Origin of the sequence: Caulobacter sp. UNC279MFTsu5.1, from assembly GCF_900114015.1 — a bacterium.
In the GTDB taxonomy this organism is placed as follows: domain Bacteria; phylum Pseudomonadota; class Alphaproteobacteria; order Caulobacterales; family Caulobacteraceae; genus Caulobacter.
In genome coordinates, this window is the sequence record NZ_FORN01000010.1 from 1 (window position 1) to 57,304 (window position 57,304).

Consider the following 57,304-nt stretch of genomic DNA (forward strand, 5'->3'; position numbering starts at 1 on the left):
AAGGCCGCGAAGGTCGCAGGCCTTAGCGCCCTCCCCATCGCCTCGAGGTGAGTTGATCATACGGCGGCGCGGGAGGGGGAGGATAAGTGATTTCGAAGCTTTGATTTCGTTGAGGAAACACGCCAGGAGCGAGGGGGAGAAGTTTTTTGGTGGCGTTCACTTGTTGGCGCGACGTTGATTTCGGCTTTCGACCCAAATACGCCCTCTCCCTTTGGGAGAGGGAGGGGCCCGTCGCGAAGCGATGGGAGGGTGAGGGGTTACGAGGTTTGACGGTGTGCCGGCGCTCCGTCGGACGCCGTAACCCCTCACCCCAACCCTCTCCCTATGGGAGAGGGGGCAGTTTGCCACTCCTAGCCGCCCGTCGAAGCGGCCCCCGCTCCTTCCCTCGCCACTCGCGCCCGCCACTTGGCCTTCAGGGTGCGCGAGGTGTCCCGCGAGCCGTCGTGGCTCCAGCCGGGCGGGCCGAAGAGGTAGCCCAGGGCGTGACGCGGATGGGCGACGACGTCCTTCCCGATGGCGATCCATTCGTGGAAGACGTTGGTGAAGAGGTTGAAGCCGGCCAGGTTCTTGACCGTTCCGTAGCGGCACGGCTCCTCCTCGGTCTCGGGGATGAAGGTGCCGAACATCCGGTCCCAGATGATCAGCACGCCGGCGTAGTTGGCGTCCAGGTAGCGGGGGTTGCGGGCGTGGTGCACCCGGTGGTGCGAGGGGGTGTTGAACACCGCCTCGCACCAGGCCGGCATGCGCTTGATCGCCTCGGTGTGGATCCAGAACTGGTAGACCAGGCTCATCCCCTTCTGGATGGCGACCATGGCCGGCGGAAAGCCCAGGAACGACAGCGGCAACCACAGCAGCCAGGTCCCGGCGATCCCGCCCGTCCAGGTCTGCCGCAGGGCCGTCGACAGGTTGTAGTGGGTGGAGGTGTGGTGGTTGACGTGGCTGGCCCACCAGAAGCGCCGCTCGTGGGCCAGGCGATGGAAGCCGTAATAGGTCAGGTCCTCGGCGAAGAAGAGGACGACCCAGGCCCAGATCGCGGTCATCGGGATCGTGAAGATCCGGTGCTGGTAGACCCAGACGCTGGCCGCGAAGATCACCCCGCCCATCAGCGCGCCGGCGATGCTGCTGCCCAGGCCCATCGCCAGCGAGGTGGCGGTGTCCCTGGCCTCGTAGCGGGCGTCGGCCTTGCCCAGCCGGGCCAGGACGATCTCCAGGACGACCGCCAGCACGAAGAACGGGACGGCCGCCTGCACCGGGTCGAAGGTCTTCACGCGGCGGCCTCCCCAGCGGCGAACGCCGGCGGCGGCCAGGCCTCGCCCGCCTTCAGCGCCAGGCGGGGCGCGCCGTCGGCGGTCTTCAGGACCAGGACGCCGTCGGCCGACTTGGCGGCCAGGGCGGCGGACCACGGCAGGTCGCGGGCCACGTAGCCGTCGCCCTTGCGCCAGGCGATCAGGGCCCGCTCGCGCGACCGCGCCACCAGGCCGGCGCCGTCGGCGGCGATCCACACGGCGTCGACCGGATCGTCCGGAAACTCCACGGCCAGCAGGGCCCGGGCGCCGTCGGCGTCGAGCGGCGGGGTCGGCCGCGGGATCCGCGCCCAGGCCGCGAGGGCGACCAGCAGGCCGACGGCGGCGGCCGAGCCAAGCAGTTGAATCAACAGCGCCTTGTCCAAGGCAACGCGTCCTCCCCGGAATGCCTGACGCCAGCGTCACGCTCCGCCGGTCCAGCGTCAAGGGCGAGGTTCGGCCCGGCGCAGAGACCCCGTCCCTGCATCCTGGGTGTCTACGCCCCGCCGTTCCCGGGCGTCCTGTCCCCCAAGCCTGGCCGTCGCCTGCACGTCGCCGACCGGTCGGCAAAAAGCGCGCCCCCATTTGGGGGCGCGCTTCCTTCGTTTCAGGACTTGGTTCCGGACGGCCCGCTAGAACTTCCGGGCGTAGCCCACCGCCACCACGTTGGCGTCGGCCGCGTCGTTGTCGCGGAACTGCTGGCGGGTGTAGTCGACGCGCACGCCGTTCTTGTCGTCGACCTTGTACTGGGCGCCGACCCCGTAGTTGACGCTGTCGGCGTCGAACTTGCTCTCGGCCCCGGCCAGGGTCTGCCTGAACTGGGTGTTGCCGTAGCCGACGCGGCCGATCAGGTCGATCTTCGGGGTCACGGGCAGGAAGCCGACGCCATAGACGGCGGCCTGGTGGGTCTGCTCGATGTTGGACCGCACGCCGTTGGTGTCGATGTCGTCGTCCTTGACGCCGCCGGACAGCTCGCCCTCGACGCCGAAGTGCGGGGTCAGCTTGGCGCCCAGACGGCCCTGCACGGCGCCGGTGTCGGCGCCCTCGGCGCGGGATCCGGCATAGCCGAGGGTCCCGTAGACTCCGGTGTCCTGGGCGTGGGACAGGGTTGGGGCGGCGGCGACCGCCATGGCGACCACGGGCGCGGCCAGGACGGCCGCCGACATGAGAGTTTTCATTGTTGTACTCCTTGGTACTGGCGCGAGGCAGGGGGAGCGCCTCGGCCTGCCCTGGATAGCCACGCCCTGGGGCGGCGATAGGACCCTCCCGGGACCGTTTGGGGCCATTGCGTGTCGTTCCCGACATGTCCGTGGCGATTGTGGCGGCGCGGAATCGTTCCGTGTCCGGCGTCGAAAGCGGCGGGGTGTGGCCTGGATGCCGCGCAGGGAAACGTGACGCCCGCGTCAGGCGTGCTATGGATCGGCCAACTGAGCCAGGACGCGCCCGCACCTCTTTAGAGGGGAGGCGCGCCAGCGTCACCGGGACCGCCGCCTTGCCTAAAGCCGTCATCGTCGCCACGGGGCTGTACACCCCGCCGTTCAGCGTTTCGAACACCGAGCTGGTCGAAGCCTTCAACACCTATGTCGAGCGCTTCAACGCCGCCAACGCCGAGGCGATCGCCGCCGGCGAGGTCGCGGCGCTGGCCCCCTCCTCGCCCGAGTTCATCGAGAAGGCCTCGGGCATCAAGGCCCGCTACGTGATGAACAAGGCCGGGATCGTCGACCCGGAGGTCATGCGCCCGATCCTGCCCGAACGGCCCAACGAGGAAATCTCGATCCTGGCCGAGATGGCCGTCGAGGCCGCCCGGCAGGCGATCGAGCGCTGGGGCAAGCCGGTCTCGGAGATCGGCGCGGTGATCTGCGCGGCCTCGAACATGCAGCGCGCCTATCCGGCCATGGCCATCGAGGTGCAGCAGGCCCTGGGGATCGACGGCTTCGCCTTCGACATGAACGTCGCCTGCTCCTCGGCCACCTTCGGCATCAAGACCGCCGCCGACTTCATCGCCACCGGCAGCGCCAAGGCCGTGCTGATGGTCAATCCCGAGATCTGCTCGGGCCACCTGAACTTCACCGACCGCGACAGCCACTTCATCTTCGGCGACGTGGCCACGGCCGTGATCCTGGAGGCGGAAAACCAGGCCAAGGACGGCTGGGAGATCCTGGGCACGCGGCTGAAGACCCAGTTCTCCAACAACATCCGCAACAACTTCGGCTTCCTCAACCGCACGGCCCCGGAAGGGATCGGCGCCAAGGACAAGCTGTTCGTGCAGGAAGGCCGCAAGGTGTTCCGCGAGGTGGTGCCGATGGTCAGCGAGATGATCGTCGAGCACGCCGGCGACATCGGCGTCGATCCGACGGGCCTCAAGCGCCTGTGGCTTCATCAAGCCAACATCAACATGAACGATCTCATCGCGCGAAAAGTGCTGGGCCGCGACCCCGAGCCCGGCGAGAACGTGATCATCCTGGACACCTACGCCAACACCAGCTCGGCCGGCTCGATCATCGCCTTCCACACCGCCAGCGACGACTTCGCGGCCGGTGAGACGGGCCTGATCTGCAGCTTCGGCGCGGGCTATTCGGCCGGGACGGTGTTCGTGCGCAAGCGGTAGCGACCGGGGACATGCACTTGTGCGTGTCCCCGGCCCTGCTCCGGTCCTATTTCGGATGCGCCGCCTTCCAGTCCATCGCCCGGCGGATGCGGTTCCCCACCGCCGGGTGGTCGTAGAACAGCACCTCTTCCAGCCGGCCCGGCGTCGCCGCGCGGTACTCGATGGTCTTGACCAGGGCCTTGGACAGGCCGTCGGGCTCGTTGAAATGGGCCAGGCTGTAGTGGTCGGCGTCGCTTTCGGCGATCCGGATCAGGCTGTTGGTCACCGGCTGGCCCAGCAGGCCCAGCACGCCCAGGATCACCGCCAGGACCGGCAGGCCGGCCGGGTCCGCCAGGCCCTTGATCGTGTCGCCGCCCATCAGGGCGCGGACCGGCGCGAACAGGCGGTCGACCAGGAAGAAGGCGACGATGGCCAGCAGGCTCATGCCGCCCGCGATCCACAGGGCGTGGTGGTGGGCGTAGTGGCCCATCTCGTGGCCGACCACGCCGCGCACCTCGGCCAGGTCCGCGCCCTGCTTGAACATGGTGTCGCTCATCGCCACCCGCGCCGAGCCGAACAGGCCCGAGACGTTGGCGGTGTAGGCGTTGGACTGCTTGGAGCCGTCGTAGACGAAGATCTTGTCGCTGGGGATGCCGTTGGCCTTGGCCATGGCCACGACCTGGTCGCGCACCGGACCGGCTGGGGCGGGCGTGTAGTGGTTGAAGATCGGTTCGATATAGATCGGGGCCAGCACCATCATGGTGGTGATGAACACCGCCGTCAGGCCGCCGCTCCACAGCCACCAGGTGCGCGGCGCCTTGCGGATCAGGGCGTACAACGCCGTCAGGAACAGGCCAAACAGCACCGCGCCGATCGCCGTGCCGATCGCGTGCTCGCCCAGCCAGCCACCGAAGGCCTGGCTGGTCAGGCCGTACTGCTTTTGCCGCCACCAGTCGGCATAGATCGACCAGGGCAGGCTCAGGACGCTGTCGATCAGCAGATAGGCGACGCCGACCACCAGGCTGACCAAGACGGGCCGGGCCTTGCGACGCTCCAGCCGCCGGCGCAGCTCCGCCAGAACGCCCCAGCGCACGATCAGGAACGACACCAGCGCCGAGACCAGAAAGCCCCACAGCAGCAGCCAGTGCCCGCCCTGCGTATAGGCCGTGGCCTTGGCGTGCGCCTCGGGCGGCAGTTGCGCCAGATAGGCCGCGGTGGCGGCGGCCGGATCGAACAGAGCCAATGAAAATCCCCCGGTCAACGATGCGGTCCCGCAGCAAGCCAGAGCCGAGGCGCGCCGTCAGGTTAAATCGCGGTCAGGTTGGATTCCGCGGGGCGGCGGCGAGGCTTGCCTCTGGCGGCGGCGCGCGGGGCGTATAGAAATGCGCGGATGATTTCGTCTTTCGAGGCTCGCATGCGATTCCCCGCCCGTCGTGAACTGATGATCGCCCTGGCGCTCGGCGCGGTCGCCCTGGCCGGCTGCGGCGGCAAGACCGGCGACGTGGCGGAGACCGGCCTCAAGCGCGTCGAGGCGACCAAGACCCTGCGCATCGGGCTGGAAGGCACCTATCCGCCGTTCAACTTCCAGGACAAGGACGGCCAGCTGACCGGGTTCGAGGTCGACTTCGCCAAGGCCCTGGCGGCCCAGATGAAGGTCAAGGCCGAGTTCCACCCCTCACCGTTCGCCGGCCTGCTGGGGGCGCTGGAGTCCAAGCGGATCGACGTGGTGATCAACCAGATCACCATCACGCCGGAACGGGCCGCCAAGTACGATTTCTCGCGACCCTACACGGTCTCGGGCATCCAGATCATCGTCCGCAAGGGCCAGGCGGGGATCGCCGCGCCGGCCGACCTGGCGGGCAAGAAGGTCGGGGTCGGCCTGGGCACCAATTACGAGAGCTGGCTGCGGGCCAACGTCCCCGCGGCCGTGGTCCGCACCTATGACGACGACCCGACCAAGTACCAGGACCTGAAGGCCAGCCGCATCGACGCGGTGCTGAACGACCGGCTGGTGGCGGCCGACTTCGTCAAGACCTCGCCCGATTTCGTCGCCTCCGGTCCGCCCTTCGCCAGCCAGGGCATGGGCGTGGCCATGCTGCGCGACCCGGCCCTGAAGGTCACCGTCGACGAGGCCATCGACGCCCTGCGCGCCAACGGCCAGCTGGCTGCGATCTCGGTGAAGTGGTTCGGGCAGGACGTGACGAAGTGATCGTCACCGTCCCGGTTGTCATCCCGGAAGCGCGTAGCGCTGTCCGGGACCCAGGTGACTGGGCTAAGGCAGTGCAGCCGCCCCTGGATCCCGGACAGCCTCTACGAGGCTTCCGGGACGACAACGACGGGAGGCGTACTTGAACGCCGCCCTCGACCTCATCCTCCAGTCCGCCCCGCTGCTCCTGAAAGGCGCGGTCTACACCGTGCTGCTCAGCCTGATCGGCATGGGCGCGGGCCTGGTCATCGGCTTCGGCCTGGCGCTGATGCGGCTGTCGCGGAGTCCGCTGCTGCGCTGGCCGGCGGCGGTCTATGTCTCGGCGATCCGGGGCACGCCGCTGCTGGTGCAGCTGTTCCTGATCTATTACGGCCTGCCGCAGCTGGGCGTGCAGCTGCCGCCGCTGCTGGCGGCCGGGATCGGCTTTTCGATCAATATCGGGGCCTATGCCGGCGAGATCCTGCGCAGCGCCATCGCCGCCGTCGACAAGGGCCAGTGGGAGGCCGCCAGCGTGCTGGGCATGAGCCGCGGCCAGGCCCTGCGCCGGGTGATCCTGCCCCAGGCCGCCCGCACCGCCGTCGCGCCGCTGTCCAACAGCTTCATCAGCCTGGTCAAGGACACCTCCCTGGCCGCCACCATCCAGGTGCCCGAGCTGTTCCGCCAGGCCCAGCTGATCACCGCCCGCACCTACGAGATCTTCGCCATGTACCTGGCGGCCGCCGCCCTCTACTGGATCCTGTCCAGCCTGCTGGCCCTGGGCCAGACCCGGCTGGAACGCCGGGCGGAGGGCCGCCGATGAGCCCGGTCTTGGGGAGCGCGATCGACGCCAAGGGCCTGATCAAGCGCTTCGGCGCCACCGCCGTCGTGAACGGCGTCGACCTGACCGTGTCGCCCGGCGAGACCGTCGCGGTCATCGGCCCCAGCGGCTCGGGCAAGAGCACCCTGCTGCGCTGCCTGGCGGGGCTGGAGGTCATCGACGGCGGGACCCTGACCGTGGCCGGCGTCACCGCGGGCGCCAAGCCGCCCCTGGCCCGCGCCCTGAAGGGCCGCGTCGGCTTCGTGTTCCAGAGCTTCAACCTCTTCCCGCACCGCACGGCCCTGCAGAACGTCGCCGAGGGTCCGATCGTGGTGCGCGGCGAAACGCCGGCCGCCGCCCACGCCAAGGCGCACGCCCTGCTGACCAAGGTGGGTCTGGCCCACCGCGTCGACGCCTATCCTCGCGAGCTGTCGGGCGGCCAGCAGCAGCGCTGCGCCATCGCCCGGGCCCTGGCCATGGATCCGCAGGTCATCCTGTTCGACGAACCGACCTCGGCCCTGGATCCGGAGCTGGTCGGCGAGGTGCTGACCGTGATCCGCGACCTGGCCGCCGAGAGACGGACCATGGTCATCGTCACCCATCAGATGGACTTCGCGCGCGATGTGGCCGATCGGACGCTGTTCATGGATGACGGCGTTATAATTGAACAAGGCCCTTCCGCCGAAGTGCTTGGTTCGCCTAAGGAAGAGCGTACGCGGCGATTCCTCAGCAAGGTGAGCGGCCTAAGGTCATAATTTGGCCTCCGGCGCCCCTCACCTCCTCTCCGCCGACGCCGTGTGCTGTGAGGCGAGGTCCAGTGAAACCCTATATCGATCTGCAAGGCGCATCAGGCGCCGTCTACCGTTACAAGCTGGCCGAGGATCGCGATCCTCGGACGACGATCGCTGGCAATTTCGTCTTCGTCGACGCGACCGGAACGGTCGTCTACGCGGGCGAGGCCAACAACCTGCACGGGGCCGGCAATCGCTTCCCCGAGGCGGCGATGAAGCACAAGGCCGAGTATCTCTACACCCGCCTGAACGTCTCGGGCGCCTCGCGCTCGGACGAGCTGCAGGACATCGTGGCCGCGCTGCAGCCGGCCATGAACAAGGGCGAGTAGCGCCCGCGTTCGGATTTCCGGGGACGGCGGAGGCGTCACTCCCCCCGGGATCCGGCCGACCTTTTACGGTCAAGTTTCCCCAAATGCCCGAACGGCACAAAAAGAGAACATAGCGGCGTCCACATCCGTCGCGGGCTTCGCTATGGTGGGAGCCGCATGCGCCCCGAGATTCTCTTTCCGCTGTTCACGCCGGTCTCCACGCTGAAGGGCGTGGGGCCGCGCGTCGCGCCGCTGGTCGAGCGCCTGGCGGGGCCGATCGTCCGCGACGTGCTGTTCACCCTGCCCCAGGGCCTGATCCGCCGGACGGCCACCACCAGCGACCGCGCCGTCGACGGCCAGGTCCAGACCTTCCTGGTCGTCATCGACGCCCACCTGCCGCCGCAGCGGCCCGGCCAGCCCTGGCGGATCCGCGCCTGGGACGAGCACGGCTTCGTCACCCTGACCTGGTTCAAGGGCCATGGCCCGCACTTGGAGCGCCAGCATCCGGTCGGCGCCCGGCGCGCCGTCAGCGGCAAGGTCGAGCGGTTCGGCAACGAGATCCAGGTGGCTCACCCCGACTACCTGCTCGAGGCCGAGCGGATCGCCGACATCCCGCCGATTGAGCCGGTCTACGCCGCCACCGCCGGCCTGCCCTCGCGCACCTTCCGCAAGTTCGCCCACGAGGCCCTGGAGCGCGCCGCCGCACTGCCCGAGTGGCAGGATCCGGCCTGGCTGGCCAAGAGCGGCTTTCCGGCCTGGCGCGAGGCCCTGGCCCTGGCCCACGGCCCACAGGCCGAGATCGACCTGTCGCCGATGTCGGTCGCCCGCCGCCGCCTGGCCTATGACGAACTGCTGGCCCATCAGCTGGCCCTGGCCCAGCGCAAGGCCGGCAAGCGCTCGCGTCCGGCCCCGCGCATCCAGGCCGGCCCGCTGTCGGACGCCGTCGAAAAGGCCCTGCCCTTCAGGCTGACCGGGGCCCAGATCCGCGCCCTGTCGGAGGTGCGCGGCGACATGGCCAGCGGCGAGCGCATGGGCCGGCTGCTGCAAGGCGACGTCGGTTCGGGCAAGACGGTGGTGGCCATGCTGGCCATGGCCGACGCGGCCTCCTGCGGCCTGCAGTCGGCCCTGATGGCCCCGACCGAGATCCTGGCCCGCCAGCACTACGAGACCCTGGCCCCGCCGCTGGAGGCGCAAGGGTTGGCGGTGATCCTGCTGACCGGCCGCGACAAGGGCGCGGCCCGGGCCTCGAAACTGGCCAAGCTGGCCGACGGCTCGGCCGCCGTGGCGGTGGGCACCCACGCCCTGTTCCAGGACGACGTGGCGTTCAAGGCCCTGGGCCTGACCATCATCGACGAGCAACACCGCTTCGGGGTCAATGAGAGGAAGCGCCTGCAGGACAAGGGGGCGGGCGCGCACCTGGTCGCCATGTCGGCCACCCCGATCCCGCGCACCCTGGAGCTGACGGTGTTCGGCGACCTGGACGTCTCGCGCATCGATGAAAAGCCGCCGGGCCGCACGCCGGTCGCCACCCGCGCCGCGCCGACCCCGCGCATCCCCGAGATCATCGAACGGCTGAAGGCCGCCGCCCAGGCCGGGGCCCAGGCCTTCTGGATCTGCCCGCTGGTCTCGGAGTCCGAGAAGATCGACCTGCGCGACGCCGAGATGCGCGCCGCCTCGCTGCGCCAGGCCATCGGCCCCCGTGTCGGCCTGGTCCACGGCCAGATGGCGGCGGCCGAGAAGGACGCGGTGATGCAGGCCTTCGTCGACGGCGAGGTCAGCGTGCTGGTGGCCACCACCGTGGTCGAGGTCGGGGTCAACGTGCCCAACGCCAGCATCATGGTCATCGAGCACGCCGACCGTTTCGGCCTGGCCCAGCTTCACCAGCTGCGCGGGCGCGTGGGGCGCGGGGCGCGCGAGAGTTCGTGCGTGCTGCTCTACGACCCGCCGCTGTCGGAGACCGCCCAGCAACGGCTGGACATCCTGCGCCGCAGCGACGACGGCTTTGAGATCGCCGAGAAGGACCTGGAACTGCGCGGCGGCGGCGATCCGCTGGGCCTCAAGCAGAGCGGCTTCCCGGCCTACAGGCTGGCAGACCCCGTCGCCCACCGCGACCTGATCGCCGTGGCCGCCGACGACGCCCGCCTGATCCTGGCCCGCGACCCCGAGCTGGCCTCGCCCCGCGGCCAGGCGGTGCGGGTGCTGCAGGAACTGTTCGACTGGAAGGCCGCCTCGCCGCTGAATGATGCGGGGTGAGCGGATCTGGGAAATGACTAGTTGGGAACGGCCGGAGCCGCAGCCCCCCGCTTTTTCAGCGCCGCCACCCGCGCCAGAGCGTCGGCCTCGATGTCCGCCCAGAACAGGTTGAAGCCGTCGACCTTGCGCCGGTCCGTCCACGAGCCGCTGTCGCGCAGCGAGGTCGATTTCGGGCGGCCGGTGTGCAGCAGGCCGTTCTCGCACTGGGCCCAGACCTGGCGCTTGAGCAGGGCCGGCCGGGATCCCCATTCCAGACCGGTGGCGTTGACCGCGCCGAGGTTCAGCCTGGCCGGGGCGCGGATCTCGTTGCGCGCGCCCAGCAGGGGGTTGACGCAGAGCGGCGGGCGGCCGTCCAGGGTGACCAGTTCGCCGCCGGCGTTCCAGACCAGCGACCGATTGGTCAGCTCCTGGACCTGCTGGAAATCGCCGTCCGTCAGCGAGGCCCAGGCGACCAGGCAGCCGGCCTGGTCCCGCGCCCCGCAGGCCGGCACGGGCGCGCCGGGGCCGAACTCGTCGGCCGGGACCACGGTCTCGATCAGATAGACGGCGGCCAGGCGGTCGCGCAGCCCCACGTTCGGCGCGATCTCCTCGTTCAGCAGCCGCTCGGCCAGGATGCCGCCCTGCTCCACCCCGACCAGCACGATCGGCCGCCCGCCGTTGTCGTGCCTGAGATAGTGGCGGAAGGCGTCGCGCACGTCGTCATAGGCGAAGCGCCGGGCGTCGCGAGCGTCGTCGCGCAGGGTCAGGAAGGTGTAGAGGCTGGCCTGGCGATAGTGCGGGGCGAAGATCCGCCCGACCCGCGCGAACGGCGCGGCGTAGTTGGGCAGCATCACCCGCGCCAGGTCGCGCGCCGCCTTGGGCTGATCGAACGGCGCGTTCCAGTCGCGGCCGCCGTCGTAGCTGGTGGGATGGACGAAGAACACGTCGGCCGATCCCCGGCTCGCCGCGCCGTGCTGGGGCAGCAGGGCCCAGGCCTCGGGCTTGGCGTAGTCGGGGGCCGGCGGCGGCTCGTAGGTCTGGAACGGCACCTTGGGATCCAGCGTGGTGCGCAGGATGTCGTAGCGCCAGTAGAACGCCGCCGACAGGACCAGCGCCAGCAGCAGCACCGCCCCCGCGAAGATCCAGCGCCTGAAACCCTTGAACCGCTCGCCCATGGGCCCTGGTTACACGAAGCCGCGGCCGGGCGCGAGACGGCGCGCTAGGCCTTGCGCCCGTTCCTGTCCGACGATCGCCGCCGAGAGGACCGACGGGGGATCTACATCCTCACCGATACGGATCGTCGGTGTTCAGGAACCCCGCCACATAGTCCTCGACGCCGTCCTCCAGCGAGGTCATCGGGGCGTTGTAGCCGGCGGCGCGCAGGCGGCTCATGTCGGCCTGGGTGAAGTACTGGTACTTGCCGCGCAGCACCTCGGGCATGTCGAAATAGTCGATGTCGGGCTCGCGGCCCACGGCGCGGAAGGTGGCCTCGGCCAGGGCCCTGAACGAGCGGGCCTTGCCCGAGCCCAGATTGTAGACGCCGTTGACGTGCGGGCTCTTGGCCAGCCAGGCGACCACGTCGGCCACGTCGCGCACATAGACGAAGTCGCGCAGCTGGCCGCCGTCCTCGTAGTCGGGGTGGTGCGACTTGAACAGCCGCACGCCCTCGCCGGCCGCCACCTTGGGCCAGATCTGGCAGACCACCGACTTCATACCGCCCTTGTGCTCCTCGTTGGGGCCATAGACGTTGAAGAACTTCAGCCCCACCCACTGAGTCGGGGCGTGCCCGCGGGCGGCCTCGCGGACGGCGTAGATGTCGAACAGCGCCTTGGACCAGCCATAGGCGTTCAGCGGCCGCAGGGCCTTGAGGCTTTCCAGATCGTCCTTGCCGTCGAAACCTTGCAGGCCGTCGCCGTAAGTGGCCGCGGAAGAAGCATAAATCAGCCGGCGTTGATGTTCCGCGCACCACCGCCACAGGTCGCGCGACAGCACGAAGTTTGACTGCACGATCAGGTCGGCGTCCGGCTCGGTGGTCGACGAGATCGCCCCCATGTGGATCACCAGCTCGACCTCGTCGCCGCGCCGGGCCAGCCAGCCGAACAGGTCCTCGGGCGCCACGAAGTCGGCGATCGCCGACTTGGCCAGGTTCTTCCACTTGTTCTGCGCCGCCTCGCCCAGCCAGTCGCAGACCACCACGTCGAGGCTCTCGTCCTCGCACAGCCTGGCCACGATGTTCGAGCCGATGAACCCGGCGCCGCCGGTGACGAGGATGACGCGTCTGGACATGAAGGCGTTATGGCACAGGGGGCGGCGGGGGCAAGATGATCCGCTCGAGGCCTGTCGCGGCCCCGAGCGAGACCGGCGTTTCTCGCGCCGCCGGATCGTCGTCCCCATTTACAGGTCGGTTCCGAGAGTTCTTACTTTCGTCAATCAAGTTAGGGATGGGACCGTCGATGACCGATATCCTGCCTGCGACCTGGCCGGCCACCGCCCGCGACCCCGAGCTGCGTCGCGCCCCGGCCGCCTTCCGCGCCGCCCTCCGCGTCGCCGTGGAGAACTGGGCGGCCGGCGACCTGACCTTCGTCCTGCCCTCGGGCAAGCCGCTGCGCATCGTCGGCAAGACGCCGGGGCCGGACGCGGTGATCCGCATCCACGACTACCGGTTCATCCGCCGGGCCCTGGCCGCCGGCGACATCGGCTTCGCCGAAGGCTACATGGCCGGCGAGTGGGACACGCCCGACCTGTCGGCGGTGCTGGAGGCCTTCTCACTGAACTTCGACCGGCTGACCGCCCTGGTCCGCGGCAACCCGCTGATGCAGGCGATCAACAGCCTCTACCACCTGTTCCATCGCAACGACCGCGCCGGCTCCCGGCGGAACATTCACGCCCATTACGATCTGGGCAACGCCTTCTATTCCCGCTGGCTCGACCCCAGCATGACCTATTCCTCGGCCCTGTACGAAACCCCGGGCCAGCCGCTGGACCAGGCCCAGCACGCCAAGTACGCGGCCCTGGCCCGGTCGATCGACCTCAAGCCCGGCCAGCACGTGCTGGAGATCGGCTGCGGCTGGGGCGGCTTCGCCGAGTTCGCGGCCAAGGAGGTCGGCGCCAGGGTGACCGGCGTCACCATCTCCCAGGCCCAGCACGACTTCGCCAAGCGCCGTCTGTTCGACCAGGGCCTGGCCGAGAAGGCGCAGATCCGGCTGATCGACTACCGCGACGTCCAGGGCCAATTCGACAGCGTCGCCTCGATCGAGATGTTCGAGGCGGTCGGCGAGGAATACTGGCCCACCTATTTCGGCAAGATCCGCGAGGTGCTGTCGCCCGGCGGCCGGGCCGGCCTGCAGATCATCACCATCCGCGACGAGCTGTTCGCCCGCTATCGCTGCCACACCGACTTCATCCAGCGCTACGTCTTCCCGGGCGGCATGCTGCCCAGCGAGGCCCGCCTGAAGCAGGAGACGGCCGCCGCCGGCCTGGCCTGGACCGGCGTCCAGCGCTTCGGCCAGAACTACGCCGACACCCTGGCCGAGTGGGCCGCGCGGTTCGAGGCCGCCTGGGGCGACATCAAGGGCCTGGGCTTCGACGAGCGGTTCCGCCGGCTGTGGCGGTTCTATCTCAGCTATTGCGAAGCCGGCTTCCGCACCGAACGCACCAACGTGATCCAGCTGGGCCTTTCCCGGGTTTAAGGACGGTCAAGGCCTAGCAAACCAGGCCCTGCATCCCGACCTTCGGTGTGCGTACATTCCGCGAGCGCGTCCGAGGTCGGCCGATGAACCTCTACACCCTGGTCCTGGACTTCCACGGCGGCACCTACATCACCCAGTTCGACGCCGCGAGCGCGACCGACGCGGTCGCCGCCTGGTGCAAGGAGCTGGAGGACGAACAGCTGCTGGGCGACGCCTCGTTCCCCGTGGCCGAGGGCATCATGGTCGACGCCATCGAGAACCACCTGGTCGAGGTGGAGGGCCTGCACGGCGCCTGGTGCGCGGCCGCCTCCGTGAACGGCGCCCTGGCGCTGCTGAACGTGATCATCACCCAGCGGATCGATTGAACCTGTGCTGAAACCGCCAAGGCCGCCTTCAGGAAAACTGGCCTTGCCTGAGGGCCGCGCATCACGATCTACCATGCCACCTCCCGACCGGCCGGACTGAAGAGATGACCGTAAAGACCAGCGTCCTGGACGCTATCGGCGACACGCCGCTGATCCGCCTCAACCGCGCCAGCGACGCCACCGGCTGCGAGATCCTGGGCAAGGCCGAATTCATGAATCCCGGCCAGTCGGTCAAGGACCGCGCGGCCCTGGGCATCATCCGCGACGCCGAGGCCAAAGGCCTGCTGCGGCCGGGCGGGCGCATCGTCGAGGGCACGGCCGGCAACACCGGCATCGGCCTGGCCATGGTCGCTTCGGCCCTGGGCTACAGGACCACCATCGTCATCCCGCGCACCCAGAGCCAGGAGAAGAAGGACGCCATCCGCCTGCTGGGCGCCGAGCTGGTCGAGGTGGACGCCGTCCCCTACTCCAACCCCGACAACTATGTCCGCTATTCCGGCCGCCTGGCCGAGGAACTGGCCAGGACCGAGCCGAACGGGGCGATCTGGGCCAACCAGTTCGACAATGTCGCCAACCGCCAGGCCCACTTCGAGACCACCGGCCCGGAGATCTTCGAGCAGACCGACGGCAAGGTCGACGGCTTCATCTGCGCTATCGGCTCGGGCGGCACCCTGGCCGGCGTCGCCGCCGCCCTGCGGGCCCGCAAACCGTCGGTGAAGATCGGCCTGGCCGACCCGCACGGCGCGGCGCTGTACAGCTGGTACGCCGACGGCGAGCTGAAGTCGGAGGGAACCTCGATCAGCGAGGGCATCGGCCAGGGCCGGATCACCGCCAATCTCGAAGGCCTGGCGATCGACCACCCGTTCCGGATCAGCGACGAGGAGATGCTGGAGCAGGTCTTCGACCTGGTGCAGCACGAGGGCCTGTGCCTGGGCGGCTCGACCGGGATCAACGTCGCCGGCGCGGTGCGCATGGCCAAGGCCATGGGCCCGGGCCACACCATCGTGACCATCCTCTGCGACCACGGCTCGCGCTACCAGAGCAAACTGTTCAACCCCGCCTTCCTGGCCGAGAAGGGCCTGCCGACCCCGCCCTGGATGTGAGGCCGGACCCGGCATGCGGGCGCCGCGTCCGCCACTGACCGAAAAGTTGCGGAATTCAACCATCCAGTGCAGGATCCCCCCAAGTCGCACCGGGGAGGGCCTGATGGCTTGGAAGGGTATCGTCGGCAAGAGCTTCACGCCGGAATCTTTCGAAACCTACTGTGAAGCTCTGACGTGGTCGGCCTGGCGGCCGAAGTTCATCGCCCTACACAACACCGGCGTGCCCTCGCTGGCCCAGAGGCCGCAAGGCTTCACCCCGACCCACATCGCCAATCTCGAGGCCTATTACCGCGACAATCAGAAATGGAGCGCCGGGCCGCACCTGTTCGTCGACGACAAGCAGATCTGGGTCTTCACGCCGCTGACGGTGTCGGGCGTCCACTCGCCCAGCTGGAACAGCATCGCCCTGGGCGTCGAGATGCTGGGCGATTACGACAAGGATCCCTTCGACAGCGGCCGCGGCGCGGCGGTGCGCGACAACGCCGTGGCCGCCATGGCCAGCCTCTCGGCCGTGCTGGGCCTGGACCCCAACAGCATGAAGCTGCACCGCGAAGACCCGGCCACGACCCACGCCTGCCCGGGCAAGAACGTCAAGAAGCTGGAGGTCATCCAGCGCGTGCAGGACAAGATCGTTCAGGAGGCTGGCGAGCACTCCCTGGCCGAGCATCATCCTTAGGGTTCAGCGCCCCGGGATTTTCAACACCCCAAACGGTTGTCGTCCCGGAAGCCTCGCAGAGGCTGTCCGGGATCCAAGAGACTGGGTAGAAGCTGTGCGGTCGCCCTGGATCCCGGACAAGCGCCGCGCGCTTTCCGGGATGACAACCATTTGGGCGCGGACCTGATCAAGCCAGCCCTCACGCAGCCTTGCCCCGTCCCGTCGATCGCGTGATCTTGCCCGCCTTCTCCAAGGGGCGAGTCACGCCCCGAAAGGCTTTGCGATGACCCACACCGATCCGCTCGTCTCGACCGCCTGGCTGGCCGACCACCTCGACGCGCCCGACGTCCGCATCGTCGATGGCTCCTGGCACATGCCCGCCGCGAAGCGCGATCCGAAGGCCGAGTACGAGCTGGCCCACATTCCAGGCGCGGTGTTCTTCGACATCGACGACATTGCCGACGAGACCTCCGACCTGCCGCACATGCTGCCCTCGCCGATCAAGTTCGCCTCGCGGGTCAAGAAGCTGGGCCTGGGCGACGGCTCGCGGATCGTCGTCTACGACACCAGCGGCATCCTGCCGGCCGCCCGCGTCTGGTGGGAATTCCGCGCCATGGGCCACGAGGACGTGGTGGTGCTGGACGGCGGCCTGCCCAAGTGGATCGCCGAGGGTCGTCCGGTCGAGGACCTGGCCGTCACCCCGCAGGAGCGCCACTTCACCCCCCGCTACCAGGCCGACATCGTCCGGTCGCTCGACCAGATGAAGCGCAACCTGGAGACCGGCCGCGAACAGGTGGTCGACGCCCGCGCCGCCGGCCGCTTCGAGGGCCGCGACCCCGAGCCCCGCGCCGGCCTGCGCGGCGGCCACATCCCCGGCTCGCGCAACGTGCCGCTGTCGGCCCTGCTGGCCCCCGACGGGACCCTGCTGCCGGCCGACAGGCTGGCGGCCGTGTTCGAGGCCGCCGGGGTCGATATCGACCGGCCGATCGCCACCACCTGCGGCTCGGGGATCACCGCCGCGGTGGTCTCCCTGGCCCTGGCCCGGCTCGGCAAGCCCCGGGCGGCGGTCTATGACGGCTCGTGGACGGAATGGGGCGGCCGCGAGGACGTGCCGGTGGCGACGGGGCCGGCCTGATCCCTTCACACCTGCCCCCACCTGACCGCTTCGCGGTCTGTCCGCCCCCATGGGGGCCGAAGCCGCCTGCGCGAGGCTCTTCCCCCTCCGGGGGAAGACGGCCGAAGGCCCGTAGGGGGCACGTGTTCGTCGCATTGAGCCACGCCAATCAGCGCCTCTCCCGATCCTGACGGATTTCCTGCCTTGAACCGGTTCACCCCCGCACCCTAAACCACCAGGGTCAGCAGCCCGCCGAGTCCGCCATGCCCCTGGATGAAGAAACCCGCCTGGTCCGCAAGGGCGCCCCGCCCAAGGGCGGCTCGGTGCTGGCCCGCACGGTCAATCCGCCGGTCCAGCGCGGCTCGACGGTGCTGATGCCCAACGCCGCCTCGCTGTACGACGACAGCCAGCTGACCTACGGCATCACCGGCCTGTCCTCGCCGGCCAACCTGCAGCTGGCTCTGGCCGAGCTGGAGGGCTCGCCCGACGTGACCCTGTACCCGTCGGGCCTGGCGGCGATCACCGGCGTCATGCTGGCCCTGCTGAAGGCCGGCGACGAAATCCTGGTGGTCGACAGCGCCTACAAGCCCACCCGCCGGTTCTGCGACCGGGTGCTGACCCGGTTCGGCGTGACCACCACCTATTACGACCCGGCCCTGTCGCCCGAGGCCCTGATGGCCCTGTGCACGCCGGCCACCCGGATGATCCTGCTGGAGGCTCCCGGCTCGCTGACCTTCGAGATGCAGGACATCCCGGCCATCGCCGCCGCCGCCAACGCCCGCGGCGTCCTGACTCTGATCGACAACACCTGGGCGGCCAGCTTCTACTTCAAGCCCCTGGCCCACGGGGTGACTATCAGCGTCCAGGCCCTGACCAAATATGTCGGCGGCCATTCGGATGTGTTCATGGGCAGCGCCGCCACCGCCGACAACGTGATCGGCAACCAGCTGGGCGACGCGATGTGGGACATCGGCTGGTCGGTGTCGCCCGACGACGCCTACACCGTGCTGCGCGGCCTGCGCACCCTGGCCACCCGCCTGCCCGTCCACCAGGACAAGGGCCTGGAGATCGCCCGCTGGCTGCAGGGCCGACCCGAGGTGGCCCGGGTGCTGCATCCGGCCCTGGAGAGCGATCCCGGCCACGCCCTGTGGAAACGCGACTTCACCGGCGCCTGCGGCCTGTTCGGCGTGGTGCTGCGGCCCGCCTCGCAAAAGGCCGTCCACGCCTTCCTCGACGCCCTGGACCTGTTCGGCCTGGGTTTCTCGTGGGGCGGCTACGAGAGCCTGGCCATTCACTGCGACCCGCAGCTGAAGAACCGCACCCTCCCGGTGAAGCTGGAAGGTCCGCTGCTGCGCCTGCACGTGGGGCTGGAGGCGACCGGAGACCTGATCGCCGACCTGGAGCGCGGCTTCGCGGCGCTGGCCAGGGCGTAATCGATAGGGACGTCGCGGCCGCGAGGGTCTAAACAGCCGCCTCGTTCGAAAGGCCTGCTCCATGACCGTCCACATCGCCCTGCTGCGCGGCGTCAACGCCGCCGGAAACCGCCAGGTCACGGCCGACGAGCTGACCGCCCTGCTGACCGAGCTGGGCCATGCCGACGTCCGCGCCGGTCCCAAGGCCGGCGACCTGGTGTTCGCCAGCGGCGAGCAGACCGGCGCCGAGCTGCAGGCCCAGATCGAGACCGCGCTGATGGACCGCTTCGCGCTGCGCACCGACGTCTATGTCCGCACGGCCCAGGCCTGGCGCGCCCTGGTCGCCGCCAATCCGTTCCCCGAGTTCGCGGCCCAGGATCCCGGCTGGCTGATGACCCTGTTTCTGAAGGACGCGCCGGACAAGAAGGCCGTCGGCGCCCTGCGCGCGGCGATCCGCGGCCGCGAGCAGGTGCGGGCCGAAAGCCGGCAGCTCTATGCGATCTATCCCGACGGCGTCGGCGGCTCGAAGCTGACCAACGGCCTGGTCGAGAAGACCCTGGGCGCGCGGATCACCGGCCGCAACTGGACCACCGTCCTGGCCCTGGAGGCGATGCTCCCGGCCTGATCGCCGCGGTGCGACAAACCAGGATGCGGGGTTTGCCGCCGGACCTGTTATAGCTTCTCCCGCGTTCACATACGCAGGACATGGCCGTCGAGAGCGAGCCGCCGCAGGGCGGTCGATCCGCTCCGGCTCGGCCGCCTTTCGAGACATCGACACCCATGAACTGGCTCTTCGAGCTGTCGGCGGCGTGCGCCTTGATCGCGCTCGCCCTTCCCGTCGCGTTCAAACTCCTGGCTCCCCGCCGGCCCGCCTTGCGCCCGGCGCGCGCAAGGACGGACTCGACCGCCTCGTCATGACCCGCTGATCGCCGGCCGGTCATCGCCTCGGGCCGCGACCATCCCCCAAGCCCCATGGCCATCACGCGACGCCTTGCGTCGCGCAATGGCGCTCGCCCTCATTCCAGGAGTAGCCGCGTGATCGCCTATCTCGTCCTCGTCCACCGTTTTCCCGAGCAGTTCAAACGCCTCTTCAAGGCGATCCACGATCCCGCCAACCACTATCTGATCCATGTCGACAAGAACTCCGGCCCCGAGCTGGAAGCCGACATCCGGGGCTTCCTGGCCGCCTATCCCAACGCCGACGTGCTGGAGAGCAAGACGGCGCTGTGGGGTGGCTACAGCCTGGTCGACGCCGAGCTGCGCGGCATGGCCCGCCTGCTGGAGATGGGCCGGGACTGGGAAGTGTTCATCAACCTCAGCGGCCAGGACTTTCCGCTCAAGACCCAGAAGTTCATCAAGACCTTCCTGGCCCGGCGGCGGGGCCAGGAGTTCATCAAGGCGTCGGACCAGCAGCAGGTTCGCCCCGACACCATGCCTCGGGTCCGGAAATACGTCTTCGAACTGCGCGACCGGATCGTGCGCACCATCCTGAGCCGCCGGTTCCTGCCGGGCGCCAAGCCCTATATCGGCAACCAGTGGATGATGGTCAGCCGCCGGTTCTGCGAATTCGTCTGTCACGACAGGCGGGCCGATCGCTACAAGGCCTTCTATCGCAACACCTTCATCGCCGACGAGGGCTTCTTCCAGACGGTGATGATGAACACCGCCGAGCATGGCGTGGTCGTGCAGGACGACATGCGGATGATCGACTGGATCCCCGACGGCGACATCAAGCTGCGGCCGCGCACCTATGGCATGCAGGACGCCGCCGCCCTGATCGCCAGCCCCGACCTGTTCGCCCGCAAGTTCGACGCGGGCGTCGACGCGGGGATTCTCGACATCCTGGAAAGCCATCTCGCGGCCCAGGACATCGCCAATCCCGAGATCGGCCCCGCGCCGCGCCGGGAGGTCGAACCCGTGCTGGCGGCGGTCTAGAGCGTTTCCCGACCTGATTGCATCAGGTTGACGCTATAGATCTTTGTTTTAACGCATTTTCTTCACGCGAACCGGTGTCCGCTTCGCTCGAAAATGCTCTAGGATCAGGGGCGAGCGGCTGAACCCGCCGCCCCCTTCGGCAGCTTCAGCAGCATCCAGGCCAGCCCCACCCCGGCCACGCCGATCACCGAGGTCCCGTAGGCCGCCCCGGCCAGGAAGCCGCTCCAATCCAGCTTCAGGTGAGCGAAATAGCGGGCCAGCAGCAGGGAGACGCTGCCGACATAGCCGCAGGAGTCGGCGACATAGATCAGGAACCCGGCCGTCCCCACCTGCCCCGTGGCCGCGATCAGCCGGTCGAACAGCATGCCGTTGAACGGGGTGTAGGCCATGTAGATCCCCGCCCCCGTGGCGACCATCCAGGCCACGGGGCCCAGCAGGCCGACCTGCCGGCCCAGGGTCGCCACGCCCAGCAGGGCGAAGCCCAGGGCCACGAAGGCGAAGTTGAAGCCGACCGCCCGGCGGTTGTCGCGCACCAGGCTCAGCACGCCCAGCCCGACCAGCACGATGGCCGCGACCGGGATTTCCGACAGCGAGAAGATCGACGCGGCGTTCTTGAAGCCCAGCTCGGCCCAGATCTCGGCGGCGAAGTTGTCGCGGAAGTCGCGCAGGGCGGTCAGCAGCACATAGACCGCCACCAGCAGCACCAGGGCCGGAGCGTGGGCGGCGAACATGGCGGCGCGGGCCCGGGCGTCCATGGGCGCGCGGCGCACGCGGGCGGCCTCGTCGGCCGGCGACGGCGGCGGCAGCTGGGTCAGGGCCGCCACGGCCAGCAGCAGCAGCGGGGTGAACATCAGGCCGGTCAGGGCCGGCATCCAGCGCTCGTCCACGCCCTGCAGCAGCAGGCTCTTGCCCACCGACTTCACCACGCCCGAGGCCAGGATGAAGCTGGCGCACAGCATGGCGCCCAGCACCTCCGACAGTCGCCGCCCCTCGACGAAGCCGAACACCAGGCCCCAGATCATGCCCAGGCACAGGCCGTTGACGAACAGGGCCGGCGGTCCAGCGACCGCCGGGCCCAGGCTCAACCCCAGCAGCGACAGCTCGGCCCCGCCGATCAGCGCCAGGATCGCCAGCCAGCGCCGCTCGGGCCGCATCTCGGAGATCACCTTGATCCCGACGATCTTCGACACCGCGTAGCCGGCGACCTGGGCGATCACCAGGGCGACCTTGAAGTCGATGGCGAACGGCCAACCGGCCATGGCCTCGTAATGCGCGGCCGTGAACGGCTTGCGATAGGCGAACATCGAGAAATAGGCCGCGAAGGCCGCCAGCCCGCCGTACAGAGCGAAGGCCCAGGACGGCGCCTTGGCCAGGGCGCGGGCGATCGGGCCGTGAGTCGGTGTTGGGTTCGACATGCCTCATGGGCGGGTCGAACAGGCGTGTCCGTCAAGCCCGACCGGGGACATGCCCTTGGGCGTGTCCCCATTTCAGCCCTGGAACACGGGCGAGGACACGTGCAAGCGCATGTCCCCGGCCTGTCAGGCCGTCCGCGCGATGGGCGCCTCGTCCGCCGCCGCGCCTTGCGCCTGGGCCGCCACCTCGCCGACCACGATGACCACCGGGCCGCCGTGGCCGCTCAGCCGGGCGCCCAGGGTTTCCAGCGTGCCGTGACAGATCCGGGCGTTCGCCCCGCCGGCCTGCTCGACCGCCACGGCCGGCGTGCCCGGCGCGCGGCCGGCGGCGATCATCCGCTCGCACAGCGCCCCGGCCATCTCGCCGCCCATATAGACCGCGAAGGTCGCCTCGGGATCGGCCGCCGCGCTCCAGTCGGCGCTCAGCTTGCCGGCCTCCAGCCGCGCGGTGGTGAACACCACGCGCCGGGCCTCGCCGCGATGGGTCAGGGGGAAGCCGAACTGGGCGGCGGCGGCGCAGGCGGCGGTGACGCCGGGCACCACCTCGACCGAGACGCCGTGCTCGCGCAGGAAGGCCGACTCCTCGCCCACCCGGCCGAACACCGAGGGGTCGCCGCCCTTCAGCCGCACCACCCGCAGGCCCTTGCGGGCCAGGCGCAGCATCAGGCGATTGATCTCGTCCTGGTGCATGCTGGGCTTGCCGGCCCGCTTGCCGGTCTGGATGCGCACGCAGCCGGCCGGGGCCAGGGCGACAGCCTCCTCGCTGATCAGGGCGTCGTAGAGCAGCGCCTGGGCGCTTTCCACCGCGCGCACGGCCCGCAGGGTCATCAGGTCGACCGGACCGGGACCGGCCCCGACGAGCAGGACTTGGGCGTCAGGCATGGGCAGGCTCCTTGCTGGAGACGGAAGCGGCGGCGATCATCCGGGCGATCTCGGGGCGGCAGGACCCGCAGTTGGTCCCCGCCCCCGTGGCGGCGCCGACCGCGTCGGGGCTGGCGGCCCCGGCGACGATGGCGGCCTGCACGGCCCTGGCGCCGACCTTCAGGCAGGCGCAGACCAGCGGCCCCTTGTCGACCGGCGCGCCGGGCGGGCGGCCGAACAGCAAGGCCGAGCGGGCCTCCTGGCTCAGCTCCGGCTCGGCGAACAGCTCGGCCAGCCAGTCGCGCGGCGGCAGGCGGCCGCTGATGGTGATGTACAGCACCGCGACCAGCCGGCCGTCGTGCAGCCAAGCGTCGCGCCGCGCGCCGGTGGCGGCGTCCTCATAGGTCACGAGTTCGCCGGTAAGCCCCTTCGACAGGGCCTTGCGCAAGGCGGCGCGCTCGACTTCGTCGCCCCGGCCGGCGAACTCGTGTTGCTGGCAGGCGTCCTGAGGGATGCGCCGCCAGACGAGGTCCAGCCCAGACGGAAGGGCGAGGCTGTCCCGCGTGAGGAAGAAGCCCTTCCAGGTCTCGCGATAGGGGCGAAGCCGGGCGGGCGTATGCTTGAACTCCGGCTGGCCGGAGGTGGGGTCGAGATTGGGCGCGATCAGGTGATTGGAGCGTCCGGACGGCGCGAAGGCGTCGGTCCAGTGCATCGGCATGAACAGGCCGCCGGGCCGCTGGCGCTCGGTGACCTTGGCCAGGGCCACGGCCTCGCCGCGCACGGTGATCACCCGGGCCAGGGCGCCGTCCTTGACGCCCAGGGCCTCGGCGTCGGCGGGGTGGACCTCGACGAACGGCTCGGGCGCGTGCCGGCACAGGTCCGGGGCCAGGCCGGTGCGGGTCATGGTGTGCCACTGGTCGCGGATACGCCCGGTGTTCAGCGACATCGGATAGGCGGCGTCGACGGCGTCGGCCGGGCCCCTGGGCCGGGTCGGGACCATGCGGGCGCGGCCGTCCGGGGTCTGGAAGCGGCCGTCCGCGAACAGGCGCGGCGTCCCCTTCCCGTCCGTCGCCACCGGCCACTGGACCGGCAGGAGTCCGGCGTAAGCCTCTGGCGTCAAAGTCGAAAGTCCCGCCAGATTCAGGAAGCGCCCCGTTTCGCCGTCGGTGTTCTCATAGGCCGTCAGGCGGGCCCATTCGCGGAACACGCTGGCCTGGGAGCTCCAGCCGAAGCCGTCGAAGCCCATGGCCTTGGCGACGTCGGCGACGATCCGCCAGTCGGCCCGGGCCTGGCCCGGCGCGGGGAACAGGGCCCGCTGGCGCGAGATCCGGCGCTCGGAATTGGTGACCGTGCCGTCCTTCTCGCCCCAGGCCAGGGCCGGCAGCTTGACGTCGGCGAAGGCCGTGGTGTCGGTCTCGACGCAATCGGACACCACCACGAACGGGCAGCGGTCCAGGGCCTCGCGCACCCGGCCGGCGTCGGGCAGGCTGATGGCGGGATTGGTGGCCATCACCCACACCGCCTTGATCTTGCCGGCGTGGATGGCCTCGAACATGTCGACGGCCTTCAGGCCCGGCGCGCGGGCGGTGTCGGGCGCGCCCCAGAAGCGGGCGACGCGGTCGCGGTCGGCCGGGGCGAAGTCCATGTGGCCGGCCAGGGTGTTGGCCATGCCGCCGGTCTCGCGCCCGCCCATGGCGTTGGGCTGACCGGTGATCGAGAACGGGCAGGCGCCCGGCTTGCCGATCCGCCCGGTGGCCAGGTGGACGTTGAGGATCGACAGCCCCTTGGCCGTACCCTGGGCCGATTGGTTGGCCCCCATCGAGAACAGACTGATGGTCTTAGGATTATCGGCGAACAGTTTGTAGAAATTCAGCAAATCGTCCAGCGCCACACCGCAGTCGGCGGCGACGGCGGCCGGCGACTGATCCAGCTCGGCCAGGGCGGCTACGACGGCGTCGAAGCCGTTGACGTGGGCGGCGATGTAGTCGCGGTCGATCGCCTCGATGCGGATCAGGTGGGCCAGCAGGCCATTCCACAGCCGCACGTCGCTCTGCGGGGCGATGGCCAGGTGCAGGTCAGCGCCCTCGGCGGTGTCGGTGCGGCGCGGGTCGATGACCACGTGCTTCTGGCCCCGCGCCCTGGCCGCCTCCATGCGTCGGAACAGCACCGGATGGGTCCAGGCGGCGTTGTGGCCGCTGAACACCACCAGGTCGGCCAGGTCCAGGTCCTCGTAGCAGCCGGGCACCAGGTCGGCGCCGAACGCCTGCTTGTGAGCGGCCACGGCCGAGGCCATGCACAGCCGGCTGTTGGTGTCGATATTGCCCGAGCCGATGAAGCCCTTCATCAGCTTGTTGGCGACGTAGTAGTCCTCGGTCAGGATCTGGCCCGAGACGTAGAAGGCCACGCTGTCGGGGCCGTGCCTGGCGATGGTGTCCTTGAAGCGCTTGGCGACCAGGGCCGTGGCGTCGGTCCAGCTGGCCGGCTTGCCGTTGATCGTCGGCTCCAGCAACCGCCCCTGCAGCCCCACCGTCGCCCCCAACGCCGTGCCCTTGGAGCACAGGCGGCCAAGATTGGCGGGATGGGTCGCATCGCCCCCCACCGACAGGGTCCTGCTGTCCGTCCCCTGGTCCGCCCCGCTGTCCGAAGACACGGCTTGGCCGACCGCGCCCGACACGCCGCAGCCCACCCCGCAATAGGGGCAGGTGGTCTTGACGAGCGGGGCGGCCGAACCGTCAGCCATGGACGTCCGAGCTCGATGGCAGGCTCAGAAGCAGGCGGCCGTCGCGGACCTCCAGCGGCACCACCGGCGTGCAGCCCTTGCCCTTGTCCGCGCCCATCGGCTCGCCCGAGGCCAGGTCGATCGACCAGTTGTGCAGCGGACAGGCCACGGCGCGGCCATGGACGATGCCCTGGCTCAGCGGCCCGCCCTTGTGCGGACAGGCGTCCATCAGGGCGAACACCTCGCCGTCGCCGGTGCGGAAGATGGCGATATCGCCGCGCGGGCTGGGCACCCGGCGGGCGCCGCGGCGGGGAATGTCGGTCACCGCCCCGACATCCACCCAGACGGGGACTTTCACGTGTGCGTTCATGCGGGGACGAACTCCATCCGGCGGCTCATGGGGGTGAATTCCTCGGTATGGCGGCCGGCCACCCGCTCGGCCCACGGGTCAATGCGGGCGAAGCGCTGCGAGAAGACGAAGCGGTCGTAGAGGGCCTTGCGCTGGTCGGGGTCGGTGACCTTGGCCTGGATGCTCTCCAGCCCCACGCGCGCCATCCACTTGTAGACCCGCTCCAGGTACCAGCCCTCCTCGCGGTACAGCTGCATGGCCGCGGCGATCACCCAGACGGCCTCGTCCTCGGTCGCCACCCGGGTCAGGATCTGGGTGCCCTGGATGTGCAGGCCGGCGGCGCCGCCGATGTGGATCTCGTAGCCGCTGTCGACACAGACCACGCCGAAGTCCTTGCAGGTGGCCTCGGCGCAGTTGCGGGGGCAGCCCGACACCGCCAGCTTGACCTTGGCGGGCGACCAGGAACCCCACAGGAACTTCTCCAGGCGGATGCCCAGGCCCGTCGAATCTTGAGTGCCGAACCGGCACCAGTCGCTGCCGACGCAGGTCTTCACCGTGCGCAAGCCCTTGGCGTAGGCGTGGCCGCTAACCATGCCCGCCGCGTTGAGGTCGGCCCAGACGGCCGGCAGGTCGTCCTTCTTGACGCCCAGCAGGTCGATCCGCTGGCCGCCGGTGACCTTGACCGCCGGGATCTGGAACTTATCGGCCACGTCGGCGATGGCCCGCAGCTCATCGGGCGTGGTCATGCCGCCCCACATGCGCGGGACGACCGAATAGGTGCCGTCCTTCTGGATGTTGGCGTGGACCCGCTCGTTGATGAAGCGCGACTGCTTGTCGTCGCGATATTCCGACGGCCAGGCGCACAGCAGGTAGTAGTTCAGGGCCGGGCGGCACGACGAGCAGCCGTCCGGGGTGGTCCATTCCATGGCCTGCATGACGGCCGGCATGGACTTCAGCTCCCACTCGACGATGGCCTTGCGGACGTCCGAGTGGGGGTGATGCGTGCACTTGCACATCGGTTTGGGGCCGGTCTGCTCCTTGAAGCCGTCGCCCAGGGTCAGCTTCAGCACCTGCTCGACCAGCGGCGTGCACGAGCCGCACGAGGCCGAGGCCTTGGTGACCGCCTTCACGTCGTCCAGGGTCGTCAGGCCCTGGGTGGTGATGGCCGAGACGATCGAACCCTTGCAGACGCCGTTGCAGCCGCAGATTTCCTGCGTATCGGGCATGGCCGCAACGGCGGCGTTAGGGTCCAGGCCGGACAGCCCTTCCGTAATGGCCTGGCCGAAGATCAGGGTCTCGCGGATGTCGGTGACCGAGGTCCCGGCCCGCATCAGGTCGAAGTACCAGTTGCCGTCGGCCGCGTCGCCGAACAGCACCGCCCCCGCGACCTTGCCGTCCTCGATGACCACGCGCTTGTAGACGCCGCGGCCGGCGTCGCGGAACACGATGTCCTCGCAGCCTTCGCCGCCCGAGAACTTGCCGGCCGAGAACACGTCGACGCCCGAGACCTTCAGGCGGGTCGACAGGACCGAGCCCTCATAGGCCCCCTCCCCGTCGGTCATCGACTCGGCCAGCGAGCGGCACATCTCCCAGATCGGCGCGACCAGGCCGTAGCAATTGCCGCGGTGCTCGGCGCATTCGCCGACCGCGAACACCGCCGGGTCGGAGGTGCGCATGGCGTCGTCGACGACCACGCCGCGATTGACCTGCAGGCCGGCGGCCTTGGCCAGGCTGGCGTTGGGGCGGATGCCGACGGCCATGACCAGCAGGTCGCACGGCAGGGTGCGGCCGTCCTTCAGCTTCAGGCCCGTGACCTGGCCGTTCTCGCCGACGATCTCCTCGGAATGGGCGCCCAGCACCGTCTCGACGCCGCGTTCGGCCAGGGCCTCGCGCAGCAGGAAGCCGGCGCTTTCGTCCAGCTGGCGCTCCATCAGCACGTCCATCAGGTGGACGACCGTCGCGGACATGCCGCGCCGGGCCAGGCCGTAGGCGGCTTCCAGGCCCAGCAGGCCGCCGCCGATCACCACGGCCTTGGCGCCCGGCTTGTTCGCGGCGGCGACCATGGCCTCGACGTCGTCGAGGTCGCGGAAGGTGACCACGCCCTTCAGGTCGATGCCCGGCAGCGGCAGGCGGAACGGATCGGAGCCCGTAGCCAGGATCAGCTTGTCGTAGGGAACCTCCAGCCCGCCCTCGGCGACCACCTTGCGGCCTTCCAGGTCGACCGCCGTGACAGCCCGCCCGGCGTGCAGGACGATGCCGTTGTCGGCGTACCAGGCCTCGTCGTTGATCACGATGTCGGCGAAGGACTTCTCCCCCGCCAGCACCGGCGACAGCATGATGCGGTTGTAGTTCACCCGCGGCTCGGTCCCGAAGATGGCGATCTCGTAGCGGCCGGGATCGCGCTTGAGGACTTCCTCGACCGCCCGGCAACCGGCCATGCCGTTGCCGATGACGACCAGCTTTTCCTTGGTCATGGTTTTGCTCACTGGAGGAAAGGGATCAGACGCGAACCGGCGCGGCGGCGTCGCCGTGCAGGGTCGGCCAGACGGCGCGCCAGCGGGCCTTCAGGCTGTGCAGGGCCACCAGGGCGAACACCGCCAGGGCCGCGAAACCGAGGAAGCCGACCTGGTAGGAGCCGGTCATCTTCTTGGCCATGCCCAGGCTGGAGGCCAGGTAGAAGCCGCCGACGCCGCCGGTCATGCCGATCAGGCCGGTCATCACGCCGATCTCCTTGCGGAACCGCTGGGGCGCCAGCTGGAACACCGCGCCGTTGCCGGCCCCCAGGGCCAACATCGAGAACATCAACACCGCCAGGGCGACATAGGCCGAGGGCATCTGGAAGCTGGCGACGGCCAGGCCGGTGGCGGCCAGGGCGAAGACGAAGCTCAGGGTCCGCACGCCGCCGAAGCGGTCGGCCAGGGCCCCGCCGACCGGGCGGATGAACGATCCGGCGAACACGCAGGCCGCGGTGAAGAAGCCGGCGGTGACCGGCGAGAGGCCGTATTCGGCGTTGAAATAGATGGTCAGGGACGAGGCCAGGCCGACGAAACCGCCGAAGGTGACGGCGTACAGCAGCATCAGCCACCAGGCGTCCGGAACCTTCAGCACGTCCAGGTACTCGGCCAGCTTCTTGGGCGCGGGCTGGTCGGGGGCGTCCTTGGCCAGCAGCATGTAGACGACGAAGGCGACCGCCAGCGGGATGGCCGCCATGCCGATCACGTTCTGCCAGCCGAAGGTCTTGGCCAGGATTGGCGCGAACAGGGCGGCCAGGGCCGTGCCCGAGTTTCCGGCGCCGGCGATGCCCAGGGCCAGGCCCTGATGCTCCTGCGGATACCAGCGCGAGGCCAGCGGCAGGGCGACGGCGAACGAGGCGCCGGCCACGCCCAGCACCAGGCCCAGGGCCAGCACCTGGTGATAGTTGTGCACGCCCAGCGACCAGGCCAGGGCCAGGCCGGTCAAGACGATCAGTTGGCCGATCATGCCCGTCTTCTTGGGACCGATGCGGTCGACCAACACGCCGTTGACCAGGCGCAGCAACGCCCCGGCCAGGACCGGAATGGCGACCATCAGGCCCTTCTGGGCGGGGTCGAGGTGGAAGTCCTTGGCGATGGCCACGCCCAGCGGGCCCAGGATCACCCAGACCATGAAGCTGAGGTCGAAATACAGGAACGCGGCGAACAGGGTCGGCGCGTGGCCGGCTTTCAGGAAATCACGAGAGATCATCGTGCGCCTCGGATGTGTGTGTCTGCGAGAGCGGGGCGCGGGCGCCCCAGGCGGGTGACCGCATCCGAGCGGTCGTCTCTGGCAGCCACGAACGCCGTTGTCCGAAGGCTTGGTCCTCATGAAGGATCAGACGGCTGACGGTGTCACGCGCCATGCTGCATTGCGGCGTGATCCAGGGCTCCATCGTGCAATTGCTCAGCAAACGAGCACGCCTTCTGCTCGAAGCATGAGCAGAAGGCGTGGGTGATGGTGAGTTGAGAGGGCGCGCGAGCGTCCATAAAGCGGAACCCGCCCCCCTAACCGGTTGTCATCCCGGAAGCCTCGCAGAGGCTGTCCGGGCCCCGGGGGACTGGGCAGAAGCGGTGCGGTTGCCCTGGATCCCGGACAAGCGCTGCGCGCTTTCCGGGATGACAACGTGAGAGAGCCGCCTGGAAGGCTCCTAGCCCCCCGCCCGTCCCACCGCGAACGACGCGGCGTAGCCTCGCACGTCGGCCGGATCGAACGGCGCGCCGTCGAACAGGGCCGAGGCCGGGGGCGCGGCGTCGGCGAACACCTGGGCCGGCTCCAGCACCGGTCCCAGCGACCGCGCCGCCTCGCGGAACAGGTCCGGCCGGTAGACGCGGTCGGCGATGGCGGCCAGGTCCAGGTCCGGCCCGACCTGCCCCCAGCGCACCATCTGCGACAGGAACCACAGGGCGTGCTCGCGGCGCGGCAGGCCGGCGGCGTCGCGATGGAAGACGATCTCGGACTTCAGGGCCCGGGCCAGGACCTCGGGCTCGACGCCCACATGGTCCGGTCGCGACAGCAGGGCCACCAGCTCGGCGTGGTTGCCCGGCTCGTCAGCCCAGGCCGAGGCGCGGATCAGGGCGCGCAGGGCCGCCCGCAGCTCGTCGCCATGGCCCTCCGCCCAGGCGGCGGTGACGCCGAACACCTTGTCCGGCCCGCCCGGCCAGAACTGCGAGGCCTTGATCAGCATCTCGCCCAGGCCTTCGTCGACGGCGACGGCGTTCCAGGGCGCGCCGACGCAGAAGCCGTCGATCTCGCCCGAGCGCAGGTGCTCGACCATGCGCGGCGGCGGGGTGACCACCAGGCGCACGTCGCGGTCCGGATCGATCCCGGCCTGGGCCAGCCAGTAGCGCAGGAAATAGTTGTGCATCGAATGCGGGAAGACCACGGCGAAGGTCAGCGGCGGAGCGCCCTGCTCCCGCCGGCGCGCGACGACGGCCGCCAGGGCCTGGGCGGTGACCAGCGGCGCGGCCAGGGCGTCGGGATGGGCCTCGGCCATCATCGCCGCCAGCCGCGTCGAGACGGTGATCCCGCTGCCGTTCTGGTTCAGGGCCAAGGGCGCCAACATCGACGCGCCCTCCAGTCCCGCCGGGGCCAGGGTCATCGGGGCCAGCATGTGGGCGCCGTCCAGCGCCCCGACCGCGACCTTGTCGCGGATCGTCGCCCACGAGGCCTCTCGGCTCAGCGCCACCTCCAACCCCTCCTCGGCGAAGAAGCCCCGCGCCTTGGCCACGACCAGCGGCGCGCAGTCGGTCAGCGGGATGAACCCCAGCGTCAGGTCGGCCAGTCCGCTCACGAGGCGTCGCCCTTCAGCACGCCGGCGAAGGCCAGCAGGTCGGCGGCGACCTGGCCGATCGGCTTGCCGCGGTCCATGGCCAGCTTGCGCAGCAGGCGATAGGCGCCGTCCTCGTCCAGACCCCGTTCCTTCATCAGCAGCCCCTTGGCCCGTTCCACGGTCTTGCGCGATTCGAGATCCGCCTTGGCCTTGGCCAGGTCGCCGTGCAGCTGCTGGGTCAGGGCGAAGCGGCTCATGGCCACGTCCAGGATCGAGCGCACCCGGCCGGGGGCTAGGCCGTCGACCACATAGGCGGCCACCCCGGCCCGCACGGCCTGCTCGGCCAAGCCCGGTTCGGAGCGGTCGACGAACATCACCACCGGTCGCGGATTGTGCTGGCCGGCCTCGCGCAGGCTTTCCAGGGTGTCGCGATCGGGACTGTCGGCGGCGATCACCACCACGTCGGGGGCGAAGGCCGCCGCCTCGCGCTCGTCGAACACGGCCGCGCGACGCACCTCCAGCGGCTGCACGCCCGCGAGCCCCTCGGCCACGAGGGCGGCGCGCGCGGGATCGGGATCGATGACAAGGACGCGCATGCCCTTCGCCCTAGGGCCGTCCGGCGGCTGGTGGGAGCGGCGAAGGGGCATCGCGGTCGGAGTTGCTCAATCAGCCTGGTATTTGCACAGCCTAGCCTGAAATAGCGGCGCCGAACGAGCAGGCAAGTCGCCACAGGCGCCGTGACGCGCCCTCTGCTAGGCCGACGCCTTCCAGCCCCCGCCCAGGGCCTGGATCAGGGCCACGGCCGTGGTCTGGCGGGCCACGGCGGCGGTCAGCAGCGCCCGCCGCGCCGACAGGGCGGAGGCCTGGGCCGTGACCACGTCCGTATAGGCCACCTGCCCCGCCTTGTACTGGTTGAGCATCATCTGCTCGGTCTGATCGGCGGCGTCCGAGCTGGTCTTCAGCAGGGCGTGGCGGCGCTCCAGGACCTGGGCGGCGGTCAATTGGTTTTCCACGTCCTCGAAAGCGGCCAAGGCGGTTTGGCGATAGTCGGCGACCGCGGCGTCGTAGGACGCCCTCGCCTGCTCCACCCGCGCCTTGCGCGCGCCGGCGTCGAACAGGGTCTGGGCCGCGGTCAGGCCCAGGGACCAGGTGTTGGCCGAGGCCTTGAACAGCTCGCCCAGGCTGGAGCCGCTGGCGGCGCCGTTGGCGCTGAGGCCCAGGGTCGGGAAGAACGCCGCCCGGACCACGCCGATGTCGGCGTTGGCGGCGGCGACCCGGCGCTCGGCGGCGGCGATGTCGGGACGGCGCTCCAGCAGGGTCGAGGGCACGCCCGCCGGGATCTCGGGCACGCGGGCGCTCCAGGCCGGATCGGCGGCCAGGCGGAAGCCGCTGGCCGGCTGGCCCACCAGGGTGGCGATGGCGTTCTCGTAGGTCGCGCGGGTTTGGCGCAGGCTCTCCAGGTCGGCCTGGGCGCCGGCCAGCTGGGTGGTGGCCTGCAGCACGTCGGACTTCGGCGCGATGGCGGCGGCGTAGCGATTCTGGGTGATCTGCAGGCTGCGCTGGTAGCCCTCGACCGTCTTCGTCACCAGGGCGATCTCGGCGTCGGCCTGGCGCAGGCCCAGATAGTTGACGGCCAGCTCGCCCTGCATCGACAGCCGGGCCCCGGCCAGGTCGGCGGCGCTGGCCTGTTCCGAGGCCTTGGCCCCGTTGATCCCCTGCCGGATCCGCCCCCAGAGGTCCGGCTCCCAGGAGGCGCCGATGCCGGCCTGGTAGCGCTGGCCGCTGCTCGAACCGCCGGCGCCGGACGTCGAGCCGGAGCCGCCCGACCTGGTCGCCGAACCCGACAGGTCGATGGTCGGGAACAGGCTGGCCCGTTGCTCGCGCACCAGGGCCCGGGCCTGGCGGTAGCCGGCCTCGGCGGCGGCGATGGTCTGGTTGGAGACATTGACCCGGGCGATCAACGCGTCCAACTGCGGATCGCCCAGCAGCGTCCACCAGTCGCCGCGGTCGATCAGGTCGCCGGGCGTGGCGACCTTCCAGCCGTCCAGGGCCTTGTAGGTCGCCGGCAGGGCCGCGGCGGTGACGTTGGGCTTCTCGTAGGCCGGACCGACCGTGCAGGCCGACAGCAGGATCAACGAAGCGCCGGCGAGAGCGAGGGGTTTGAGGGACAGCATCAGACGGGCTCCGGCGCGGAGGGCATGTGGGCCAGGTAGCGCTCGTCGCGCCTCTTGCCCCGCAGGCGGTCGAGATAGACATAGACCACCGGGGTGGTGATCAGGGTCAGCAGCTGGCTGGCGATCAGGCCGCCGATGATGGTGATCCCCAGCGGACGGCGCAGCTCGGCCCCCTCGCCGAAGCCGATGGCCAGGGGCAAGGCCCCCAGGGCGGCGGCCAGGGTGGTCATCAGGATGGGGCGGAAGCGCAGCAAGCTGGCCTCGCGCACCGCCTCGACGGCGCTCAGCCCGCGCGACCGCTGGGCCTCCAGGGCGAAGTCGATGATCAGGATGGCGTTCTTCTTGACGATGCCCAGCAGCAGGAACACCCCGATCAGGGCGATCACCGAGAACTCCATCTTGAAGATCAGCAGGGCCAGCATCGCCCCCACCCCGGCGGCCGGCAGGGTCGACAGCACGGTCAGCGGGTGGACGTAGCTCTCGTAGAGGATGCCCAGCACGATGTAGATCGCCACGATGGCGGCGGCGACCAGGAACGGCTGCTGCCGGTTCTGGTCCTGGGCGCCGCGGGCGCTGCCCTGGAAGCTGCCGCGGACATTGGTCGGCAGGGCGATGTCGGCCTCGGCCTGCTTGATGGCGGCCTGGGCGTCGCTGAGCGAGACCCCGTCCGCCAGGTTGAACGAGATGGTGGTGGCCAGCTCGCCGTTCTGGTGGTTGATCGAGGTCGGGGTGGCGGCCTGGGCGACGCTGGAGATCGCGGTCAGCGGCGCCATCGGCGTCTGGGCCGTGTTCAGGGCCGAGCCGGTCGAGGCGTCGCGCAGCGCCGGATTGACGGCCGCGCCGCTGGTGGACCTCGCCGCCGCCGCGCCGCCGGCGCTGGTCGGTACATAGACGTCGTTCAGCGCTTCGGGCCCTTGCGAGAACCGGCGGTCCCATTCCAGGATCACGGCGTACTGGTTGATGTCCTCGTAGATCGTGGCGACCTGGCGCTGGCCGAAGGCGTCGTACAGCGCGTTGTCGACCGCGCGCGGCGTGACCCCCATGCGCGAGGCGCTGTCGCGGTCGATGGTGACGAAGGTCTCGACCCCGTTCTCGGACTGGTCGCTGTCGACGTCGGTCATCACGTCGGACCTGGCCTTCATCGCCTCGGCCAGCTTGGGGGCCCAGGCCTTCAGGGCGTCGCTGGAGTCGCTGGTCAGGGTGTACTGGTAGGTCGAATTGCTCTGCCGCCCGCCCATCCGCACGTCCTGGACGGGGTTGAGGAAGACGCTGATGCCGGTGACCCGCTGCAGTTGCGGCCGCAGGCGGTTGATCACCGCCGAGCCCTTCTCCTTGCGGTCGTCGGGCCCGTCGCCCAGCGGCTTGAGATTGACGAACATGAAACCGCCGCCGGCCCGGGCGCCGCCGGTGAAGCCGACCACGGTGTCGACCGCGGGGTCCTTGCGGATGATGTCGACCACCTGGCGCAGCTTGGCCTGCATGACGTGGAACGACACGCTCTGGTCGGCGCGCAATCCGGCCTGGATCTGGCCGCTGTCCTGCTGAGGGAAGAAGCCCTTGGGCACGGCGACGTACAGCCAGGCGGTCATGGCGATCACCACAACCAGGATCAGCAGCACCAAGGGCTTGGCGGCCAGGGCCCAGTCGAGGCTGTATTCATAGGTGCGGTGGATGCGGTCGAAGCCGGCCTCGAACCAGCGGGCGATCCGCCCCGGCTCCCGACCCGCCTTGGGCGGCCACAGCAGATAGGCGCACATCATCGGCGTGGTGGTCAGCGAGATGACCAGCGAGATCATCACCGCCGCCGACAGGGTGACGGCGAATTCGCGAAACAGCCGTCCCACCTGGCCGCCCATGAACAGCAGCGGGATGAACACCGCCACCAGCGAGATGCTGATCGACAGCACCGTGAACCCGACTTCGCGCGCGCCCAGCAGGGCCGCCTGGAAGCGGTCCATGCCCTTCTCGATGTGGCGGGCGGTGTTTTCCAGCACCACGATGGCGTCGTCGACCACGAAGCCGGTGGCCACGGTGATGGCCATCAGGCTGAGGTTGTTCAGCGAGAAACCCAGCAGGTACATCACCCCGAACGTGCCCAGCAGCGAGACGATGGTCGCCGCCGCCGGGATGAAGGTGGCCCGGGCGCTGCGCAGGAAGGCGCTGACCACCAGCACCACCAGCACGATCGAGATCAGCAGGGTGACCTCGATCTCGTGCAGCGAGGCGCGGATCGAGTTGGTGCTGTCGCTGGCCACCGCCACGTTGATGTCGCCGGGCAGCTGGGCGCGCAGCTCCGGCAGGGTGGCGCGGACGCTGTCGACCGTCTGGATGATGTTGGCTCCCGGCTGGCGGGTGACCAGGATGATGATCGCCGGCTTGCCGTTGAACAGGCCCAGGGTCCGGGTGTCGGCGACGCTGTCGGTGACCTCGGCCACGTCCATCAGCCGCACCGGCGCGTCGCCGCGCCAGGCCACCACCAGGCCGGCGTAGTCGGCCGCCTTGCGCCCGCCGGGGCTGGTGTAGATCTGGAAGCGCTGGCCGGCGCCCTCGACCTGGCCCTTGGGCCGGTTGGCGTTGGTCGACTGGACGGCGGCGCGGACGTCCTCGAGCGAGACGCCGTACTTGTTGAGCAGGAACGGATTGGCCGACACGCGAACGGCCGGCAACGAACCGCCGCCGATCTCGACGTCGCCCACCCCGGTCACCTGCGACAGGCGCTGGGCCACGATGTTGGACACCGCGTCGTAGATCTGGCCCGGGGTCTTGGTGTCGCTGGTCAGGGCCAGGATGATCACCGGCGCGTCGGACGGGTTCTGCTTGCGGTAGCTGGGATTGCTGCGCAGCGTGGCCGGCAGGTCCGAACGGGCGGCGTTGATGGCCGCCTGCACTTCGCGCGCCGCGCCGTCGATGTTGCGGTTGAGATCGAACTGCAGGGTCACCCGGGCCGAGCCGGTGTTGCTCTGCGAGGTCATCTCGGTGACGCCGGGGATCACCCCCAGCCGCCGCTCCAGCGGGGTGGCGACGCTGGAGGCCATGGTCTCGGGGCTGGCGCCCGACAGGTTGGCCGAGACCGAGATGGTCGGATAGTCCACCTGCGGCAGGGGCGAGACCGGCAGCACGAAGAAGGCCGTGATCCCGGCCAGGGCCAGGCCGATGGTCAACAGGACCGTGGCGACCGGCCGCCTGATGAAGGGCGCCGACAGGTTCACGACGGCGCTCCCGGGATCGGATCCGGTTCCAGGCGGTCTAGCGCGACGTGGTCGTCATGCTCGCGGCGCAGGCCCTTGTCGGCCGGCGCGAAGCGGTCGAAGGCCAGGTAGATCACCGGGGTGGTGAACATGGTCAGCAGCTGGCTGACCAGCAGGCCGCCGAAGATGGCGATGCCCAGCGGCCGGCGCAGCTCGCCGCCCTCGCCGAAGCTCAGCATCAGCGGGACGGCCGCGAACAGGGCCGCCAGGGTCGTCATCAGGATCGGGCGGAAGCGCAGGATGGCGGCCTGGAAGATGGCGTCGCGCGGGCTCTTGCCCTGGTTGCGCTGCGCGTCGATCGCGAAGTCGATCATCATGATCGCGTTCTTCTTGACGATGCCGATCAGCAGGATGATGCCGATGATGCCGATCACGCCCAGGTCGTTGCCGGTGATCCACAGGGCCAGCAGCGCCCCCACCCCCGCCGACGGCAGGGTCGACAGGATGGTCAGCGGGTGGATGTAGCTCTCGTAGAGCACGCCCAGCACGATGTAGACGCAGACCACCGCCGCCAGGATCAGCCACAGCTGGTTGCTGAGCGAGTTCTCGTAGGCCCCGGCCGCCCCCAGGAAGGTATGGGTGACCGCCGTCGGCATGCCGATGTCCTTCATCGCCGCGCGGATGTCGTCGACCGCCTTGCCCAGCGAGACGCCCGGCGCGGTGTCGAAGCCGATCGTGGTGGCCGGGAACTGGGCGACGTGGGTCACCTGCAGCGGGGCGGTCTGCTCCTTGATGGTCGAGATCGCCGACAGCGGCGTGGGGCTGCCGCCCCCGGTCTTCAGGTTCAGCAGGCCCAGCGACTGCGGCGCGGTCAGCAGGCCGGGCTTGGCCTCCAGGATCACCCGGTACTGGTTGGTCTCGGTGAAGATGGTCGAGACGATCCGCTGGCCGAAGGCGCTGTAGAGGGCGTCGTCGATATCCGACGCCGTGATGGAAAGCCGCGCGGCGGTGTCGCGGTCGATGTCGACATAGGCCGCCGCCCCGGTGGCGCTGGCGTCGCTATAGACGTTGCGCACCGACTTCACGCTGGCCAGCCGCTCGGCCAGCTTGCCAGCCCATTCCTTGACCGTGGCGGTGTCCGAGCTTTCCAGCGACAGGCGGTAGAGGGTCGGGCCGGTCTCGGCGTCGATGGTCAGGTCCTGGGTGGGCTGCAGATAGAGGTGTACGCCCGGCACAGCGGCCGCGCGGTCGCGCAGTCGCTGCATGATCTTCTCCTGCGAGCCTTTGCGATCGGCCCTCAGGTTGATCAGCATCTGGCCGGTGTGGAGCATGGCGTTGTTGGCGCCGTCGACGCCGATGAACGAGCTGAGGCTCTCCACCGCCGGGTCGTCGAGGATGGCCCTGGCCGCTTGCTGCTGCAGTCCGGCCATGCGGTCGTACGACACCGACTGCTCGACCTCGGTGCGGGCCTGCAGCTGGCCGGTGTCCTGGGTCGGGAACAGGCCCTTGGGGATGACCAGGTAGAGGAAGGCGGTCAGGGCGAAGGTGGCCACGGCGACGACCAGGGTGGCCTTCTGGCGCTCCAGCACCCAGGCCAGGCCCTTTTCGTACTGGCGCTCGACCCGTTCGAACACCGCCTGGGACTTCCGGGCGATCCGGCCCTGGTGCTCTTCGCCGGCCGGCTTCAGCCAGCGGGCCGACAGCATCGGGGTCAGGGTCAGGGAGACCACCGCCGAGATCAGGATGGTGATCGCCAGGGTGATGGCGAACTCGCGGAACAGCCGCCCCACCACGTCGCCCATGAACAGCAGCGGAATCAGCACCGCGATCAGCGACACGGTCAGCGAGATGATCGTGAAGCCGATCTCGCGCGCGCCCTGCAGGGCCGCCGCCATCGGCTTGACGCCCTTCTCCAGGTGCCGGCTGATGTTCTCGATCATGACGATGGCGTCGTCGACCACGAAGCCGGTGGCGATGGTCAGAGCCATCAGGCTGAGGTTGTTCAGCGAGAAGCCTAGCAGATACATCACCCCGCACGAGCCGATCAGCGAGATCGGCACGGCCAGGCCGGCGATCAGGGTGGCGCGCAGGCTGTGCAGGAAGAAGAAGATCACCACCACGACCATCACCACGGCCAGCAGCAGTTCCATCTCCACGTGGTGGACCGAGCCGCGGATGCCGGTGGTGCGGTCAGCCAGCACCTTGACTTCCAGGCTGGCCGGCAGGCCCGCCTCCAGCTCCGGCAGCTTGGCCTTGATGGCGTCGACGGTCTTGATGACGTTGGCGCCGGGCTGGCGCTGGACGTTGACGATGATCGCCGGGGTCTCGTTGGCCCATGCTCCAAGGCGGGTGTTCTCGGCGCTCTGCACCACCTGGGCGATGTCGCGCAAGCGGATCGGGGCGTTGTCCTTGTAGGCGACGATCAGGTTCGAATAGTCGGCGACGGTCAGCAGCTGGTCGTTGGCGTTGATCGTGTAGGCGCGGGTGGGCCCGTCGAAGCTGCCCTTGGCGCTGTTGGCGTTGGCGCTGCTGATCGCGCTCTGCACATTGGCCAGGGTGACGCCGTAGCTGGCCATGGCCTGGGTGTCGGCCTGGATGCGGATGGCCGGGCGCTGGCCACCGCTGAGGGTGACCAGGCCCACGCCTGACACCTGGCTGACCTTCTGAGCCAGGCGGGTGTTGACCAGGTTCTGCACCTCGGTCAGCGGCAGGGTGTCGGAGGTCACCGCCAGGGTCAGGACCGGGGCGTCGGCCGGATTGACCTTGGCGTAGACCGGCGGGGCCGGCAGATCGGCCGGCAGCAGGCTGTTGGCCCCGTTGATCGCCGCCTGCACCTCCTGCTCGGCGACGTCGAGCCCTTCGCCCAGATTGAACTGCAGGGTGATGACCGAGGCCCCGGCCGTGCTGACCGAGCTCATCCGCGCCAGGCCCGCCATCTCGCCCAGCTGGCGCTCCAGCGGCGCGGTGACGGTCTGGCTCATCACCTCGGGGCTGGCCCCGGGATAGAGGGTCTGGATCTGGATCGTCGGATAGTCGACTTGCGGCAGGGCCGACAGTGGCAGCAGCCGGAAGCCGACCAGACCGGCCAGGACGATGGCCGCCATGAACAGCGCCGTGGCGACCGGCCGCTGGATGAAGGGGCGCGAGGGGTTCATGCGCCGGCCTATTGCGCCTGTTGCTGACGGCGGCGGCGATGCTCGCCGCCCTGCCCCTGGCCGCCCTCGCCCCGCTTGCCGGCCCACTTGCCCTTGCCCTGCCCGCCATGGCCGGCGGCCTGGCCCGGCAGCTGGACCTTGCCGCCCTCGCGCAGGCGGTCGCCGCCCTCGGTGATCACCTTCTCGCCGACCTGCAATCCGCTGGTCAGCGACACCTGCGATGTGGTCGAGGGGCCGGCGACGACCTTGCGCTTGTGCACCGTCTGGCCCTCGCCCAGCACCCAGACGAAGGCGCCGTCGGTGCTCTGGCGCAACGCCGTGGCCGGCACGACCACCGCGTTGCGGATGGTGTCCAGCTCCAGGCGGATATTGACGAACTGGCTGGGGAACAGGGTCCCGCCGGCGTTGGGGAACCGGGCCTTGGCCTTGACCGTGCCGGTGCCCACGTCGACGACGTTGTCGAGGGTCGAGAAGGTTCCCGTGTCGAGAGTCGTGGTCCGCGTGCGGTCCAGGGCGATGACCGGCAGCGTCGCGCCGCTGTCAGCCCGCGCGCCGATGCGCGGCACGTCGTCCTGCGGGACCGTGAACTCGACGTCGATCGGCGAGACGGTGGTGATCACCGCCACCCCGCTGGCGTCGCCCGCGCCGACATAGTTGCCGACGTCGACGACCCGCAGGCCGACCCGGCCGCTGACCGGGGCGACGATGCGGGCGTAGCCGACGTTCAGACGAGCGGTGCCGACGGCGGCTCTGTCGGCCATCACCGTGCCCTGCAGCTGCTTGACGGTCGCGGCCTGGGTGTCGACGTCCTGACGGGCGATGGAGTCCTGGGCCAGCAGCGTCTGGTAGCGCGCCAGGGTGACCTGGGCGCTGGCCAGCTGGGCCTCGTCGCGGGTCAGATTGCCCTGGGCCTGCATCAGGTTCATCTGAAACTGGCGCGGATCGATCTGCACCAGCGGCTGGCCGGCCCGGACCATCTGGCCTTCCTTGAACAGGACCTGGGTGATCACGCCCGCCACCTGCGGCCGGACGGTGACCGTCGCCGCCGGGGTCACCGTGCCCAGGGCCTCGATCACCACCGGCAGGTCGGCCTGGGTCGCGGTCGCGATCGCCACGGTGCTGGCCGGACCGCCACGCCGCCCCCCGCCGAAACCGCCGCCGAAGCCTCCGCCAGGGCCGCCCGCCCCGCCGCCCTCGCCCTTGGGCGCGTGCATCAGGCTCCAGGCCAGCCACACCACGCCGGCCAGGACCGCCAAGGCGATCGCGCCGCCGATGATTTGCGCCTTGCGGCTGACAGGGCGGATCGGTCGGCGGGGTTCGGTCATCGAGGTCTCGGGCGCGCAGGGCTAGGAGAGCGGACAAACGCTGCCGTGTCCGAAGCATCAAACGCCACGATGGCGAAACGGATGCCCGAAGCCGCATTCGCGGTTGCTCGCAGCCTTAGTTGCCCGGCCACGTTGCCGGCGCATTTCAAGGTCGAAACCTGCCGCGCCGCATCTTCGCCGCCAATGGACGGCCTCGGCGATCGCGCCGACGGCTAGGCGCCGTTCAGCCGCCAGGCGAAGCGCGTGGCGATGGTCACCGCGCCTTCCTTGCCGCCGGCCGGCCCGTCCAGCGCCTCGCTCTCGATGAACTGCAGGCCGGCTTCCTTCTGGGACCGCCAGACCACGCGCGTCAGGTGGATCCGCTTGGCGATCGAATCCACCAGGAAGATCCCTTCCTCGGGCAGGCCCATGTCGGCCAGCGAGATCCGGGCCCCGCCGTCGGCGATGTCGATCAGCGAGCACTTCCAGGCCTTGCGGCCGTCGACCAGATAGGCCTTGCGCCGGGTTGGCGTGCGGGGGTGGGCCCGCTGATCGAGACCGCGTGATCCGTATTCGACATCTGATCGCATGGCGCGACCTTAGCGCGACACGGTTAACGGATGGCGCCGCTTGCGGTGGCGCTTCAGTTGATCCAGCCGCCGTCGATGATGTGGATCTGGCCGGTGGTGAACGCCGACTCGTCGCTGGCCAGGTACAGAGCCAGTTGCGCCAGTTCCTCGGGCTTGCCCAGGCGCCCCATCGGCTGGCGCGCGGTGAAGGCTTGTCGGGCGGCCTCGTAGTCGCCGGTGTCGGCCAGGCGCTGGTTCAGCGACGGCGTCTCGACCGTGCCCGGGCAGATGGCGTTGCAGCGCACGCCCCGCCCCACGAAGTCGGCGGCCACGGCCTTGGTCAGGCCGATCACCGCGGCCTTGGTCGCCCCGTAGGCGAAGCGGCCGGGCACGCCTTTGATCGAGCTGGCCACCGACGACATGTTGACGATCGACCCGCCGCCGTTCTCCAGCATGGCCGGCAGGAAGGCGCGGATCATCCGATACATGGCGTTGACGTTCAGGTCGTTGGAGAACGCCCAGGCCGCCTCGTCGCAGTCGAGGATGGTGCCCGAATGCACGAAGCCGGCGCAGTTGAACAGCACGTCGAGCGGACCCAGTTCGGCGGCGAGGTCGGTGATGGCCTTCGGGTCCAGCACGTCCAGGCGGCGGGTCTCGCAACCCTCCACCTGGGCCAGCAGGGCCTCGTTGACGTCGGTGGCGATCACCCGCGCGCCTTCGCGGGCGAACAGCTCGGCGCTGGCCTTGCCGATGCCCTGCGCCGCCGCCGTAACCAGGGCGGTTTTGCCGGAAAGTCTTCCCATCTCGATTACTCTCTAACTGGCCCGCCGAAGCGGAAGGCAGGCCGGACCGATCGGGTCGAAGGCCTTGTAGGTGAGGATGAACTCCTGGTGGCCCAGGGCCTCGGAGACCGTGCGCTGGCCGCCCGCCACGGCCAGGACCAGGTCGTGGATCTCGGCCCCGACCTCGTCCAGGGTCCCACGCCCTTCCATGATGCGGCCGGCGTCGACGTCCATGTCGCCGCTCAGCTTGCGATAGGTCTCGGGATTGGCGCAGATCTTGATGACCGGCGAGATCGCCGAGCCGACCACCGAGCCGCGCCCGGTGGTGAACAGGGTGATGTGGGCGCCGCAGGCGATCAGCTCGACGATCTCGGCGTTGTCGGAGATGTTGGGAAAACCGAACCGCACCTCGCCGTCCGGCACCACGTCCAGTAGGTAGAGCCCGCCGCTGGGCGGCAGGTCGCCGGGCTTGAGGATGCCGACGATGGGCGCCGAGCCGGACTTGGAATAGGCCCCCATCGACTTTTCTTCCTGGGTGGTCAGCCCGCCCTCGGCGTTGCCCGGCGCGAAGCTGCCGTAGCCCATGACGGTGTAGTAGGCCTCGGCCTTCTGGACGCTGCGCTCCAGCTCCAGGCCCAGCTCCGGCGTGATCGCCCGGCTGGCCATGATCGTCTCGCAGCCGACCAGTTCGCCCGTTTCCTCGAAGACGCAGGCCGCGCCCGCGGCGCCCAGGCGGTCGAACACCCGCCCGACAGCCGGGTTGGCGGTGATGCCGCTGGTGCCGTCCGAGCCGCCGCAGATGGTGCCGATCACCAGCTCGGAGATCGCCATGGGCGCCCGCGGCGTCTGGCCGGCGACGGTCCGCAGGCGGGCGACCGCCTCCAGCCCCTTGGCGATCGTGCTGGCGGTGCCGCCGTTCTCCTGGATAACCAGGGTCTCGACCGGCCGCCCGCTGGCCTCGATGGTCGCGCGCAGCTGTTCGCGGTTGAAGCTCTCGCAGCCCAGCGAGACCAGCAGCACGCCGCCGACGTTCGGGTGGGTCGTGATCGCCTGCATGACCTTCAGCGCGTAGGCGTTGGGATAGCAGCCTGGAAAGCCGATCAGGTGGACCTCGGTGTCGTCGCTCCGGGTCACGATCGCCCGGGCGACGTGGTGGGCGCACTCGACCAGATAGGCGACGGCCACGACGTTGCGGATCCCCTTGCGGCCGTCGGCCCGCAAATAGCCGCTCAGCGCGTGCGACATGGTCATGATCCCTTCGCGCCCGTCGCCTGCCGGGTGTGGCTGGCGATGTAGTCGCTCCTCATATTGTGCAGATGGACGTGGCCGCCAGCGGCGACCGGAGCGGTGATCGAGCCGATCGGCGCGCCGTACTTGAGCACCTTGTCGCCGACCGCGAGGGCGTGGCGGGCCAGCTTGTGGCCGACAGCGACGTCCGAGATGACCGTCACGGCCTGGCCGTCGATCGTCACGGCCTGGCCGGCGTGCACGGGGGCGCTGAGCACCAGCACGTTGTCGTCGGGATGCAGCAGGATCGCGCTCATCGGGTCGTCCTGGGCGTCGGCGCGTCCGTGTGCAGCAGGTCCTCGGCGCGAAGATCGTCCCACAGCGCGTCGGGAATGGGGTGCGCCGCCCACACCAGGGCCTGGCGCACCTGGGCGGGGCTGGACATGCCGGGAATGACGCTGACGACCTGCGAGTGGGCCAGCGGGAATTGCAGGGCGGCGGCGGCCAGCGGCGTGGCGTGCGCCAGGCAGACCGCCTCCAGCCGGTGGACGCGATCAAGGATCTCGGCCGAGGCCGGGCCGTAATTGTAGTGGGCGCCGGGCTTGACGCCCTCGACCAGGACCCCCGAATTGAACGGGCCGCCCACGATGATCGACACGTCGCGGGCCGCGCAGCGCGGCAGGAAGCGGTCCAGCGCCGTCTGCTCCAGCAGGGTGTAGCGGCCGGCCAGCAGGAAGACGTCGAAGTCGCCCTCGTCCAGCGCCGCGTCGCAGATCTCCCACTCGTTGACGCCCAGGCCGATGGCGCCGACGGCGCCGCCGTCGCGCAGACCGCGCATCGCCTTGTAGCCGCCCTCGAAGAATTCGCGCCGCCGCGCGGCGTCGTCGGCGCCGTGGGTCACCGCCCCCAGATCGTGGGCCAGCAGCACATCGACATAGTCGCGTCCCAGGCGGTCCAGGCTGGCTTCGAACGAGCGCATGACGCCGTCGTAGGAGTAGTCGAACACCGGCTCGAACGGCGCGGCGCCGACGAAGCCGTGGCGTTCGGCCGCCGGGTCCGCTTCCGGCGCCGGGCGCAGCAGCCGGCCCACCTTGGTGGAGATCTTGACGTTCGCCGGCAGAGCCGCGCCCAGACGGGTCTCGCTGAGGCCGAAGCCGTAGTGCGGCGCCGTGTCGAAATAGGCGAGGCCGGCGGCCAGGGCCGCGTCGATCGTCTCGCGCGCGGCCGCGTCGCTCATGGCGGCGTAGAGGTTGCCCACCGCCGCGGCCCCGAAGCCCAGCGGCGGCAGGTTCAATCGGCCGCGGCGCTCCGCCCGGTCGCGAGGAGACGCCTGAGCGGCGTCGGTAAGGGTCACTGGAATTGGCCTCCAAGTTCCGCGGAAATCTCGTCGGCCGCCGCCCGCAGGGCGGCGATCGTGTCGGGCACGGGAATGGCCGTGGGCGTTTCGACATACGGTGAGGTCAGGGCCGCGGCGACGCCGTCCGGCCCGAAGATCGGCGCCGAGAGGTCGACCACCAGCCGGGTCACGCCGCTGGGCGCCTGGACGTACCGGTCGACCCGGGCCTGGTCGGCCCCGGCCTCGAACTTGGCCCAGACGCTCGGCGCGACGGTGGGTTCGAGGCGGGCGCGCCACTCGGCGCGAACGGTTTCAGGCTGGAAGGCGTAGAGCACCAGGCCCGAGGTCGCCTCGACGATGGCCCGATGATAGCCGACGCGCACCGAGAAGCCCTGGTTGCCCGGGGCCTCGATCCTGGCCACCACCACCATCTCGCCGGCGCTGGCCACCGCCAGGTGGCACGACTGGCCGATCACCTCGGTCAGGCGCCGCATCACGGGCAGGGCCGCCTCCAGCACGCTCCTGGCCGGCGCCCGGGTCATGCCCAGCGAGAACAGCTTGTTGGTCAACACCAGGCCGTCGCCCTCCGGGGTGTTGGCCACATAGCCCCGGTGCTCCAGGACCTGGACCATCCGGAACAGCTCGCTGACCGAACGGTTCAGCGCCGCGGCGATCTGGACCATGCCCATGGGCGCGCCGCGCGCGGCCAGCAGTTCCAGCACATCCAGGCCCTTTTCGAGGGCCGGGGCGCGGTATTTGGCGGAGATTTCCTCGGGCTCGATCATGGCCCTATATCCGATAGAAGCGGCGGCATGTCTCGCCGAACAGGGCCGCCTGGTCGGCCGGATCGCTCAGCCCGCTGAGGTTCCTGGCCAGGGGCAGCCAACCGCCATAGTCGCCCGCCAGGTTCAGCACCGGCCAGTCGCTGCCCCACATCAGGCGTTCGGGACCGAAGGCCGCCACCAGACGGGCGACATAGGGCGAAAGCGCTTCGCTCCCCTGCCCCGGCGCGGCTTCGGTCAGCAGGCCCGACAGCTTGCAGAACACCTGGGGCAGCGCCGCCAGGGCGTCGATCCCGCGCGCCCAGGCGCCGTCATGATCGCCGGCGGCGATCGGCGGCTTGGCGCCGTGGTCGATGACGATGGCCAGGTCCGGCCGGCGGCGCGCCAGGGCCAGCAGGTGCGGCAGGTGGCGGGTCAGGACCAGGGCGTCCAGGGACAGGCCGTGGGCGACCATGGCGTCCAGCGCCGGCTCCAGGCCCGGGGCGGCGATCCAGGCGTCGTCTTCGAGGCTCTGCAGCATCGGCCGCAGGCCGCGGAGCTTGGGATTGCGGCTCAGATCGGCGATCCGGGCCGGGGCGTCGGGGGCGGCGAGATCGGCCCAGCCCACCACGGCCAGCACCAGCGGCTCGTCGGCGGCGACCGCCAGCAGCCAGTCGGTGTCACGGTCGTCCGGCTGGGACTGCACCAGCACACAGCCCGTCAGGCCGAAGGGCGCCGCGACCGCCGCGAGGTCGGCGGGGCCGAAATCGCGGTGGATGGCCGCCAGGTCCGGCGTCGGCCAGGAAAAGCCGTTCTCGCCCACCCGCCAGAAGTGCTGGTGGGCGTCGATCAGCACGACACGATCGCCTTGATCACCCCCGCCTGCGGCTCCATCCAGCCCGGCAGGGCCTGGGCGACTTCCGCCAGGGTGGCGGCGTGGGTGTTCAGGGCCTTGGTGGGCACCTTGCCAGCCTTCATCGCCTCGACGACGGCGTCGAAGTCTTCCGGCGTGGCGTTGCGGCTGCCCAGCAGGGTCGTCTCGCGCTTGTGGAACTCCGGATCCGAGAAGGTGATGTCCGCCCCGACCACCGAGATCAGCACATAGGTGCCGCCGTGGCCCACATAGGCGAAGCCGGCCTCCATAGCCTTGGGGTTGCCGGTGGCGTCGAAGACCACGTCGAAGAAGTCGCCGTCCGTGATGTCGGACAAGGCCTGCCGCGTGCCCTCGCCCAGGGCCGCGACATGGTCCGCGCCCAGGTGGTCGCGACAGAAGTCCAGGCGGTCCTGGCGGCCGTCCAGCGCGGTGACGATCCCGCCCTGGAGCTTGGCGAACAGCGCCGCGGCGATGCCGATCGGTCCGGCGCCGACCACCAGCACCGACTGGCCCGGCGTTATGGCGGCCCGGCGGACGGCGTGGGCGCCGATGGCCAGGAACTCGATCATCGCCGCCTCGTCCAGGCTGATCCCGTCGGCCTTGCGGACGAAGCCCTGGGGCACGGCCAGATACTCCGCCATGCCGCCGTCGCGGTGCACGCCCAGCACCTGGATGTTCATGCAGCAGTTGGGCTTGGCCTTGCGGCAGGCCGCGCAGGTTCCGCAGGACATGTAGGGCATCACATAGACCGGATCGCCCGGGGCCAGGTCGCTGCCCATCGGCGCCTGGGCCACCTCGCCGGCCAGTTCGTGGCCCATCACGCGCGGATAGGCCAGGAACGGCTGGGTGCCGCGATAGATGTGCATGTCGGTGCCGCACACCCCGACCCGGCGCACGCGGATCAGCACCTCGTCGTCCGCCCGCTCGGGGATCGGGCGGCGTTCGAGAACCAGTTGGCCGGGCGCGGCGCAGACCAGGGTGTCCATCATCATCAGTGAGCTCCGGCCGGGGCGGCCTTTAGGTCTTCGCGGGTGGCGCGGCCGGCGGTGAAGCCGAACAGCCCGACCACCGCGAAACAGGCGCAGGGCACCAGAATGGCCATGTTGATGGCGCTGACGTCCGAGACAGCTCCCATCAAAGTGGTCAGCACGGCCCCGCCGATAATGCTCATCACCAGGAACGACGAGCCGGTCTTGGTCAGCGGTCCCAGGCCCTTCAGCGAGCCGGCGAAGATGGTCGGGAACATGATCGACATGAAGAAGCTGGTCGAGGCCAAGGCGTAGAGCCCGACCTTGCCGCCCACCAGGGCCGCCACCAGGGTCAGGCCGACATTGACCGCCGCGAACAGGCCCATCAGCAGCGAGGGGCTCAGGCGGTTCATGGCGGCCGTGCCGATGAAGCGTCCGGCCATGAAGCCGACCAGCGACCACGACAGATAGGCCGCCGCCGCCTTCTCGCCCATTCCCGGCACCTCGTGCTGGGCGTAGCGGATCATGAAGCTCCAGACCCCGACCTGGGCGCCGACATAGAAGAACTGGGCGGCCACGCCGAACACGAACCGGGGCCGCGCCAGCAGGGCCGGGATCGCCTGGGCGGCGGGCAGGCCGGCCTCGTCCTCGCCGGGATCGGGCCGCCCCGCCTGATGGGGGAACTTGGTCAGCGCCACCAACAGCGCCCAGGCCAGCACCACGGCGGCGATGATCAGGTACGGAACCTGGGTCGAATGGGCCTCGGCGGTCTGGAAGGCGTTCAGCTGGGCCGGGGTCATGGCGGCGAACTCGGCCTTGGTCGGCTCCACGCCCGACAGGATGAACTGCCGGCCGACCACCACGGCGGTGATCGAGCCCAGCGGATTGAAGGCCTGGGCGAAGTTGAGGCGCTGCTCGGCCCTGGCCGGGTCGCCCAGCACGGTGATCAAGGGATTGGCCGAGGTCTCCAGGAAGGCCAGGCCCGAGGCCAGGACGAACAGAGCGGCCAGGAAGAAGGAATACTGCCGCGCCTCGGCGGCGGGCCAGAACAGCAGGGCGCCCAGGCCGAACAGCAGCAGACCGACGATCACCGCGGCCTTGTAGCCGTAGCGGCGCATCACGGCGCTGGCCGGCAAGGCGAGGAAGAAATAGCCCAGATAGAAGGCCATCTGCACCAAGCCTGACTGCAGGTCGGTCAGGAAGAAGGCCTTCTTCAGGTGCGGGATCAGCACGTCGTTGAGGTTGTTGGCGACGCCCCACAGAAAGAACAGGGCGACGATGAGCACGAGCGGGGCCAGCGCCGTCCGCTCCGATTGACGTTGTTCCATGGGGTTCCTTCCAGGAGGGCGGTTGACCCGACCCCGCTTATCTGAAACGAAATCATCACATATGATATGGCGCGTCAAATATGAAAAGAGCGCGCCAAGGGACCCCAGGGAGGAAAACCCATGACCACGCGCTTTTGCTTCGCGTTGGATCTGCACGATGACCCCGAAACCATCGCGGCCTACCGCCGCTGGCACGCGCCGGGCGGTCCTCCCTCGGCCGTGACCGAGTCGATTCGCCGAGCCGGGATCCTCGACATGCAGATCTGGCTGACCGGCCCTCGGCTGTTCATGATCATGGAGACCGGACCCGACTTCTCGCCCGAAGCCAAGGCGGCCGCCGACGCAGACAATCCTGACGTGCAGGCCTGGGAGGCGCTGATGGGCCAGTTGCAGAAGGCCCTGCCCTGGGCCGCGCCGGGCCAGAAGTGGACGCCGGCCGAACAGATCTTCAGCCTGGCCGAGCAGCCCTGAGGCGCATCACGCCACGAACGGGAACGGCGACACCGCCTTGCTGGCCTCCTCGACCAACAGGGTCCGATTGATCGGCGCGGCGGCCCGTTGCGGACAGGCCGGCCGCTCGCAGATCCGGCACGACGGGCCGATCTCGATCGCCGCCGGCGCGGCGATGTCCAGCCCTCGGGCGTAGACCAGCTTGCCGGCGTGCTTGAGCTCGCAGCCCAGCCCCACCACCAGCTCGTCCTCCAGCCCCGCCTGCAGGCCCGACACCCGCCGCACGGTGCGCGACAGGGTGAAATAGCGCTCGCGGTCCGGGGTCTCGATCACCTGGGTGACGATCCGCCCCGGGGTCTTGAAGCTGTCGTGGACGTTCCAGCGCGGACAGGCGCCGCCGAACCGCGAGAACGGGAACGGCCCGGCCGCGAAGCGCTTGGAGATGTTGCCGGCCGCGTCCAGCCGCATCATGAAGAACGGCACGCCGCGCGACCCCGGCCGGCTGAGCGTGGTCAGGCGCTGGGCGGCCTGCTCGTAGCTGATCCCGAACCGCGCGCGCACCCGCTCGATGTCGTAGCCGCTGGCCTCCATGGCCGCCAGGAACGGCTCGTACGGCGTCATGATCGCCGCGGCCAGGTAGTTGTCGAGGAACACCTTGAGCAGCTGGCGCGTGGCGCGGTCGGGGGCCTGGAAACGGTCGGTCAGGGCCAACAGGGTCTCGCCCGCCTCCATCAGGCCCAGCTGGTAGCACATGGCGAAGATCCGGCTGGCCGGGGCCAGGGTCTCCGACAGCATCAACCGCTTGCGGTGATGGTCGTAGCGCCGCAGCGAGCCGGTCATGGTCTCGACCGGCATGACCCGCGCCTGGATGCCGAAGCGCTCCAGCAGCCGGGCGCGGACGGCGGGTCCCAGATCCTGGGGATCGGCCTTCATCGCCGCGACGATCGGCTCGGCCGCGGTCTCCAGTTCGGCGAAGTGGTTGCGCTGGGCGCCCACCAGGTCGCGCACCCAGTCGGTGGGCGAGTGGGAGGAGACCGGCGCGGCCCCGTCCGGACGCTCGAAGGCCCCCAGGTCGATCAGCCGGCCGCGGTCCAGATAGGCGCGATAGAGCCGCGCCATGGCCTCCGCGATGCCCGGCGACAGCTCGGCGACCTCGGCCGCCTCGTGGCGGCTGACGCCCAGGTCGGCGAACATCTTGTCGGCCAGCACCTCGTCCAGCCCCGCCCCGCCGCCCGGATCGTCGGCCGACAGGCTGCGTAGGTCCAGGTCGTAGGCGTCGGCCAGGCGCAGCAGGATCTGGGCGGTGACCGGCCGCTGGTTGCGTTCCAGCAGGTTCAGGTAGCTGGCCGAGACGCCCAGGTTCTCGGCCATGCGGCTCTGGGTGACGCCCAGGTCGCGCCGCAGCCGCTTGAGTCGGCCGCCGAGAAACAGCTTCTTGTCGTGGGTCGCCATTCGGTCACGTTGTCATGGATTTACAAGAATTACAAAGTCGATTTATGACAAATTGCCTTCAATAGGTTCGACGCGCCGCGCGCCGCGACGCTAGCTCCCCTCACGAACTTTTCCGCCCGGCCTCCGCGGCCGAGCCGACGATGGGACAAGAGCCATGACGCTGCGCAAGACCTACGCCGAACACCGCCAAGCCCTGCTGGCCCGCTATCCCGACGGCGCGGCGCCGGGCGGCGTCGCGGTGGACGACATCATCCAGCTGAAGCTGCAGAACACCTTTTCGACCCACCTGGACATCGCCCGCCAGATGGCCGGCGTCATGCGCGCCGACATGGCCGAGTACGACGCCGACAGCGGCAAGTTCACCCAGTCGCTGGGCTGCTGGTCGGGCTTCCACGCCCAGCAGATGATCAAGTCGGTCAAGCGCCTGCGCGGCACGACCAAGGGGGCCTATGTCTACCTGTCCGGCTGGATGGTGGCGGGCCTGCGCAACCGCTTCGGCCATCTGCCCGACCAGTCGATGCACGAGAAGACCTCGGTGGTCGACCTGATCGAGGAGATCTACGTCTCGCTGCGCCAGGCCGACGAGGTGGCGATCAACGACCTGTTCAAAACCCTGCGCGCGGCCCGCGAAGCGGGCGACGCCGTCGCCGAACAGGCGGCCATCAAGGCCATCGACGGCTTCGAGACCCACGTCGTGCCGATCATCGCCGACATCGACGCCGGCTTCGGCAACGAGAACGCCACCTACCTGCTGGCCAAGGAGATGATCAAGGCCGGCGCCTGCTGCCTGCAGATCGAGAACCAGGTCTCTGACGCCAAGCAGTGCGGCCACCAGGACGGCAAGGTCACCGTGCCGCGCGAGGACTTCATCGAGAAGCTGCGCGCCTGCCGCCTGGCCTTCGAAGAGCTGGGCGTCGACCAGGGCGTGATCGTCGCCCGCACCGACAGCCTGGGCGCGGGCCTGACCCAGAAGGTGCCGGTCAGCCAGGAGCCCGGCGACCTGGCCAGCGACTACATCAAGTGGCTGAAGACCGAGGCCATCACCGAGGGCAACCCCATCCTGCCGGGCGAGCTGGCGCTGTACCGCGACGGCCGGTTCGAAAAGCCGGTGCGCATGCCCAACGGCCTGTTCGCCTTCCAGGAGGGCACTGGCCGGGCCCGGGTGATCGAGGACTGCATCGCTTCGCTGACCCAGGGCGGCGCCGACCTGCTGTGGATCGAGACCGACACCCCCAATGTCGACGAGATCGCCTCGATGGTGGCCGAGATCCGCAAGGTCGTGCCCAACGCCAAGCTGACCTACAACAACTCGCCGTCGTTCAACTGGACACTGAACCTGCGCCGCCAGGTGCGTGACCAGTGGATCGCCGAAGGCAAGATCCACAAGGACAGCTATCCCGACGGCGCGGGCCTGATGTCGGCCGAGTTCGACGCCAGCGATCTGGGCCGCGAGACCGACGAACGCCTGGCCCGATTCCAGGTCGACATCTCGGCCCGGGCCGGGGTGTTCCACAACCTGATCACCCTGCCGACCTTCCACCTGACGGCCAAGAGCATGGACGAGCTGTCGCGCGGCTATTTCGGCGAGGACCGGATGAAGGCCTACGTCAATTCGGTGCAGCGCGAGGAGATCCGCCGCGGCGTCTCGGCGGTCAAGCACCAGCACGAGGTCGGCTCGGACCTGGGCGACAGCTTCAAGGAGATGGTCGCCGGCGAGCGCGCCCTGAAGGCCGGCGGCCACGCCAACACCATGAACCAGTTCGCCGCCGAATAGCCGGCGAAACGCCCCTTCCCCGTCCACCCGATCAAGGAGTCCATCATGACCGCCACGCAGTTTGCTCCCGCCGCCATGCCGAACCCCACCGACCAGCAACGGGCGGTCGATCGGGTGGCCGAGGCCGCCCACCGCCTGAACGAGGCGGTGCAGCGCGCCATCGCGGCCGGCTATTCGGTCGAACTGGTGCGCACCTCGCGCCACCACGACGGCGCGGGCAACTGGGGCGACCAGATCGTCCCGACCGTTCGTCCCAATGGCGCCGCCAAGAGCGCCTGAGCTAAGACACCTCGTCGACACGCCCTTACAGACCCGCAGGATCCGCCATGCCCCTCGACATCGCCGCCAACGTCCAGATCAACGGTCCCGTCGAGGGCCGCGCGGTGGAGATCCTGACGCCGCAGGCCCTGGCCTTCGTGGCCGACCTGCACCGCCGGTTCGACGCCCGTCGCCGCGCGCTGCTGGCGGCGCGGGTCGCCCGCCAGGCCCGCTTCGACGCCGGCGAGCTGCCCGACTTCCTGCCGGAGACCGCCGAGATGCGGGCCGCCGACTGGACCATCGCGCCGATCCCGGGCGACCTGCAGGACCGCCGGGTCGAGATCACCGGTCCGGTGGACCGCAAGATGATCATCAACGCCCTCAACTGCGGGGCCAAGGTGTTCATGGCCGACTTCGAGGACGCCACCTCGCCGACCTGGGCCAATGTCATGGAAGGCCAGGTCAATCTGAAGGATCGCTGGGCGGGAGACCTGACCCACGTCGATCCCAAGTCCGGCAAGCGCTATGCGCTGGGAGCCAACCCAGCCGTCCTGAAAATCCGCCCCCGTGGCTGGCATCTGCCTGAACAGCACATGGAAGTGGATGGCCAGCCCGTCAGCGGAGCCTTGTTCGACTTCGGCCTCTACCTGTTCCACAACGCCAGGACGGCCCTGGCTCAGGGTTCGGGCCCCTACTTCTACCTGCCCAAGCTGGAGAGCCACCTGGAGGCGCGCCTGTGGAACGAGGTGTTCGTCCACGCCCAGGAGGCCCTGGGCCTGTCGGTCGGCACGATCAAGGCCACGGTGCTGATCGAGACCATCCCCGCCGCCTTCGAGATGGACGAGATCCTCTACGAACTGCGCGACCACATGGCGGGCCTCAACTGCGGCCGCTGGGACTACATCTTCTCGTTCATCAAGCGCCTGGGCCGCCGGCCGGAGTTCCTGACGCCCGACCGTTCGGCCATGGTCATGGGCAAGGCCTTCCTGGGCGCCTATTCGCTGAAGCTGATCCAGACCTGCCACCGGCGCGGAGCCTTCGCCATGGGCGGCATGGCCGCCCAGATCCCGGTCAAGGGCGACGACGCCGCCAACCAGGCCGCCTTCGCCAAGGTCCGCGCCGACAAGGAGCGTGAAGCCGGCGCCGGCCACGACGGCACCTGGGTCGCCCACCCCGACCTGGTGCCCGTGGCCCTGGAGGTCTTCGACCGCCTGATGCCGACGCCCAACCAGCTGGACAAGCGCCTGGCCGACCTGACGATCACCCAGGGCCAGATGCTGGAGCTGCACGAGGGCCAGCGCACCGAGGCCGGCGTGCGCGAGAACATCCGCGTCGGGGTGCGCTACACCCAGGCCTGGATCGAGGGCCGGGGCGCCGTGCCGCTCTACAACCTGATGGAGGACGCGGCCACGGCCGAGATCTGCCGCACCCAGCTGTGGCAGTGGATCCGCCTGGGCGCGGATCTCGCCGACGGCCGCCAGATGAGCTCGCAGCTGTTCGTTAGCCTGCTGACCCAGGAGATGGCCGACCTGCGTCGCGACTTCCCCTCGCCCCGCCTGGAGGACGCCGCGTTGCTGTTCTCGCGGATGGTGCTGTCCGACACGCTGGAGGAGTTCCTGACCCTGCCGGCCTACGAGCTGATCGCCTGACGCGGACAGGTCGGCCGCGCCGGGCGGCTTGACCGCGGGCCGGGTCGTCAGCCCAGCCGCAGGCCGCACAGGGCGGCGATGATCGTCGCCGACAGCGCGGCCGCCAGCCCCAGGCCGGCCCACCAGACGCGCTGGACGACGGCCGGACGCGCGCCGTGGGCCAGCAGCACGCCGCGCAGGCCGCAGAACAGGTGGGCGACGACGAAGAACACGCCCAGGGCGTAGTGCGGCACGAGGCGGATGTTCCAGGCGTCCAGCAGCAGGCCGTCCGGCGCGCCGCTGGCCCAGGCCCAGTCGGTCTGGATGCCGTGGACGGCGCGGGCCGACACCAGCGCCGAATTCAGGTGAGTGAGGATGAAGGCGGCCAGATAGGCGCCCGAGCCGACCTGGATCGTCCGGGCCAGGTCCATCCGTCCCGCGCTCCAGCGCCAGGCCAGCCGCAGCCCGACGGCCACCTGGAACAGCAGCAGGCCGACCAGCAGCGGCTCGACGATGGAGGACCGGTAGATCACCCGGCCGGCCTTCATGATCCGACCGTGCGCCTCGGGGCCGAACAGGCCGGTCAGATGGTTCGAGAGGTGGAACGCCACGAACAGCAGGATCAACGCCCCCGTGACGCCGTGGACCACGCGCAGACGGCCCGACGCCCGGGTCGGCGCCGGCGCGTCGGGCGACCGGGCCAGCGAAGCCGTCACGCCGGCCAGAATCCAGGCCACGGGCCAGATCCAGACGTCGCGGACAGGCGAATGCAGCAGGCCCGCCACCACGCCCGTCAGGACGAACAGCGGCGGCGCCGCCAGGGCCGCGAAGCCCAGGCGGCGCGCCGCCGGTCCCAACGTCCCCACCGCCGGCAGCGGATCATCCACCAGGGTCAGGACCAAGCCGGCCAGCGGCAGGGCGAAGGCGACGGCCAGCCACAGCCCCGCCCCGATCGCTCCGGCGGTCGATCCCGTCGCGATCGCCGCGTGAAACGCCCGCAGCGCCCACGGATAGAGGATCGCCAGGGCGACCGGCAGCCAGGGCGCGGCCCGGGACCACGATGCATCGGTGTCGCGCTCCAGGCGAGTGGGCGAGGTGTTCGGGATGTCCACGGGCGTCTCCGGCCGCCGAAACTCTCTCCGGCGGTCGGATAGAGGACGATCATTGGCTCATTGCCTAGGGCCGCTTTCGATGAAAATGATTAGGCCAATGACCGCCGTCCTCCCCTTTCCCGCCCTGGCCGTCGATCGCGCCGGCGAAGGTTCGCTGCATCGCCAGCTCTATGAGCGGATCCAGGACGCGATCGGCGACGGACGCCTGCCGCCGGGCGCGCGGCTGCCCTCGACCCGCAACCTGGCCGCCCAGCTGGGCGTGGCGCGGGGCACGGTCGATGCGGTCTATGCCCGCCTGGCCGGCGAAGGCTGCCTGGTCTCGCGCCGCCACAGCGGCACCATCGTCACGCCCGGCCTGACCCTGACCCCGACGCCGAAGCCCGCCTCGCCGACGCGCGGCCCGCCGCCCGATCCGGGCTGGTCGCCGCTGCAGCTGGGCCTGCCCGCCCTGGACCTCTTTCCCCGCAAGACATGGACGCGGATCCACGCCCGGCAGGCCCGGCAGCTGTCCGCCGCCGAGATGCTGTATCCCGATCCCATGGGCCTGCCGGCCCTGCGCGAAGCGATCGCCGCCTACCTGGCGGTGTCGCGCGGGATCACCTGCGCGATCGACCAGATCGTGGTGACCCACGGCTTCCAGGACGCCCTGAACCTGACGGCCGAGCTGGTGCTGAAGCCGGGCGACGCGGTCTGGACCGAGGACCCCGGCTACGGCTTCGCCCAGCGGACGCTGGCGGCGCGCGGCATGGCGATCACCGCCGTGCCGGTGGACGACGAAGGCCTGCGCGTCGACTGGGGCCAGGCCCACGCGCCTGACGCCCGGCTGGCGGTGGTCACCCCCACCCACCAGTTCCCGACCGGCGTCCCTCTCTCCCCGCGCCGCCGGCGCGCCCTGCTGGACTGGGCGACCGCGTCGGACCTGTGGGTCCTCGAGGACGACTACGACTGCGAGTTCCACTACAGCGGCCGCAAGCCCGCCGCCCTCAAGGCCCTGGACCTGCGGAACCGCGTCTTCTACGCGGGCAGCTTCAGCAAGACGCTGCTGCCGTCGCTGCGGCTGGGCTATCTGGTCCTGCCGTCGCAATGGGCCCAGGCGGCCGGGGCCGCCCAGCAATTGCGTCATCGCGGCGTGGCGATGTTCGAGCAGTTGGCCGTGGCCGAGTTCATGCGGCAGGGCCACTTCGCCCGGCACCTGCGGCGCATGATGCTGGCCTACAAGGCCCGTCGGGCCGCCCTTGTCGCGGCTCTGGAACGCCGGTTCGGCGACCGGATCGAGATCGTGCTCCGCGCCGGCGGGCTGCACGTGCTGGCGCGGTTTCCGCACGCCGATGCCGATGACGCCGAGCTGGCGCGGCGGGCCCTGGAGGTCGGCCTCAAGCCGTCTCCCCTGTCCGGCCAATGCCTGAGCCACGACCTGGGCCAGGGTCTGCTGCTGAGCTTCACCAATGTCGCCGAGGACAGGGCCGACGACGTCGCCGCGGCCCTGTTCCGGGCGTTGCGGTAGACCCCGCCTCGCCGTCAGGACTCCGCGGGAACAGCGGCCAGCGCCCGGACTGCGGCGATCACCGGCTCGGCCTCGGTGCGAACCAGCCAGTCGGGGCTGACGTCGGCGAAGCGCACGACCTGGTCGCGGCCGATCACCACCACGGTCGGCTGCGGCAGCTCCCAGGTCCCGGTCCCCGTGGTCTCGCCGATCGAGCCGCCCCTGGCGCACTGGGCGGCCTGGCTGGCCTCGTCGGCGGTGTAGAGGATCCCGAACCGCCGCCCCAGGGCGTTGCCGGGGTCGGAAGCCACCTTGAAGCTCAGGTCGTGGCGCACGCGGATCTCGCCCAGCCGCTCTGGAACCTGCGGGCTGACGGCCAC

General features: G+C 69.9%; 50 protein-coding genes (1 of these 50 cut by a window edge). 19 read left to right on the forward strand and 31 right to left on the reverse strand.

Annotated elements, in window-relative coordinates; genetic code table 11:
* Window positions 1-156 precede the first annotated feature (156 nt).
* The 4 genes from BM066_RS26945 to BM066_RS07825 all read right to left on the reverse strand — a co-directional run bounded on the left by BM066_RS26945 (window position 157) and on the right by BM066_RS07825 (window position 2,461).
* Window positions 157-348: a hypothetical protein gene (locus BM066_RS26945; protein ID WP_369823236.1), complete on the reverse strand. Its 192-nt coding sequence runs from the start codon at window positions 346-348 to the stop codon at window positions 157-159.
* Between the two features lie 2 nt (window positions 349-350).
* On the reverse strand, window positions 351-1,268 hold the full coding sequence (locus BM066_RS07815; RefSeq protein ID WP_089925966.1) for a sterol desaturase family protein: 918 nt from the start codon (window positions 1,266-1,268) through the stop codon (window positions 351-353).
* Window positions 1,265-1,654, reverse strand: coding sequence for a hypothetical protein (locus tag BM066_RS07820; protein WP_369823237.1), 390 nt, complete (start codon window positions 1,652-1,654; stop codon window positions 1,265-1,267). The genes BM066_RS07815 and BM066_RS07820 overlap by 4 nt, the downstream gene beginning before the upstream one ends.
* A 261-nt stretch (window positions 1,655-1,915) precedes the next feature.
* Entirely contained in the window at window positions 1,916-2,461 is a 546-nt protein-coding gene (locus BM066_RS07825; protein WP_089925972.1) for a porin family protein, read from the reverse strand.
* Window positions 2,462-2,775: 314 nt separating this feature from the next.
* Here BM066_RS07825 and BM066_RS07830 point away from each other — a divergent pair, with 314 nt between their 5' ends.
* Window positions 2,776-3,891 (forward strand): beta-ketoacyl-ACP synthase III, encoded by a 1,116-nt coding sequence (locus BM066_RS07830; RefSeq protein WP_089925975.1) that lies wholly within the window; start codon window positions 2,776-2,778, stop codon window positions 3,889-3,891.
* Between the two features lie 46 nt (window positions 3,892-3,937).
* Here the strand turns inward: BM066_RS07830 and BM066_RS07835 are convergent, their stop codons facing one another.
* On the reverse strand, window positions 3,938-5,113 hold the full coding sequence (locus tag BM066_RS07835) for a M48 family metallopeptidase (protein ID WP_089925978.1): 1,176 nt from the start codon (window positions 5,111-5,113) through the stop codon (window positions 3,938-3,940).
* A 171-nt stretch (window positions 5,114-5,284) separates the two neighbouring features.
* On the opposite strand from BM066_RS07835, the gene tcyJ reads away from it, so the two are divergent.
* The 5 genes from tcyJ to recG all read left to right on the forward strand — a co-directional run bounded on the left by tcyJ (window position 5,285) and on the right by recG (window position 10,224).
* Window positions 5,285-6,079, forward strand: coding sequence for a cystine ABC transporter substrate-binding protein (gene tcyJ, locus BM066_RS07840; protein ID WP_089925980.1), 795 nt, complete (start codon window positions 5,285-5,287; stop codon window positions 6,077-6,079).
* Between the two features lie 139 nt (window positions 6,080-6,218).
* On the forward strand, window positions 6,219-6,875 hold the full coding sequence (gene tcyL / locus BM066_RS07845) for a cystine ABC transporter permease (RefSeq protein ID WP_089925983.1): 657 nt from the start codon (window positions 6,219-6,221) through the stop codon (window positions 6,873-6,875).
* Complete coding sequence (locus BM066_RS07850; RefSeq protein WP_089925987.1) at window positions 6,872-7,627, forward strand: amino acid ABC transporter ATP-binding protein; 756 nt, start codon at window positions 6,872-6,874, stop codon at window positions 7,625-7,627. Before tcyL ends, BM066_RS07850 begins: the two co-directional genes overlap by 4 nt.
* A 62-nt stretch (window positions 7,628-7,689) precedes the next feature.
* Window positions 7,690-7,992 carry a hypothetical protein gene (locus BM066_RS07855; RefSeq protein ID WP_089925990.1) on the forward strand — a complete coding sequence of 101 codons (303 nt, stop codon included), beginning with the start codon at window positions 7,690-7,692 and terminating at the stop codon, window positions 7,990-7,992.
* Window positions 7,993-8,148: 156 nt separating this feature from the next.
* Window positions 8,149-10,224 carry an ATP-dependent DNA helicase RecG gene (gene recG / locus BM066_RS07860; RefSeq protein ID WP_089925994.1) on the forward strand — a complete coding sequence of 692 codons (2,076 nt, stop codon included), beginning with the start codon at window positions 8,149-8,151 and terminating at the stop codon, window positions 10,222-10,224.
* 17 nt (window positions 10,225-10,241) lie between these two features.
* Here recG and BM066_RS07865 read toward each other — a convergent pair whose 3' ends face one another.
* Both BM066_RS07865 and rfaD read right to left on the reverse strand, forming a co-directional pair.
* On the reverse strand, window positions 10,242-11,378 hold the full coding sequence (locus BM066_RS07865; protein ID WP_089925997.1) for a DUF3089 domain-containing protein: 1,137 nt from the start codon (window positions 11,376-11,378) through the stop codon (window positions 10,242-10,244).
* 109 nt (window positions 11,379-11,487) lie between these two features.
* Window positions 11,488-12,489 carry an ADP-glyceromanno-heptose 6-epimerase gene (rfaD, locus tag BM066_RS07870; protein WP_089926001.1) on the reverse strand — a complete coding sequence of 334 codons (1,002 nt, stop codon included), beginning with the start codon at window positions 12,487-12,489 and terminating at the stop codon, window positions 11,488-11,490.
* Window positions 12,490-12,656: 167 nt separating this feature from the next.
* Here rfaD and BM066_RS07875 point away from each other — a divergent pair, with 167 nt between their 5' ends.
* From BM066_RS07875 to BM066_RS07910, 8 genes are all read left to right on the forward strand, one after another.
* Window positions 12,657-13,892 (forward strand): SAM-dependent methyltransferase, encoded by a 1,236-nt coding sequence (locus tag BM066_RS07875; RefSeq protein ID WP_089926192.1) that lies wholly within the window; start codon window positions 12,657-12,659, stop codon window positions 13,890-13,892.
* Window positions 13,893-13,975: 83 nt separating this feature from the next.
* Window positions 13,976-14,257, forward strand: a complete 282-nt coding sequence (locus tag BM066_RS07880) for a hypothetical protein (RefSeq protein ID WP_089926003.1) — start codon at window positions 13,976-13,978, stop codon at window positions 14,255-14,257.
* A gap of 104 nt (window positions 14,258-14,361) precedes the next feature.
* A complete protein-coding gene (locus BM066_RS07885; protein WP_089926006.1) occupies window positions 14,362-15,360 on the forward strand; it encodes a cysteine synthase A in 999 nt (332 codons plus the stop codon).
* A 103-nt stretch (window positions 15,361-15,463) separates the two neighbouring features.
* The gene (locus tag BM066_RS07890) at window positions 15,464-16,036 is read left to right on the forward strand and encodes an N-acetylmuramoyl-L-alanine amidase (RefSeq protein WP_177218401.1); all 573 of its coding nucleotides are present in this window, start codon (window positions 15,464-15,466) and stop codon (window positions 16,034-16,036) included.
* 262 nt (window positions 16,037-16,298) lie between these two features.
* A complete protein-coding gene (gene sseA, locus BM066_RS07895) occupies window positions 16,299-17,150 on the forward strand; it encodes a 3-mercaptopyruvate sulfurtransferase (protein ID WP_089926012.1) in 852 nt (283 codons plus the stop codon).
* Between the two features lie 248 nt (window positions 17,151-17,398).
* A complete protein-coding gene (metC, locus tag BM066_RS07900; RefSeq protein ID WP_089926195.1) occupies window positions 17,399-18,562 on the forward strand; it encodes a cystathionine beta-lyase in 1,164 nt (387 codons plus the stop codon).
* Between the two features lie 61 nt (window positions 18,563-18,623).
* On the forward strand, window positions 18,624-19,166 hold the full coding sequence (locus BM066_RS07905) for a DUF1697 domain-containing protein (RefSeq protein ID WP_089926015.1): 543 nt from the start codon (window positions 18,624-18,626) through the stop codon (window positions 19,164-19,166).
* A 410-nt stretch (window positions 19,167-19,576) separates the two neighbouring features.
* Entirely contained in the window at window positions 19,577-20,476 is a 900-nt protein-coding gene (locus BM066_RS07910; RefSeq protein ID WP_177218402.1) for a beta-1,6-N-acetylglucosaminyltransferase, read from the forward strand.
* 104 nt (window positions 20,477-20,580) lie between these two features.
* On the opposite strand, the gene BM066_RS07915 is transcribed toward BM066_RS07910, so the two are convergent.
* The 21 genes from BM066_RS07915 to fucP form a co-directional block, all read right to left on the reverse strand.
* Window positions 20,581-21,891, reverse strand: a complete 1,311-nt coding sequence (locus tag BM066_RS07915) for a DUF5690 family protein (RefSeq protein ID WP_089926021.1) — start codon at window positions 21,889-21,891, stop codon at window positions 20,581-20,583.
* Window positions 21,892-22,014: 123 nt separating this feature from the next.
* Complete coding sequence (cobA, locus tag BM066_RS07920; RefSeq protein ID WP_089926024.1) at window positions 22,015-22,770, reverse strand: uroporphyrinogen-III C-methyltransferase; 756 nt, start codon at window positions 22,768-22,770, stop codon at window positions 22,015-22,017.
* On the reverse strand, window positions 22,763-25,489 hold the full coding sequence (locus tag BM066_RS07925; RefSeq protein ID WP_089926027.1) for a nitrate reductase: 2,727 nt from the start codon (window positions 25,487-25,489) through the stop codon (window positions 22,763-22,765). Before BM066_RS07925 ends, cobA begins: the two co-directional genes overlap by 8 nt.
* Complete coding sequence (gene nirD, locus BM066_RS07930) at window positions 25,482-25,838, reverse strand: nitrite reductase small subunit NirD (RefSeq protein ID WP_089926030.1); 357 nt, start codon at window positions 25,836-25,838, stop codon at window positions 25,482-25,484. The genes BM066_RS07925 and nirD overlap by 8 nt, the downstream gene beginning before the upstream one ends.
* Entirely contained in the window at window positions 25,835-28,291 is a 2,457-nt protein-coding gene (gene nirB, locus BM066_RS07935) for a nitrite reductase large subunit NirB (RefSeq protein WP_369823238.1), read from the reverse strand. Before nirB ends, nirD begins: the two co-directional genes overlap by 4 nt.
* Window positions 28,292-28,316: 25 nt before the next feature.
* Complete coding sequence (locus BM066_RS07940; protein ID WP_089926036.1) at window positions 28,317-29,540, reverse strand: nitrate/nitrite transporter; 1,224 nt, start codon at window positions 29,538-29,540, stop codon at window positions 28,317-28,319.
* Window positions 29,541-29,979: 439 nt separating this feature from the next.
* Window positions 29,980-31,122, reverse strand: a complete 1,143-nt coding sequence (locus BM066_RS07945; protein ID WP_089926039.1) for a CmpA/NrtA family ABC transporter substrate-binding protein — start codon at window positions 31,120-31,122, stop codon at window positions 29,980-29,982.
* Complete coding sequence (locus tag BM066_RS07950) at window positions 31,119-31,697, reverse strand: ANTAR domain-containing response regulator (protein ID WP_089926043.1); 579 nt, start codon at window positions 31,695-31,697, stop codon at window positions 31,119-31,121. Before BM066_RS07950 ends, BM066_RS07945 begins: the two co-directional genes overlap by 4 nt.
* Window positions 31,698-31,853: 156 nt before the next feature.
* On the reverse strand, window positions 31,854-33,275 hold the full coding sequence (locus tag BM066_RS07955; protein ID WP_089926046.1) for an efflux transporter outer membrane subunit: 1,422 nt from the start codon (window positions 33,273-33,275) through the stop codon (window positions 31,854-31,856).
* Window positions 33,275-36,484: an efflux RND transporter permease subunit gene (locus BM066_RS07960; RefSeq protein WP_089926049.1), complete on the reverse strand. Its 3,210-nt coding sequence runs from the start codon at window positions 36,482-36,484 to the stop codon at window positions 33,275-33,277. The genes BM066_RS07955 and BM066_RS07960 overlap by 1 nt, the downstream gene beginning before the upstream one ends.
* Window positions 36,481-39,618 carry a multidrug efflux RND transporter permease subunit gene (locus BM066_RS07965; RefSeq protein WP_089926053.1) on the reverse strand — a complete coding sequence of 1,046 codons (3,138 nt, stop codon included), beginning with the start codon at window positions 39,616-39,618 and terminating at the stop codon, window positions 36,481-36,483. The genes BM066_RS07960 and BM066_RS07965 overlap by 4 nt, the downstream gene beginning before the upstream one ends.
* Before the next feature lie 8 nt (window positions 39,619-39,626).
* Window positions 39,627-40,943, reverse strand: coding sequence for an efflux RND transporter periplasmic adaptor subunit (locus BM066_RS07970; RefSeq protein WP_089926055.1), 1,317 nt, complete (start codon window positions 40,941-40,943; stop codon window positions 39,627-39,629).
* A gap of 212 nt (window positions 40,944-41,155) precedes the next feature.
* A complete protein-coding gene (locus tag BM066_RS07975) occupies window positions 41,156-41,512 on the reverse strand; it encodes a PilZ domain-containing protein (protein WP_089926058.1) in 357 nt (118 codons plus the stop codon).
* A 53-nt stretch (window positions 41,513-41,565) separates the two neighbouring features.
* Window positions 41,566-42,294, reverse strand: coding sequence for an SDR family oxidoreductase (locus BM066_RS07980; protein ID WP_089926061.1), 729 nt, complete (start codon window positions 42,292-42,294; stop codon window positions 41,566-41,568).
* 12 nt (window positions 42,295-42,306) lie between these two features.
* On the reverse strand, window positions 42,307-43,524 hold the full coding sequence (locus BM066_RS07985; protein ID WP_255367517.1) for a UxaA family hydrolase: 1,218 nt from the start codon (window positions 43,522-43,524) through the stop codon (window positions 42,307-42,309).
* The gene (locus BM066_RS07990) at window positions 43,521-43,817 is read right to left on the reverse strand and encodes a UxaA family hydrolase (RefSeq protein ID WP_089926063.1); all 297 of its coding nucleotides are present in this window, start codon (window positions 43,815-43,817) and stop codon (window positions 43,521-43,523) included. Before BM066_RS07990 ends, BM066_RS07985 begins: the two co-directional genes overlap by 4 nt.
* Window positions 43,814-44,854 (reverse strand): aldo/keto reductase, encoded by a 1,041-nt coding sequence (locus BM066_RS07995; protein WP_089926065.1) that lies wholly within the window; start codon window positions 44,852-44,854, stop codon window positions 43,814-43,816. Before BM066_RS07995 ends, BM066_RS07990 begins: the two co-directional genes overlap by 4 nt.
* Window positions 44,851-45,621 carry an IclR family transcriptional regulator gene (locus BM066_RS08000; protein WP_089926068.1) on the reverse strand — a complete coding sequence of 257 codons (771 nt, stop codon included), beginning with the start codon at window positions 45,619-45,621 and terminating at the stop codon, window positions 44,851-44,853. Before BM066_RS08000 ends, BM066_RS07995 begins: the two co-directional genes overlap by 4 nt.
* Window positions 45,622-45,625: 4 nt before the next feature.
* Window positions 45,626-46,453: an amidohydrolase family protein gene (locus BM066_RS08005; protein WP_089926072.1), complete on the reverse strand. Its 828-nt coding sequence runs from the start codon at window positions 46,451-46,453 to the stop codon at window positions 45,626-45,628.
* Window positions 46,447-47,463 carry a zinc-binding alcohol dehydrogenase family protein gene (locus BM066_RS08010; protein WP_255367518.1) on the reverse strand — a complete coding sequence of 339 codons (1,017 nt, stop codon included), beginning with the start codon at window positions 47,461-47,463 and terminating at the stop codon, window positions 46,447-46,449. Before BM066_RS08010 ends, BM066_RS08005 begins: the two co-directional genes overlap by 7 nt.
* Window positions 47,463-48,767, reverse strand: a complete 1,305-nt coding sequence (gene fucP, locus BM066_RS08015; RefSeq protein ID WP_089926075.1) for an L-fucose:H+ symporter permease — start codon at window positions 48,765-48,767, stop codon at window positions 47,463-47,465. The genes BM066_RS08010 and fucP overlap by 1 nt, the downstream gene beginning before the upstream one ends.
* Before the next feature lie 120 nt (window positions 48,768-48,887).
* On the opposite strand from fucP, the gene BM066_RS08020 reads away from it, so the two are divergent.
* Complete coding sequence (locus BM066_RS08020) at window positions 48,888-49,238, forward strand: L-rhamnose mutarotase (protein WP_089926078.1); 351 nt, start codon at window positions 48,888-48,890, stop codon at window positions 49,236-49,238.
* 6 nt (window positions 49,239-49,244) lie between these two features.
* Here BM066_RS08020 and BM066_RS08025 read toward each other — a convergent pair whose 3' ends face one another.
* On the reverse strand, window positions 49,245-50,669 hold the full coding sequence (locus BM066_RS08025; RefSeq protein WP_089926081.1) for a helix-turn-helix domain-containing protein: 1,425 nt from the start codon (window positions 50,667-50,669) through the stop codon (window positions 49,245-49,247).
* A 154-nt stretch (window positions 50,670-50,823) separates the two neighbouring features.
* Here BM066_RS08025 and BM066_RS08030 point away from each other — a divergent pair, with 154 nt between their 5' ends.
* The 3 genes from BM066_RS08030 to aceB are packed head-to-tail and all read left to right on the forward strand — an operon-like array spanning window position 50,824 to window position 54,350.
* Complete coding sequence (locus tag BM066_RS08030; protein ID WP_089926084.1) at window positions 50,824-52,443, forward strand: isocitrate lyase; 1,620 nt, start codon at window positions 50,824-50,826, stop codon at window positions 52,441-52,443.
* A gap of 45 nt (window positions 52,444-52,488) precedes the next feature.
* On the forward strand, window positions 52,489-52,722 hold the full coding sequence (locus tag BM066_RS08035) for a hypothetical protein (RefSeq protein WP_056751998.1): 234 nt from the start codon (window positions 52,489-52,491) through the stop codon (window positions 52,720-52,722).
* Window positions 52,723-52,769: 47 nt separating this feature from the next.
* Entirely contained in the window at window positions 52,770-54,350 is a 1,581-nt protein-coding gene (gene aceB, locus BM066_RS08040) for a malate synthase A (protein ID WP_089926087.1), read from the forward strand.
* A gap of 47 nt (window positions 54,351-54,397) precedes the next feature.
* Here aceB and BM066_RS08045 read toward each other — a convergent pair whose 3' ends face one another.
* Window positions 54,398-55,441, reverse strand: coding sequence for a hypothetical protein (locus BM066_RS08045; RefSeq protein ID WP_089926091.1), 1,044 nt, complete (start codon window positions 55,439-55,441; stop codon window positions 54,398-54,400).
* Window positions 55,442-55,538: 97 nt separating this feature from the next.
* Between BM066_RS08045 and BM066_RS08050 the strand changes: the two genes are divergently transcribed.
* Window positions 55,539-56,945 carry a MocR-like pyridoxine biosynthesis transcription factor PdxR gene (locus BM066_RS08050; protein ID WP_089926094.1) on the forward strand — a complete coding sequence of 469 codons (1,407 nt, stop codon included), beginning with the start codon at window positions 55,539-55,541 and terminating at the stop codon, window positions 56,943-56,945.
* A gap of 14 nt (window positions 56,946-56,959) precedes the next feature.
* Here BM066_RS08050 and BM066_RS08055 read toward each other — a convergent pair whose 3' ends face one another.
* Window positions 56,960-57,304: the 3' portion of a peroxiredoxin-like family protein gene (locus tag BM066_RS08055; RefSeq protein WP_089926098.1), read on the reverse strand. Its footprint extends 333 nt past the window's final position; the window shows 345 of its 678 coding nt (coding positions 334-678); its start codon lies off the right edge, out of view; the stop codon is at window positions 56,960-56,962.

What these genes read in the sequence shown, in the direction of transcription:
- nirB (WP_369823238.1), bottom strand. Translation starts at nt 28,291, where the DNA reads ATGACCAAGGAAAAGCTGGTCGTCATCGGCAACGGCATGGCCGGTTGC.
- BM066_RS07980 (WP_089926061.1), bottom strand. Translation starts at nt 42,294, where the DNA reads ATGGGAAGACTTTCCGGCAAAACCGCCCTGGTTACGGCGGCGGCGCAG.
- tcyJ (WP_089925980.1), top strand. Translation starts at nt 5,285, where the DNA reads ATGCGATTCCCCGCCCGTCGTGAACTGATGATCGCCCTGGCGCTCGGC.
- BM066_RS08035 (WP_056751998.1), top strand. Translation starts at nt 52,489, where the DNA reads ATGACCGCCACGCAGTTTGCTCCCGCCGCCATGCCGAACCCCACCGAC.
- BM066_RS08020 (WP_089926078.1), top strand. Translation starts at nt 48,888, where the DNA reads ATGACCACGCGCTTTTGCTTCGCGTTGGATCTGCACGATGACCCCGAA.
- BM066_RS07880 (WP_089926003.1), top strand. Translation starts at nt 13,976, where the DNA reads ATGAACCTCTACACCCTGGTCCTGGACTTCCACGGCGGCACCTACATC.
- cobA (WP_089926024.1), bottom strand. Translation starts at nt 22,770, where the DNA reads ATGCCTGACGCCCAAGTCCTGCTCGTCGGGGCCGGTCCCGGTCCGGTC.
- BM066_RS07915 (WP_089926021.1), bottom strand. Translation starts at nt 21,891, where the DNA reads ATGTCGAACCCAACACCGACTCACGGCCCGATCGCCCGCGCCCTGGCC.
- BM066_RS07985 (WP_255367517.1), bottom strand. Translation starts at nt 43,524, where the DNA reads ATGACCATGTCGCACGCGCTGAGCGGCTATTTGCGGGCCGACGGCCGC.
- BM066_RS07955 (WP_089926046.1), bottom strand. Translation starts at nt 33,275, where the DNA reads ATGCTGTCCCTCAAACCCCTCGCTCTCGCCGGCGCTTCGTTGATCCTG.
- BM066_RS07825 (WP_089925972.1), bottom strand. Translation starts at nt 2,461, where the DNA reads ATGAAAACTCTCATGTCGGCGGCCGTCCTGGCCGCGCCCGTGGTCGCC.
- BM066_RS07950 (WP_089926043.1), bottom strand. Translation starts at nt 31,697, where the DNA reads ATGCGCGTCCTTGTCATCGATCCCGATCCCGCGCGCGCCGCCCTCGTG.
- BM066_RS07970 (WP_089926055.1), bottom strand. Translation starts at nt 40,943, where the DNA reads ATGACCGAACCCCGCCGACCGATCCGCCCTGTCAGCCGCAAGGCGCAA.
- BM066_RS07865 (WP_089925997.1), bottom strand. Translation starts at nt 11,378, where the DNA reads ATGGGCGAGCGGTTCAAGGGTTTCAGGCGCTGGATCTTCGCGGGGGCG.
- BM066_RS07905 (WP_089926015.1), top strand. Translation starts at nt 18,624, where the DNA reads ATGACCGTCCACATCGCCCTGCTGCGCGGCGTCAACGCCGCCGGAAAC.
- aceB (WP_089926087.1), top strand. Translation starts at nt 52,770, where the DNA reads ATGCCCCTCGACATCGCCGCCAACGTCCAGATCAACGGTCCCGTCGAG.
- BM066_RS07965 (WP_089926053.1), bottom strand. Translation starts at nt 39,618, where the DNA reads ATGAACCCCTCGCGCCCCTTCATCCAGCGGCCGGTCGCCACGGCGCTG.
- BM066_RS08010 (WP_255367518.1), bottom strand. Translation starts at nt 47,463, where the DNA reads ATGATGATGGACACCCTGGTCTGCGCCGCGCCCGGCCAACTGGTTCTC.
- BM066_RS07925 (WP_089926027.1), bottom strand. Translation starts at nt 25,489, where the DNA reads ATGGCTGACGGTTCGGCCGCCCCGCTCGTCAAGACCACCTGCCCCTAT.
- rfaD (WP_089926001.1), bottom strand. Translation starts at nt 12,489, where the DNA reads ATGTCCAGACGCGTCATCCTCGTCACCGGCGGCGCCGGGTTCATCGGC.
- nirD (WP_089926030.1), bottom strand. Translation starts at nt 25,838, where the DNA reads ATGAACGCACACGTGAAAGTCCCCGTCTGGGTGGATGTCGGGGCGGTG.
- BM066_RS08025 (WP_089926081.1), bottom strand. Translation starts at nt 50,669, where the DNA reads ATGGCGACCCACGACAAGAAGCTGTTTCTCGGCGGCCGACTCAAGCGG.
- fucP (WP_089926075.1), bottom strand. Translation starts at nt 48,767, where the DNA reads ATGGAACAACGTCAATCGGAGCGGACGGCGCTGGCCCCGCTCGTGCTC.
- BM066_RS07885 (WP_089926006.1), top strand. Translation starts at nt 14,362, where the DNA reads ATGACCGTAAAGACCAGCGTCCTGGACGCTATCGGCGACACGCCGCTG.
- BM066_RS08000 (WP_089926068.1), bottom strand. Translation starts at nt 45,621, where the DNA reads ATGATCGAGCCCGAGGAAATCTCCGCCAAATACCGCGCCCCGGCCCTC.
- BM066_RS07850 (WP_089925987.1), top strand. Translation starts at nt 6,872, where the DNA reads ATGAGCCCGGTCTTGGGGAGCGCGATCGACGCCAAGGGCCTGATCAAG.
- BM066_RS07875 (WP_089926192.1), top strand. Translation starts at nt 12,657, where the DNA reads ATGACCGATATCCTGCCTGCGACCTGGCCGGCCACCGCCCGCGACCCC.
- sseA (WP_089926012.1), top strand. Translation starts at nt 16,299, where the DNA reads ATGACCCACACCGATCCGCTCGTCTCGACCGCCTGGCTGGCCGACCAC.
- BM066_RS08050 (WP_089926094.1), top strand. Translation starts at nt 55,539, where the DNA reads ATGACCGCCGTCCTCCCCTTTCCCGCCCTGGCCGTCGATCGCGCCGGC.
- BM066_RS07890 (WP_177218401.1), top strand. Translation starts at nt 15,464, where the DNA reads ATGGCTTGGAAGGGTATCGTCGGCAAGAGCTTCACGCCGGAATCTTTC.
- BM066_RS07940 (WP_089926036.1), bottom strand. Translation starts at nt 29,540, where the DNA reads ATGATCTCTCGTGATTTCCTGAAAGCCGGCCACGCGCCGACCCTGTTC.
- BM066_RS08030 (WP_089926084.1), top strand. Translation starts at nt 50,824, where the DNA reads ATGACGCTGCGCAAGACCTACGCCGAACACCGCCAAGCCCTGCTGGCC.
- BM066_RS07975 (WP_089926058.1), bottom strand. Translation starts at nt 41,512, where the DNA reads ATGCGATCAGATGTCGAATACGGATCACGCGGTCTCGATCAGCGGGCC.
- BM066_RS07990 (WP_089926063.1), bottom strand. Translation starts at nt 43,817, where the DNA reads ATGAGCGCGATCCTGCTGCATCCCGACGACAACGTGCTGGTGCTCAGC.
- recG (WP_089925994.1), top strand. Translation starts at nt 8,149, where the DNA reads ATGCGCCCCGAGATTCTCTTTCCGCTGTTCACGCCGGTCTCCACGCTG.